General features: G+C 70.5%; 51 protein-coding genes and 7 pseudogenes (2 of these 58 running past the window's edge). 26 read left to right on the forward strand and 32 right to left on the reverse strand.

Translation table 11 applies throughout. From position 1 onward, the window contains the following. A protein-coding gene (locus ACZ56V_RS11890; RefSeq protein ID WP_398915390.1) for a TetR/AcrR family transcriptional regulator crosses the window boundary here: on the reverse strand, positions 1-520 show its 5' portion. The gene continues 77 nt to the left of window position 1, outside the view; the window shows 520 of its 597 coding nt (coding positions 1-520); its start codon is at positions 518-520; its stop codon lies off the left edge, out of view. Between the two features lie 173 nt (positions 521-693). On the opposite strand from ACZ56V_RS11890, the gene ACZ56V_RS11895 reads away from it, so the two are divergent. Then, positions 694-1,401, forward strand: coding sequence for a hypothetical protein (locus ACZ56V_RS11895; RefSeq protein WP_468941415.1), 708 nt, complete (start codon positions 694-696; stop codon positions 1,399-1,401). A gap of 253 nt (positions 1,402-1,654) precedes the next feature. Here the strand turns inward: ACZ56V_RS11895 and ACZ56V_RS11900 are convergent, their stop codons facing one another. Next, positions 1,655-2,419 carry an SDR family NAD(P)-dependent oxidoreductase gene (locus ACZ56V_RS11900; protein ID WP_468941418.1) on the reverse strand — a complete coding sequence of 255 codons (765 nt, stop codon included), beginning with the start codon at positions 2,417-2,419 and terminating at the stop codon, positions 1,655-1,657. 52 nt (positions 2,420-2,471) lie between these two features. Here ACZ56V_RS11900 and ACZ56V_RS11905 point away from each other — a divergent pair, with 52 nt between their 5' ends. Then, positions 2,472-3,104: a TetR/AcrR family transcriptional regulator gene (locus ACZ56V_RS11905; protein WP_468941421.1), complete on the forward strand. Its 633-nt coding sequence runs from the start codon at positions 2,472-2,474 to the stop codon at positions 3,102-3,104. A 305-nt stretch (positions 3,105-3,409) separates the two neighbouring features. Further along, positions 3,410-4,000: pseudogene (locus tag ACZ56V_RS11910) on the forward strand (ISL3 family transposase); the annotation flags it as partial. Positions 4,001-4,012: 12 nt separating this feature from the next. On the opposite strand, the pseudogene ACZ56V_RS11915 reads toward ACZ56V_RS11910, so the two are convergent. Beyond that, positions 4,013-4,666: pseudogene (locus ACZ56V_RS11915) on the reverse strand (IS5 family transposase); the annotation flags it as partial. 167 nt (positions 4,667-4,833) lie between these two features. Further along, positions 4,834-5,685, reverse strand: a complete 852-nt coding sequence (locus ACZ56V_RS11920) for an enoyl-CoA hydratase/isomerase family protein (protein WP_468941425.1) — start codon at positions 5,683-5,685, stop codon at positions 4,834-4,836. A gap of 42 nt (positions 5,686-5,727) precedes the next feature. Here ACZ56V_RS11920 and ACZ56V_RS11925 point away from each other — a divergent pair, with 42 nt between their 5' ends. The 4 genes and pseudogenes from ACZ56V_RS11925 to ACZ56V_RS11940 all read left to right on the forward strand — a co-directional run bounded on the left by ACZ56V_RS11925 (position 5,728) and on the right by ACZ56V_RS11940 (position 8,965). Further along, on the forward strand, positions 5,728-6,132 hold the full coding sequence (locus ACZ56V_RS11925; protein WP_398915401.1) for a winged helix-turn-helix transcriptional regulator: 405 nt from the start codon (positions 5,728-5,730) through the stop codon (positions 6,130-6,132). 59 nt (positions 6,133-6,191) lie between these two features. Continuing rightward, positions 6,192-7,004, forward strand: a pseudogene (locus ACZ56V_RS11930) (IS5 family transposase). Positions 7,005-7,148: 144 nt separating this feature from the next. Continuing rightward, on the forward strand, positions 7,149-8,591 hold the full coding sequence (locus ACZ56V_RS11935; protein WP_398915403.1) for a PP2C family protein-serine/threonine phosphatase: 1,443 nt from the start codon (positions 7,149-7,151) through the stop codon (positions 8,589-8,591). Positions 8,592-8,599: 8 nt separating this feature from the next. Further along, entirely contained in the window at positions 8,600-8,965 is a 366-nt protein-coding gene (locus tag ACZ56V_RS11940) for an STAS domain-containing protein (RefSeq protein WP_468941429.1), read from the forward strand. 276 nt (positions 8,966-9,241) lie between these two features. On the opposite strand, the gene ACZ56V_RS11945 is transcribed toward ACZ56V_RS11940, so the two are convergent. Continuing rightward, positions 9,242-9,541 (reverse strand): hypothetical protein, encoded by a 300-nt coding sequence (locus ACZ56V_RS11945; protein WP_468941432.1) that lies wholly within the window; start codon positions 9,539-9,541, stop codon positions 9,242-9,244. Positions 9,542-10,339: 798 nt separating this feature from the next. Next, positions 10,340-10,594: pseudogene (locus tag ACZ56V_RS11950) on the reverse strand (lamin tail domain-containing protein); the annotation flags it as partial. 164 nt (positions 10,595-10,758) lie between these two features. On the opposite strand from ACZ56V_RS11950, the gene ACZ56V_RS11955 reads away from it, so the two are divergent. Further along, positions 10,759-10,890 carry a hypothetical protein gene (locus tag ACZ56V_RS11955; protein ID WP_468941435.1) on the forward strand — a complete coding sequence of 44 codons (132 nt, stop codon included), beginning with the start codon at positions 10,759-10,761 and terminating at the stop codon, positions 10,888-10,890. Between the two features lie 235 nt (positions 10,891-11,125). Here the strand turns inward: ACZ56V_RS11955 and ACZ56V_RS11960 are convergent, their stop codons facing one another. After that, positions 11,126-11,602 carry a hypothetical protein gene (locus ACZ56V_RS11960; protein ID WP_398915410.1) on the reverse strand — a complete coding sequence of 159 codons (477 nt, stop codon included), beginning with the start codon at positions 11,600-11,602 and terminating at the stop codon, positions 11,126-11,128. Positions 11,603-11,990: 388 nt separating this feature from the next. Between ACZ56V_RS11960 and ACZ56V_RS11965 the strand changes: the two genes are divergently transcribed. Next, a complete protein-coding gene (locus tag ACZ56V_RS11965; protein WP_468941438.1) occupies positions 11,991-12,614 on the forward strand; it encodes a hypothetical protein in 624 nt (207 codons plus the stop codon). Between the two features lie 25 nt (positions 12,615-12,639). Then, positions 12,640-12,837, forward strand: coding sequence for a hypothetical protein (locus tag ACZ56V_RS11970; protein ID WP_398915414.1), 198 nt, complete (start codon positions 12,640-12,642; stop codon positions 12,835-12,837). A gap of 123 nt (positions 12,838-12,960) precedes the next feature. On the opposite strand, the gene ACZ56V_RS11975 is transcribed toward ACZ56V_RS11970, so the two are convergent. Next, complete coding sequence (locus ACZ56V_RS11975) at positions 12,961-13,797, reverse strand: helix-turn-helix domain-containing protein (RefSeq protein ID WP_468941442.1); 837 nt, start codon at positions 13,795-13,797, stop codon at positions 12,961-12,963. A 323-nt stretch (positions 13,798-14,120) separates the two neighbouring features. Here ACZ56V_RS11975 and ACZ56V_RS11980 point away from each other — a divergent pair, with 323 nt between their 5' ends. Further along, a complete protein-coding gene (locus tag ACZ56V_RS11980; protein WP_398915418.1) occupies positions 14,121-15,287 on the forward strand; it encodes an MFS transporter in 1,167 nt (388 codons plus the stop codon). A gap of 646 nt (positions 15,288-15,933) precedes the next feature. Here ACZ56V_RS11980 and ACZ56V_RS11985 read toward each other — a convergent pair. Next, positions 15,934-16,479, reverse strand: a complete 546-nt coding sequence (locus tag ACZ56V_RS11985; RefSeq protein ID WP_468941444.1) for a DUF1254 domain-containing protein — start codon at positions 16,477-16,479, stop codon at positions 15,934-15,936. A gap of 84 nt (positions 16,480-16,563) precedes the next feature. Between ACZ56V_RS11985 and ACZ56V_RS11990 the strand changes: the two genes are divergently transcribed. Further along, positions 16,564-17,049, forward strand: a complete 486-nt coding sequence (locus tag ACZ56V_RS11990; protein WP_468941447.1) for a potassium channel family protein — start codon at positions 16,564-16,566, stop codon at positions 17,047-17,049. A 106-nt stretch (positions 17,050-17,155) separates the two neighbouring features. Here ACZ56V_RS11990 and ACZ56V_RS11995 read toward each other — a convergent pair. Further along, a pseudogene (locus ACZ56V_RS11995) lies at positions 17,156-17,350 on the reverse strand (transcriptional regulator); the annotation flags it as partial. A gap of 165 nt (positions 17,351-17,515) precedes the next feature. On the opposite strand from ACZ56V_RS11995, the gene ACZ56V_RS12000 reads away from it, so the two are divergent. Next, positions 17,516-19,894: an Orn/Lys/Arg family decarboxylase gene (locus ACZ56V_RS12000; RefSeq protein WP_468941449.1), complete on the forward strand. Its 2,379-nt coding sequence runs from the start codon at positions 17,516-17,518 to the stop codon at positions 19,892-19,894. A gap of 136 nt (positions 19,895-20,030) precedes the next feature. Here ACZ56V_RS12000 and ACZ56V_RS12005 read toward each other — a convergent pair whose 3' ends face one another. After that, positions 20,031-20,849, reverse strand: a complete 819-nt coding sequence (locus tag ACZ56V_RS12005; RefSeq protein WP_468941452.1) for an IS5 family transposase — start codon at positions 20,847-20,849, stop codon at positions 20,031-20,033. 300 nt (positions 20,850-21,149) lie between these two features. After that, a complete protein-coding gene (locus ACZ56V_RS12010; RefSeq protein ID WP_468941455.1) occupies positions 21,150-21,362 on the reverse strand; it encodes a hypothetical protein in 213 nt (70 codons plus the stop codon). Between the two features lie 116 nt (positions 21,363-21,478). Here ACZ56V_RS12010 and ACZ56V_RS12015 point away from each other — a divergent pair, with 116 nt between their 5' ends. After that, positions 21,479-24,277: an AAA family ATPase gene (locus ACZ56V_RS12015; protein ID WP_468941458.1), complete on the forward strand. Its 2,799-nt coding sequence runs from the start codon at positions 21,479-21,481 to the stop codon at positions 24,275-24,277. 111 nt (positions 24,278-24,388) lie between these two features. On the opposite strand, the gene ACZ56V_RS12020 is transcribed toward ACZ56V_RS12015, so the two are convergent. Together ACZ56V_RS12020 and ACZ56V_RS12025 are read right to left on the reverse strand one after the other, a co-directional pair. Beyond that, positions 24,389-25,600, reverse strand: coding sequence for a globin domain-containing protein (locus ACZ56V_RS12020; protein ID WP_468941460.1), 1,212 nt, complete (start codon positions 25,598-25,600; stop codon positions 24,389-24,391). Between the two features lie 163 nt (positions 25,601-25,763). Next, positions 25,764-26,720 (reverse strand): alpha/beta fold hydrolase, encoded by a 957-nt coding sequence (locus ACZ56V_RS12025; protein WP_468941463.1) that lies wholly within the window; start codon positions 26,718-26,720, stop codon positions 25,764-25,766. A gap of 238 nt (positions 26,721-26,958) precedes the next feature. Here ACZ56V_RS12025 and ACZ56V_RS12030 point away from each other — a divergent pair, with 238 nt between their 5' ends. Beyond that, a complete protein-coding gene (locus ACZ56V_RS12030; protein ID WP_468941466.1) occupies positions 26,959-27,303 on the forward strand; it encodes a hypothetical protein in 345 nt (114 codons plus the stop codon). Positions 27,304-27,330: 27 nt separating this feature from the next. Here ACZ56V_RS12030 and ACZ56V_RS12035 read toward each other — a convergent pair whose 3' ends face one another. Together ACZ56V_RS12035 and ACZ56V_RS12040 are read right to left on the reverse strand one after the other, a co-directional pair. Then, complete coding sequence (locus ACZ56V_RS12035; protein WP_468941468.1) at positions 27,331-27,816, reverse strand: MarR family winged helix-turn-helix transcriptional regulator; 486 nt, start codon at positions 27,814-27,816, stop codon at positions 27,331-27,333. Positions 27,817-28,213: 397 nt separating this feature from the next. After that, the gene (locus ACZ56V_RS12040; protein ID WP_468941646.1) at positions 28,214-28,675 is read right to left on the reverse strand and encodes a hypothetical protein; all 462 of its coding nucleotides are present in this window, start codon (positions 28,673-28,675) and stop codon (positions 28,214-28,216) included. Between ACZ56V_RS12040 and ACZ56V_RS12045 the strand changes: the two genes are divergently transcribed. After that, complete coding sequence (locus ACZ56V_RS12045) at positions 28,580-28,777, forward strand: hypothetical protein (protein WP_468941652.1); 198 nt, start codon at positions 28,580-28,582, stop codon at positions 28,775-28,777. The two genes, ACZ56V_RS12040 and ACZ56V_RS12045, sit on opposite strands and share 96 nt — an antisense overlap. 114 nt (positions 28,778-28,891) lie before the next feature. Here ACZ56V_RS12045 and ACZ56V_RS12050 read toward each other — a convergent pair whose 3' ends face one another. Beyond that, positions 28,892-29,794: a sigma-70 family RNA polymerase sigma factor family protein gene (locus ACZ56V_RS12050; RefSeq protein ID WP_468941470.1), complete on the reverse strand. Its 903-nt coding sequence runs from the start codon at positions 29,792-29,794 to the stop codon at positions 28,892-28,894. A 214-nt stretch (positions 29,795-30,008) separates the two neighbouring features. Here ACZ56V_RS12050 and ACZ56V_RS12055 point away from each other — a divergent pair, with 214 nt between their 5' ends. Together ACZ56V_RS12055 and ACZ56V_RS12060 are read left to right on the forward strand one after the other, a co-directional pair. Further along, entirely contained in the window at positions 30,009-30,791 is a 783-nt protein-coding gene (locus ACZ56V_RS12055; protein WP_468941473.1) for an alpha/beta fold hydrolase, read from the forward strand. A gap of 96 nt (positions 30,792-30,887) precedes the next feature. Beyond that, positions 30,888-32,243 carry an NAD(P)/FAD-dependent oxidoreductase gene (locus tag ACZ56V_RS12060; RefSeq protein ID WP_468941476.1) on the forward strand — a complete coding sequence of 452 codons (1,356 nt, stop codon included), beginning with the start codon at positions 30,888-30,890 and terminating at the stop codon, positions 32,241-32,243. 34 nt (positions 32,244-32,277) lie between these two features. Here the strand turns inward: ACZ56V_RS12060 and ACZ56V_RS12065 are convergent, their stop codons facing one another. Continuing rightward, positions 32,278-32,814: a hypothetical protein gene (locus tag ACZ56V_RS12065; RefSeq protein ID WP_468941478.1), complete on the reverse strand. Its 537-nt coding sequence runs from the start codon at positions 32,812-32,814 to the stop codon at positions 32,278-32,280. A gap of 193 nt (positions 32,815-33,007) precedes the next feature. Further along, a complete protein-coding gene (locus ACZ56V_RS12070) occupies positions 33,008-33,259 on the reverse strand; it encodes a hypothetical protein (RefSeq protein WP_468941481.1) in 252 nt (83 codons plus the stop codon). 478 nt (positions 33,260-33,737) lie between these two features. Here ACZ56V_RS12070 and ACZ56V_RS12075 point away from each other — a divergent pair, with 478 nt between their 5' ends. Further along, complete coding sequence (locus ACZ56V_RS12075) at positions 33,738-34,592, forward strand: sigma-70 family RNA polymerase sigma factor family protein (protein ID WP_468941484.1); 855 nt, start codon at positions 33,738-33,740, stop codon at positions 34,590-34,592. A gap of 42 nt (positions 34,593-34,634) precedes the next feature. Here the strand turns inward: ACZ56V_RS12075 and ACZ56V_RS12080 are convergent, their stop codons facing one another. Next, a complete protein-coding gene (locus ACZ56V_RS12080; RefSeq protein ID WP_468941487.1) occupies positions 34,635-35,561 on the reverse strand; it encodes an RNA polymerase sigma-70 factor in 927 nt (308 codons plus the stop codon). A 377-nt stretch (positions 35,562-35,938) separates the two neighbouring features. Here ACZ56V_RS12080 and ACZ56V_RS12085 point away from each other — a divergent pair, with 377 nt between their 5' ends. Next, positions 35,939-36,205, forward strand: a complete 267-nt coding sequence (locus ACZ56V_RS12085) for a WhiB family transcriptional regulator (RefSeq protein ID WP_468941489.1) — start codon at positions 35,939-35,941, stop codon at positions 36,203-36,205. A gap of 98 nt (positions 36,206-36,303) precedes the next feature. On the opposite strand, the pseudogene ACZ56V_RS12090 reads toward ACZ56V_RS12085, so the two are convergent. From ACZ56V_RS12090 to ACZ56V_RS12100, 3 genes and pseudogenes are all read right to left on the reverse strand, one after another. Further along, positions 36,304-36,900: pseudogene (locus ACZ56V_RS12090) on the reverse strand (YceI family protein). 110 nt (positions 36,901-37,010) lie between these two features. Then, positions 37,011-37,757 carry an SDR family oxidoreductase gene (locus ACZ56V_RS12095; RefSeq protein ID WP_468941492.1) on the reverse strand — a complete coding sequence of 249 codons (747 nt, stop codon included), beginning with the start codon at positions 37,755-37,757 and terminating at the stop codon, positions 37,011-37,013. Positions 37,758-37,912: 155 nt separating this feature from the next. Next, positions 37,913-39,643: an L-aspartate oxidase gene (locus ACZ56V_RS12100; RefSeq protein WP_468941494.1), complete on the reverse strand. Its 1,731-nt coding sequence runs from the start codon at positions 39,641-39,643 to the stop codon at positions 37,913-37,915. Between the two features lie 174 nt (positions 39,644-39,817). Here ACZ56V_RS12100 and fdxA point away from each other — a divergent pair. Continuing rightward, positions 39,818-40,129: pseudogene (gene fdxA, locus ACZ56V_RS12105) on the forward strand (ferredoxin); the annotation flags it as partial. A gap of 104 nt (positions 40,130-40,233) precedes the next feature. Here the strand turns inward: fdxA and ACZ56V_RS12110 are convergent. After that, on the reverse strand, positions 40,234-40,731 hold the full coding sequence (locus tag ACZ56V_RS12110; RefSeq protein WP_468941497.1) for an Ohr family peroxiredoxin: 498 nt from the start codon (positions 40,729-40,731) through the stop codon (positions 40,234-40,236). 122 nt (positions 40,732-40,853) lie between these two features. Further along, a complete protein-coding gene (locus ACZ56V_RS12115; protein ID WP_468941500.1) occupies positions 40,854-41,750 on the reverse strand; it encodes an RNA polymerase sigma-70 factor in 897 nt (298 codons plus the stop codon). A gap of 250 nt (positions 41,751-42,000) precedes the next feature. Here ACZ56V_RS12115 and ACZ56V_RS12120 point away from each other — a divergent pair, with 250 nt between their 5' ends. Beyond that, the gene (locus ACZ56V_RS12120; RefSeq protein WP_468941503.1) at positions 42,001-42,621 is read left to right on the forward strand and encodes a DUF5134 domain-containing protein; all 621 of its coding nucleotides are present in this window, start codon (positions 42,001-42,003) and stop codon (positions 42,619-42,621) included. 6 nt (positions 42,622-42,627) lie between these two features. Here the strand turns inward: ACZ56V_RS12120 and ACZ56V_RS12125 are convergent, their stop codons facing one another. The 5 genes from ACZ56V_RS12125 to ACZ56V_RS12145 all read right to left on the reverse strand — a co-directional run bounded on the left by ACZ56V_RS12125 (position 42,628) and on the right by ACZ56V_RS12145 (position 48,092). Beyond that, positions 42,628-44,025, reverse strand: coding sequence for an aldehyde dehydrogenase family protein (locus ACZ56V_RS12125; RefSeq protein ID WP_468941506.1), 1,398 nt, complete (start codon positions 44,023-44,025; stop codon positions 42,628-42,630). Next, positions 44,025-45,125, reverse strand: a complete 1,101-nt coding sequence (locus tag ACZ56V_RS12130; protein WP_468941508.1) for a phenazine antibiotic biosynthesis protein — start codon at positions 45,123-45,125, stop codon at positions 44,025-44,027. The genes ACZ56V_RS12125 and ACZ56V_RS12130 overlap by 1 nt, the downstream gene beginning before the upstream one ends. A 79-nt stretch (positions 45,126-45,204) precedes the next feature. Next, a complete protein-coding gene (locus tag ACZ56V_RS12135) occupies positions 45,205-45,948 on the reverse strand; it encodes a PIG-L deacetylase family protein (protein WP_468941511.1) in 744 nt (247 codons plus the stop codon). Further along, the gene (locus tag ACZ56V_RS12140) at positions 45,945-47,207 is read right to left on the reverse strand and encodes an NAD(P)/FAD-dependent oxidoreductase (protein ID WP_468941514.1); all 1,263 of its coding nucleotides are present in this window, start codon (positions 47,205-47,207) and stop codon (positions 45,945-45,947) included. The genes ACZ56V_RS12135 and ACZ56V_RS12140 overlap by 4 nt, the downstream gene beginning before the upstream one ends. A 120-nt stretch (positions 47,208-47,327) precedes the next feature. After that, complete coding sequence (locus ACZ56V_RS12145) at positions 47,328-48,092, reverse strand: class I SAM-dependent methyltransferase (protein WP_468941516.1); 765 nt, start codon at positions 48,090-48,092, stop codon at positions 47,328-47,330. A gap of 181 nt (positions 48,093-48,273) precedes the next feature. On the opposite strand from ACZ56V_RS12145, the gene ACZ56V_RS12150 reads away from it, so the two are divergent. From ACZ56V_RS12150 to ACZ56V_RS12165, 4 genes are all read left to right on the forward strand, one after another. Continuing rightward, complete coding sequence (locus ACZ56V_RS12150) at positions 48,274-49,212, forward strand: 2-hydroxyacid dehydrogenase (protein WP_468941518.1); 939 nt, start codon at positions 48,274-48,276, stop codon at positions 49,210-49,212. A gap of 321 nt (positions 49,213-49,533) precedes the next feature. Further along, positions 49,534-51,153 (forward strand): cytochrome bc1 complex cytochrome b subunit, encoded by a 1,620-nt coding sequence (gene qcrB, locus ACZ56V_RS12155; protein ID WP_468941521.1) that lies wholly within the window; start codon positions 49,534-49,536, stop codon positions 51,151-51,153. Positions 51,154-51,290: 137 nt separating this feature from the next. After that, positions 51,291-52,139: an alpha/beta fold hydrolase gene (locus tag ACZ56V_RS12160; RefSeq protein ID WP_006131879.1), complete on the forward strand. Its 849-nt coding sequence runs from the start codon at positions 51,291-51,293 to the stop codon at positions 52,137-52,139. Between the two features lie 105 nt (positions 52,140-52,244). Continuing rightward, complete coding sequence (locus tag ACZ56V_RS12165) at positions 52,245-52,736, forward strand: GNAT family N-acetyltransferase (RefSeq protein WP_400776013.1); 492 nt, start codon at positions 52,245-52,247, stop codon at positions 52,734-52,736. 90 nt (positions 52,737-52,826) lie between these two features. On the opposite strand, the gene ACZ56V_RS12170 is transcribed toward ACZ56V_RS12165, so the two are convergent. Continuing rightward, on the reverse strand, positions 52,827-54,080 hold the full coding sequence (locus ACZ56V_RS12170; protein ID WP_468941525.1) for a 2-oxo acid dehydrogenase subunit E2: 1,254 nt from the start codon (positions 54,078-54,080) through the stop codon (positions 52,827-52,829). 109 nt (positions 54,081-54,189) lie between these two features. Then, a protein-coding gene (gene aceE / locus ACZ56V_RS12175) for a pyruvate dehydrogenase (acetyl-transferring), homodimeric type (RefSeq protein ID WP_468941527.1) crosses the window boundary here: on the reverse strand, positions 54,190-55,461 show its 3' end. 1,416 nt of this gene lie beyond the right edge of the window; 1,272 of the gene's 2,688 nt are visible here — the last part of the coding sequence; its start codon lies off the right edge, out of view — the gene reads right to left on this strand; the stop codon is at positions 54,190-54,192.

Genomic DNA, 55,461 nt, shown 5'->3' on the forward strand with positions numbered 1-55,461 from the left:
GTACCTGGTGTCGAAGCAGGTCGTAGGGGAGTCGGCTGATGCGAGGGGTGAGTTTCGTGCCGTCGATCTCTCCGCGTTCGGCGGCGCGCTGCGCGACGGATTCGAGCAGCGCCCACCTCTCGTCGATCAGGGACGCGCGCAGTTCGGCGGGTGTGGTTCCCGTTTCTTCGAAGTAAGCGGCCAGCTGTGCGGTCATGGCCACAGCGAACACGGTGAATGCCCCGTTGAGCTGTTCGAGCAGGCTGATGGTGTCCTCGCGCAATGACCCGGTGTCCGGATCGGTGAGCGAGAAGTCATCACTGACTCGGCCGATGGCATCGCGGACGAGGAGGTCCTTGGTCGCCCAATGGCGGTTGACTACCGGTCGGCTGGTACCAGCGCGGTCTGCGACCGCAGCGAAGGAGAGGCCCGCGTATCCGCGTTCCATGAGCTCTTTCCAGGCGGCGTCGAGGAGGGCGGTCCGCAGTTCTGCGCCGCGTCGACGGCGGCGGGGGTTGGACTCCGAGCTTGCAAGATGCATGCATGCATCTTATTGTCGGTGCGGGGTCGCGGCAAGCGGCACGGAACGTGCCTGCCCGCCGGGAAAGTGCCCATTCGCGCAACATGGCGCCGACGCGCCGATACGGCACCCGCGCACCCTTCACGAGAGCGCCGATACGACACCCGCGCACTTTTCACGAGAGGACGCTATACATGGACGCCCGCAATGACGTACAGCAGACCGACCCGGTGACGATCGACGTCCACACCATGGGCCGCACCGTCGACGAGAGCACGGTCGATCAGTGGGAGCTCAAGGCCGCCCGCCGGGCCCTGGCCAACCTCAAGAGCGTGGTCGACGGCCACGTGATGATGGATCTCCTCGCCGGGCAGATCGAGGCCGGCGACCGGTATTACAAGGAGCTCGTCGCGGCCTCGGGCGGCGCCTGCCGCGAGTCGCGTACCGAGTTCACCATCCGCGGCCTCAGTGGCACCGCCCTGGCCAACTGGTTCGCCGCGCAGGCCGGCACCGGGCGCTTCCAGGACAAGTCCCTGCTCGTCAACGCCCACCCCGAGCACTACGTCGAACCGCCCACCTACACGGGCGGCATGGTCGAGACGATCGACGGCCACCTGTGCCGGTTCCAGGTCTCGGTGGCACGCGCGCTGCCCGCCACCGTCGCCGCCTTCCTCGACGACTCGTACCCGGTGACGCTGATGAACGCTTTGCTCAGCCTGGACGACGGCACCCCCTTCGCCTACTGCCTGCACCAGGCACGCGACACCGCCGCCGGCGCGAACGTGGTGGTACGCGTGATCTACCCGTCGGCCGCCCCAGACTCCTTGATCGAGGGCCATTGCGAGCACCTGGCGATCGAATTCCGCAGCTGGATCCGCAACGCAGCCACCGCCAGCCACTGACCCGGCGAAGGTCCCCTTTTGGTGTCCACCGCCCTGGCTGGCTTTGCTCACGAGAACCCACAGCATTTGTTCAGGAGATCAGGCGGTACTCGAATCGCCGCAGAAATCGAACAGTGCACGGCTTCGGGCAGCGCAGGTTCCGACCGAGTCGGCCCGCCGAACGCGTTGCTGCGCGGGCTCCGTGGCCGGATGCCGGGAGCCAGAACGCTGTGTGGAGTTACGCGATGCGCTGCCCTCGCCAAGCCTTCGTTGGTCAGATGCGGGGACCGAGGAACAGGCCACCGCTCGCGTCGAGGATCTGCCCAGTGACCCAGCGGGCGGCATCGGAGGCGAGGAAGGCCACCACGTCGGCTACATCGTCGGGCGCGCCCAGCCTGCCGAGTGCCGTCATGCCGGAGATCTGTTCGGTGAGGCCCGGCACATCGAAAACAGCTCCGTTGCTCGCTGTCCTGGTGGCCCCAGGAGCGACTGCGTTCACAGTAATCCCCCGAGGACCGAGTTGGCTTGCGAGGGTCTTGGTCATCGTCTCGATCGCGCCCTTCGTCATGGCGAAGGATGTCTGGGAGGAGTTGGCCATCCGGGTTGCCGCCGAGGAGATCGAGATGATCCGGGCGCCCTCGCGCAACAGAGGCAGTGCACGCTCGATGATGAAGTACGGTGCCCGCACGTTCACCGCGAACAAGTGGTCGAACTCCGCCCGCGTCGTGACGCCGAGCGCGCCGGCTGGTGTGGCGGCCGCGTTGTTGACGACGATGTCGAGCGGCCGACCGTCCAAGCCGGCCTCTACGCCGGCGAAGAGTGTCTCGACGTCGCCGTCCACGCCCAGTTCGGTTCGGACGGCAAAGCCGGTCCCGCCGACGCGTTCCATCGCGCCGAGCGTGGCCGCGGCCCCGCCCTCGTCCGTGCCGAAGTGCACGATGACCGTGGCCCCTTCGGCCGCCAGCCGAGCCGCGATTGCCTGCCCGATGCCGCGCGACGCGCCCGTCACCAGAGCCGTTCTGCCCATCAGGTCACCCATGCCTTCATCCCATCTTATTGTTAGTTACTAACATGATGGTAGTGTCTAGCATATGAGTGAGCGGCAACCAACCCTGCGGGAACGACGGCGTTCCGAGACGCGGCGCCTGATCCAGGCGCACGCGGTGCGGCTGTTCACCGACCACGGCTACGACGCGGTAACGGTGGCCGATGTCGCCGAGGCCGCCGGTGTCTCCGCAATGACCGTGTATCGGCACTTCCCTACCAAGGAGGACCTCGTCCTCATCGACCAGCCCGCCCAGCTCATCGCCGAGCACATTGCAGCGTCGTCCGCAACACAGCCTCTGGTGCGCCGCGTCGGCAGCGCGCTCATCGAAGCGGCCACGATTTCGACCGGCGGCAACGGAGTCGAACGGGCATCGAACGAACGGTTCCTGCTGGACTGCCTCCGGCTCATGGTGTCGACGCCTGCGCTACGGGCCCGGCACCTGGACAGCCAGTACGCGCTGCAACAGGCCATCGTCGACGCCCTCGGGGATGACGCGACCGATCCCGACGCCGCGTTCCGCGCCCAGGCGGCGACCAGTGCCTGCATCGCCGCGATGCACACGGCGCTGACGCGCTGGGTCGAAGACGACGGACACACCAAACTGCCCGACCTGATCGCACGGGCACTCACCGCGTCCTTCGGCGATGACGCCGTCGCGACCCGCCGGAAGGACTGAAGCGCCACGGACCAGCGCTGTCATCTCTCTTGGCCATCGAACACAGCGCGGTGTCGGTGCCTCCCGAAGGGCTGAACAATCGCTGTCGACACTCGGGTTCTGGCACAGCTTCCGTGCAGCGGCCACTGTGAGTGACAGCTGGATGTTTCGGGACAGCTTCGGAAGTCGCCCGAAAATCAGCCGTCACCGCGGTGGTTGGGCTGAAAGTCCGGGGCGTGGAAGAGGTCACGCCCCGGCTGAAGGAGCTGCTGTTCCCGTCGATCACGGACATCGCAGTGCTGTCGGTTGACCTGAATATCGAGATAGTGCGTGTTGACGCGCAGTGCACGAAGGTCGGCGCCGCCTGTACGGAGTGCGGGGTCTGGTCGGCCCGGGTGCATAGCTCCTACCTGCGGTTTCCCGCTGACACATCGAGCGGGGGACGAAGAGTCGTGCTCCAGTTGCGAGTTCGTCGGCTCCGCTGCCGCAACACCATGTGCGCCCGACGGACCTTCGTCGAACAGATACCCGGTCTCACCCGCAAGTACGGCCAGCGCACCGAGCGGCTGCGCTCCACTCTGGCCGCAGTCGGTCTTGCCCTGGCCGGACGGGTCGGTGCCAGGCTGGCTGCCGTCCTCGGCGTGACTGTCAGCCGGAGTACGGTGTTGCGCCTGGTTCACACTCTTCCCGAGCCGAAGGTGCCGACACCGCGGGTGGTCGGCGTCGACGAGTACGCCACTCGCAAGGGCCGCCACTGCGGCACCGTCCTGGTCGACGTCGAAACCCGCCGCCCGATCGACCTGCTCCCGGACCGGGAGGCAGCGAGCCTGGCTGCCTGGCTCGGCAAGCGGCCCGGCGTCGAGTTCGTCTGCCGGGACCGCGCGCCGTTCTTCGCCGAGGGCGACGCGACCGGAGCGCCGCAGGCCGTCCAGGCCCGATCCGTGCGGGACGCCTGGGCGGGCGATCTTGGGTGTGATGTCGCGGGCTCGGAGGATGCGGCGGTACTTGTCGTAGTCGTAGCCGCGGTCGGCGAAGAGCCGACCTGGCCGGTGCCGTGGTCGTCCGCGAAGTCCTCGGATGCGGGGGGTCGCGTCCAGTAGGGGTGTCAATTGGGTGACGTCGTGCCTGTTTCCGCCGGTCAGGGTGACGGCGAGAGGGGTGCCGTGCCGGTCGACGATCAGGTGGCGTTCGCTGCCCGGCCGTGCGCGGTCGACCGGCGAAGGCCCGGTGTGAGCCCCCCTTTGAGGGCTCGAACGTGTGAGCCGTCGATCGCAGCGTCGTCCATGTCCAGCAGTCCCGCCTTGCGCAGCTCGGCCAGGAGCACCTTGTGCAGGCGGGACCACACCCCGGCCTCGGTCCAGTCCCGCAACCGCCGCCACGATGTCACGCCGCTGCACCCGGTCTGCTCGGCGGGTACATCTCTCCAGCTAACGTTCTTACGCAGTACCTAAAACGATGCCTCGCAGGGCCGCGCGGTCGTCCGCCGGCGGGCGTCCGGGATACCGATGACGGCGCGGCGGCCGGGGCGGCAGCGGCGGAGCGATACGTTCCCACAGATCATCAGGCACAAGATCATCGGGCACCTGGATCACTCTGCCGCCACCGGATCCGATCGCCAAGCCCTCACACCGAACTCGTCCCGAAACAATCAGCTTCACAGAGTTGGAGGCGGCCCGTACGGTCGTTCGACCTGAATTATCAAACGGACTGTACGGACACCTTCTGCACTCCACCCGCGCAGGGCGATTCGTTACGAATGTCGGACGAGGTTCGCGCGCAGCACCTTTTCGAGGTTCAGCTCCACCTCGCGCGTGTGAACCCCGGCCGCGAGCGCTGCCCGGGCAAGCTCTCCAGACGCGGGAGTGAACGTTTCACCGAGCAGGCGGTTTTCCGCGCGCAGTGCGTCCTCAAGCGTGCCGTCGGCCGAGTCGATTGCTTCGATAGCCGCGGCGCGGACACCGTCGGGCAGAGACGCGATGGCCAGTGCGACCCACTCAACATATTCATCCAGTTCTGCGGCGGGCAGAGCTCGGTTCACCCAACCCCACCGCTCGGCAGTCGCCGCGTCGACGAGCCCGCCTGTCAGCACGATCTCGAGAGCGCGAGCACGACCCACGAGGCGGGGCAGGTGGGCAGTTGCACCGGCTCCAGGGACGATGCCGATCAGTGCCTCGAACTGACCGAACGCCGCAGTCTCGAGGGCCGCGAATCGCAGATCCAGACTGGAGACCAGCTCGGCTCCACCGCCACGGGCGAGTCCCGCGACCTTGGCGATGGTGGTCTGAGGCAGACGCCGCCAGCGTTCATGAAGCCGCATCATCGGGCCCGTCCCGACAAGCGTCTCCTCCGCGACCGGGAGGGCGGCGTAGGTCGCGGGGTCCTCCACGAATGACAGGTCACCGTGCGCCAGGAAGAACTCCGGGTTGGCGCTCTGGACCACGATGACGTGCAGATCGGGATCATTCTCGGCCGATGCGGCGACGGCGTCCAGGTCGAGCATGAGCTGCGCCGTCATCAGGTTGACGGGCGGAACATCAACCGAGACCCATAGCACTCCGTCCTGGCGCTTGAGATTGAGGCTGGGCAGGGACTGTTCGGTCATGAGATTCCTTTGGGTTGCCGGTATCTCTGGTATACCTGGTACATGGAAGGTACTTCAAAGAAACCTGGTATCCGCGAAGATCGGGCCGGTCACGAGACCATCGTTGGCCCGCAGCGCGAGCTCCTGGATCAGCTGCTGGACAAGTGGGGTCATCTGCTGCTGGCCGCGTTGTGCCGGCAGCCGCGACGCTTCAACGAGCTCAAGAGAGAGCTCGATGGGGTCACTCAAAAATCGCTGACGCAGGCACTGCGACGGTTGGAACGCAACGGCCTCGTCGAGCGCCGGGTACTGATGCAACGCCCTGTTGCTGTGGAGTACCGGATCACACCGCTGGGCCGCACGCTTGAGGAGCCCTTCTCGATCCTGCGCTCCTGGACCGCCGACCACCTCCCCGAAGTCGAACGACACAGGGAGGCATTTGACAAAGGCGCGGACACGGTTCACTGATTGTTTCGGGATGAGTTCGGTGTGAGGGCTTGGCGATCGGATCCGGTGGCGGCAGAGTGATGCAGGTGCCGGATGATCTTGTGCCTGATGATCTGTGGGAACGTGTCGCGCTGCTGCTCCCTCCTCGTCCGCCGCGGCGTCGGCGGTATCCGGGCCGTCTGCCGGTGGATGACCGTGCGGCTCTGCGCGGGATCGTCTACGTCTTGCGCACGGGTGTGACCTGGGTGGATGTGCCGACCGAGACGATCGGCCGCAGCGGGGTGACGTGCTGGCGGCGCCCGCGGGACTGGACCGAGGCCGGCGTCTGGCCCCGCCTGCACGAAATCCTCCTCGCGGAACTCCGCAGAGCAAGCCTGCTGGACATGGAGGACGCCGCGGTCGACGCCTCGCACGTCCGTGCCCTCAAAGGGGGCTCACACCGGACCTTCGCCGGTCGACCGCGGCCGCCCCGGCGGCAAGCACCACCTGATCACCGACCGGCACGGAACGCCGCTTGTGGTGTCGCTGACCGGCGGAAACCGTCACGACGTCACCCAGCTCATACCTGCTGGACGCAATCCCCCGCATCCGCGGCCTGGTGGTCCGGCCCCGTCGCCGGCCGCGGCGGCTGTTCGCCAGCCGCGGCTACGACAACGACAGGCACCGACGACTCCTCCGCGCTCGCGGCATCACGCCGAAGATCGCCCGCAAGAGCACCGACCACGGATCCGGCCTGGGCAAGACCAGGTGGGTCGTCGAGCGCACCTTGGCCTGGCTCCACCAGTTCAAACGCCTGCGGACCCGCTACGAGACACGGTCCGACCTCCCCCCTCGGCCTTCTCCAACTCGCGTGCAGCATCATCTGCTTGCGACGGCTCCGAACCTCATTCTGAAATGATCAGTAAGTGACCGCGCCCCCGGTCGGCGCACTGTGGCGGGGAGCGGTTGGCGGCGGCATTGGCGTTCGGGCGTGTGGTCGATTTAGGCTGCGTCGGTTCGTGCCGCTCGCGGCGGCCCATCGACGGAGAGGAAAGCCGATGACGCAGCAGGCTTCGGCGGCCCACCCGGCGCCCGAGCGTCGCCCCGAGCTGGTCCCGGATCCGGATGTGGAGGCGGCCCGTATTGAAGCGGTCCGCCGCTACGACATCCTCGACACTCCGCCCGACGGCGCGTTCGACCGGGTGGCGGCGATGGCCGCCCGCCTCTTCGATGTCCCCGTGGCCACGGTCACGATCGTGGACACCGACCGCATCTGGTTCAAGGCCGCGACCGGCCTGGAGGGTGTCAAGGAGATCGGCCGCGATCCGGGCCTGTGCGGCTCGGCGATTTTGCGCGATGACGCGCTGGTCATTCCCGACACCCTTCGTGATCCCGTGGCGGCGGACAATCCGCTGGTCGCCGGGGAGATGGGCGTGCGCTTCTACGCCGCCGCACCGATCATCACCCCCGACGGCCACCGGCTGGGCACGGTCAACGTCCTGGACACCAAGCCGCGTTCCATCACCGAGGACGACACCGCCACCCTGGCCGATCTTGCCGCGATCGTGCTGGACGAGATGGAGCTGCGGCTGTCGGCGCTGCGCGCACTACGCAACGAGCAGGAGCGGCGGGAGGCGGAACGGGCGGCGCGGGAACGGGCGGAGAAGGACAAGGGCGCCATCGCCGCGTTCGCTTCCACTCTCCAGCGCACCCTGCTGCCCCCGGCGCTTCCCGTGGTGCCCGGCCTTGAGCTGGCCTGCCACTACCGCACCGCCTCCGTCCATGATGTGGGCGGCGACTTCTACGACGTCTTCCCCGTCGACGGCAGCCGGTGGGCGTTCTTCCTCGGTGACGTGTGCGGCAAGGGCCCCGAGGCGGCTACTGTCACCGCCCTCGCTCGCCACACCCTGCGCGTCGCGGCCCAGATCGACCCGGACCCGGTCACCGTCCTGAGCACGCTCAACACCGCTCTGCTCACCGACGTCACCGCCGGAAGCCGATTTTGCACCGCCCTCTTCGGCCTCCTGACACCACGGGAGGACGGTGGTTTCACCGTCACCGTGGCCACCGGCGGCCACCCACCGGCCTACCACCTGCGCCCCGACGACAGCGGCGCGGTATGGGTCAAGGCGGTCCGGCCCAAGGGCGGCATGCTCATCGGAGCCTTCCCCCAGGCATCCTTCGCCCAGACCACCTTCCTGTTGGCCCCCGGGGAGGGCCTGTTCCTCTACACCGACGGGCTGATCGAAGCCAGCACCACCCAGGACGCCATGCTCGGCGAGGACGGCCTGACGGGCTTCCTCCATCAGCGCACCGGCCCCCTCACCGCCACCGCCCTGATGGAAGACGCCGTCACGTTGCTGGCCTCACTGCCCGACGGAGCCAGCGACGACGTGGCCCTGCTGGCCCTGTCCGTGTCCGACCCCGAAACCGCACCCGACACAGGCGTTGCCGCCACCGCCCACACCACCGCGGCACCCGAACACTTCGGCCAGGAGTGATGACCGACGTGACCCGCGCACTTCACCTGACCGTCCAGCACCCCCACCCCGGCCTCGCGATCGCCACGATCGTCGGGGACGTAGACATGCAGACCGCGCCCGCCCTGCGCTCCGGGGCCCTGGAGATCATCCAGCAAGGACACCCGCGCCTGGTCCTGGACCTGGCACAGGTCGGCTTCTGCGACTCCGCCGGTCTCAGCGCGATCATCGGCATCTGGCACGCGGCCCAGGAAGCGGGCGGCTCGCTCAGCCTCGCCACCGTCCCCGACCGCCTGATGCGCATGCTCAGGATGACCGGCGTCGACTCGCTCCTGCCTGTCCATGCCACAGCCACCGACGTGACCGACAGCCCGCGCGCCTCCGCAGAGAGGTAAGCAACTGACGGGCGGTCGCTGGTGGTCCTACTACGACCGGGTGTGGGTGACTTCGGCGTCCGGCCTGGACATCGGCCACATGGTATCCGTGCCTGCGACAGCCTGAAACGGTATTTCCGCAGTTCAATGTGTGTCTAGCGGCGTAGTGTCGGCACCTGGAGGCACGGCAGGGGGGCGGGGTGATCAGCGCAGGAGCTTCCGCGCGTGCGCCAGACACGTCCGTGACCGTGGTTCTCCTGCCGTCAGGTGCCACAACAGGGAATACCAGGGCCGGCGTCAGGGCGCGGGGCTCTCAGCGCGGGGCGCCGATCTCTGCTGAGCATCTGCTGCAGCAGCCAGCAGAGCGGCGAGCACGACGGGCGCTGCCGTCTGGTACCCGACCCACACCTCGCCCCCAGCGCTGCTGCCCCGCCATGCCATCAGGAGACCGGCAAGCGTCGCCAGCACCCAGCCGCTGTCGTAGGCGACCATCAGCCGCATATAGGTGCGCGCCATGCGACGGCGCACATACATGATCTCGGCTCCGCCGCCGACCAGCAGGGCCGCACCGGAAACGATCATCAGCCAGGCAGGCACAACCAGTCGAAGGTTGACCAGGACCCTGCCCAGTGGCTGCCGCCGGCGGCCGAGGTGCACTGCCGGTACGTCGCCGAGTGGATGGGCACGAAGCTGCGCTGGAGCCCGTCGGCGGACGAGACGGAAGTGGCGGCCCTGGCCGAGGTGGCGGCCGGGTGTCCGGAGCGGACCGTGACCGTACGAGCCGGTCCGGTAATCGGCGGGACGAGGCAGTGCACACGAACAAGGAGACGATCATGGCCACGGCACGAAGGACACGACTGCGGATCTCCACGGTCACGGCCGCACTCACGGCTGCCGTCGGGCTGCTGGTGGCGACCGCGGTGCCTGCGAGCGCCGAAGTGAAGTCCACCCCGCAGCACCTACATCTGCGTCGCCACCGCTTACCAGGGCCGCGACTACGTCCAGGACATCACCGTCATCACGGGGGACGGCCTGCCGGGGACGCTGCGGGCGTTCGGCGACTACCGGGGCAGCAAGGCGAACGCCTCGCGGTGGCGGTCTGTCGTCAACCGAGAGATCAGGGCTTATCCGAGGCTGGCTGTCTGCGGTGGCCTCGACCGCGGTGGCCGGGTCATCGAGAACCACTGCGTGATGATCCCCTGAAGCCCGCACGGGCCCCTCGTTGTCCCTTCCCCCCGGGGCCCCGGGGATCTGCCATGACGTCCCCAGAGCCCGCTTTATGGAGCGGTGCGGAAGAACGCCGCTTCGCAGCCGTGCGGCACGCCGTCCTTGCAGTAGGGGGGAGGGTGTGCCGCACGGTGCGGTGCCGGTGGGGTTCACCGGCACCGCCAGGGAGTGACTGTGGCGGCCGCCGTGGCGGTTGCGGCCCCAGGACTCGTCGTCGATGAAGCGGTCGTTGTCGTTGCGGAGGGTGGCGGTGTCGGAGCGGTTGTCCCAGACGTAGTTGCGGCGGTCCTGGTAGACGTCGGTGTCGGTGTCGGTGTCGCGGCCCTGCCCGGTGTGGACGCGGACGGTGGACCGTCCGGCGAGGCGGTAGTCGTGGAAGGTGTAGCGGTGGCCGTCCTCGCCGTGCAGCGTCCAGCCGACGAGAAGCAGGAGACAACCTCCGGTGAGGGCGCTTTCACCGCCGGAGGGCTGCTCGGCGGCACGTTCAGGCATGGCTCAACGATCGCCCGGAATTCAATCTTCCGACCGGCTCGTTGCCGACACGCAACTCAGACCTCCGCCCTCTATGAGCCGATTCGGCCTCGGCGATGTCTCTCAGCATTCAACTCGAACAGGCCAAAAGCTCGGTCCTGCGCGCGGCAGCCGACGCCGCTCTTGACGGCAACACACCCGAAGCACTTCGCCGCTTCCCGGGAGGCGGCAGGTACCAGGTCGCCTGACCGGCACAGCGCCGCACCACAGCGTGTCGCCCGGGTGGCACCCCCTGCCGCAGGCCCGGTCGCCGGAACACCGAGAATCCGCGCTGGACCGCCGGCACCTTTGTGTGCCGGCGGACCCGCCCGGCAAGCCCATTGCCAGCTTGGCGCCCTCCGCAGAGCTCTGTGGTCTCGCCGCCCGGTGCGGCACCCTCCGATCCGCCCCTGAGTCACCGGCACTTGCATCCGGCCGGAGGAATCACGGACCGACGTCCTCCAGCGCGGCCGCCTGTCGGACGCGTGCCGTCTGGAGCCTGGCGAGATCGGCGTAGGGCGCGGTCGGCGGAAGATCCTCGCTCGTGACCCGCACCAGCGTGCCGCCGAGGCGGGTGACGATCATTGTTTCCGGGCCGGTGAACGCATCGGTCTCATCCGTGTCCAGCCGCACGTCCAAGGGACGGGCGCGGCTGCCGGCCTTGCCGCGCTCCCCGGCTGCCATTCCCTTCATCGCCGCTTCGGCGTCACCCGGCGTGCCGAAGGCATAGATGCGGAAGACGACCTGGCCGCCGGAAATCGATTGCCGGATGAAGGACGATCCCAGTGCGACGAGTCCGTCGCACTGGGTGCCCGTGTCCTCCCGGCACGTCCTGAGGGACTCCTCCGGTACGTCGATCTCGGCGCCGAATCCTTCCCACCCGTCCGGAGCGCTCTCTGTGTCGACCAGCGCTCTGCGCACCTGGTCCTGGGTAAGTACGACCGGTGTCTTCGCTCCCCGGTCTCCGCCGGTGGCTCGCTCGTCCGCCCGGCCCGCGTCAGCGGACGCCGTGCCGTCACCGGGGGCCGTGGATTCCCCATTCCCGCCACCACCGCAAGCGGTGAGCCCCATCAGCATCACCGCACCGACCGCGTATCCCCGAGCCGTTCGAAACACCTGCAATTCCCCCTGTCGAGTCAATCCGCGTCCACCGGCCGTCCCGCGCCCCTGCGTACCGAGTGCGGCTGCGCAAACCCTACTGAAGGGACGGCTGGTCGGCCGACCGGCCCCAGTCCCGCCGGACGGCCGCTCCACAGAGAAGGGTTGCTGCTCGGGTGACTGAGTGTGCTGGGAACTGTCGTCACAGACGATGCGCCAGCCCGGGACAAGGGATCTCCCCGAGAAGTGCATCTTTGCTGGAGCACGTCACCTGGACCTGGTGATCCGGGCGACAGAGGGGCGTAGCGAGTGGTTCTGCGCGGAGCGCACGGCGCAGGAACTTCGCCGGGCGGGTGAGTTCGTAAGGGCGCTGAAGGTGAGGGAGCCGTCCGTCGCGACCGGATGGCGGACAGCCCTGTGGGCGAAGGCCGACATCCAGCTGCGAGCGGGCCGGACGGATGAGGCCCTGGATCTGGTCCGCCCGGACAATGACGGCCGCATCTCACAGACCGTGTGCCGTCACTTCGTCGAGCTGCTCACCAAGGCAGGGCGCGTCGACGAGGCCGTCGGCCTGCTCGTGCCGCACATCGGTGAGCCGTGGATCCGGACAGCCCTGGTGGAGATCACCGAGGGTGAGGAACGTAACGAGCGGGTGCTGGAACTGATCGCCCCGCACGCCGAAGCCGCGCGGCGAGCCCGCGACGAGGGCCCGGTGGGACGGCGTCGGCCCCCGTCATCGAGTGTGCCAGGGTCCCCGACGCCGGCGCGTCGAAGCGTCACTCTGGCCGGCAGGGGCGGCTCCTACCGTCATCGGCCAGTACACCGACGCCGGTGACACCGAGCTCAATCCGCACCAGATCGTGTACCGGCAGCTCGACGTGATCGGGTCCTGGGCCTTCATCGGCGCTCACCTGGCCGCGTACGTGCGGGTACCGCCCGCCTTCGCCGCCCGCTTCGACCTGGAGAGCATGGCGAGGGCCAACCCGCTCGGCAGCCATGCCGACGTCCTGGCCGACGTCGCAGCGGGCGCCGTCCGGAAGGCTGTACTGACAGGCTGACCGGCCATGGGGTGAGGGCCTCACTCACCGGACGTTGACGAGCCAACGAACTTGCCGCACGCGCCGCCGGTACGCCGAGGTGAGCCCCGCAGGTCCGTGTTCCACAACGACCGGGCCCGGGGCTCACCCGCTTGCCTGCAGGCGGCGCAGGGCCCCTTCGGATTCCTGGTCGTCGGGCAGGTAGGCCAGGAAGTGGTGACCGGGCTCGTCCACAGCGGCCAGCTTCACGTACCGAAGGCGCAGTTCCCCCACGGCAGGGTGCCGGAAACGACGGACCGAAGGATGGAACCCGGCGGTTTCCCGGCGCTCGTACCAGCAGGCCGCGTCACGGTCCGCCAGCAGCTCGCCGATGAGCTCGGCGAACCGCGGATCGTTGGGCCGGTGAGCGGCCCGTGCCCGGAACTGGCCGAGCAGGGCGCGGGCTTCGCGTTCCCAGTCGGCGAGCAGGGTGCGCGCCGGCGGCCAGCGGAACACCAGCCAGAGGAGGTTGCGCTGTTTGGGGCGCAGTCGGGCCGGATCGGTCAGCAACGCGGCGTACCCGGCGTTCCAGGCCAGCAGGTCCCAGTGCGGATCGAGCACCACGGCCGGGTGCGGTGTCATGGACTGGACCAGGGTGAGCAGGTTGCGCGACACCCAGGTGGGGGCGTCGGCCGGCGGCCTGCTCTCCTCCACGAACGACAGGACGTGCGCGGTTTCCGCGGTATCCAGCCGAAGCGCCCGCGACACCGCTCGCAGCACCTGCTCCGAGGTGCGCACCCGGCCCTGCTCCAGCCACGTGTACCAGGAGACGCTGATGCCCGAGAGGTCCGCGACCTCGGCTCGCCGCAGCCCCGGCGTCCGGCGGCCCGGGGCGTCCGGCAGGCCCACGTCCTTCGGCGTCAGCCGTTCACGGCGGGACCGCAGGAAGGACCCCAGTTCGCGGCGGGAGGACTCGCCCGGCGGCAGGGGCACGGTGCTCACCGGCCGTCCCTCCGGCGGCCTGCCCCGGCCGGTGAGGAACCACGGTCCGCGGGGGCCGATGCGCAGGTGCCCAGGAGCGGCGACCCGTCGCGCGTCATCGTGCTCTCCTCGGGCAGCGGGCATCCGCCCGAACGCGGGCGCCCTCCAGCGATGCTGCCGTCACCAGGTGCGATGTCGAACCGGCAGGCTGTCAGTAATGGTAATAGCCAGCGGAGTCTGCGCCGCGGGGCCCGCTGCTGAACTGGTGGCAGACCGAGTCCTTCCGAAGTCCGGTCCTTTGATGACCAGTTCTCGCCGAACCCTCTTGGAAAGGCGGCCACGCTGTGACCACCACGTCGGCACCCGCGGCGACCTTGCCCGCGTCCTCCTTGCGGCTGCTGCGCACCGCCGGCTTCGTCAGCAACTTCGACCGCTTCTGCATCGCACCCATGCTGGTACTCGTCGGCCCCGGGCTCGGGGTCCCGCTTCCCACCGTGGCGCTGGCCGCGAGCGTCTATTACCTCTCGTACGGGCTGATGCAGCCGGTGTGGGGGGTGGCCAGCGACCGTTGGGGGCGCGTGTGGGTGATGCGGGTGTCGCTGACCGGCGCGGCCCTGGCCGCGCTGGCCTCGGCCCTCGCCCCCGACGCTCCCGTACTGATCGGGGCCCGCGCCCTGGCCGGCGCGTTCTTCGCCGCCTCCATCGCCGCCTCGTTGACGTACGTGGGTGACACGGTGCCCGCCGCGACACGGCAGCGCCCCCTCAGTGAGCTGATGACCGCGTTCGCGCTGGGCACTGCCGTGGCCACGGTCGTCGCCGGGGTGCTGGCGCACTACCTCACATGGCGACTGGTGTTCGCCCTGCCCGGTGTCCTCGCCGCGTATCTGGCGGTGGCCCTGCGCCGTCTGCCCGAGCCCGAGCGGGCCCGCTCCGGATCACTGCTGGCGCCCTTTCGCGTGGTCCTGTCCTCGCCGTGGCAGTGGTACGTCATGGCGGTGGCGATGCTGGAGGGGGCGGTGCTGCTCGGCTTCCTGACCTACCTCGCCCCGGCCCTGGAGGGACACGGAGTTCCCACCACTATGGCCGGCGCGGTCGCGGCCCTGTACGGGGTCGGTTCCATGGCCGCGGCGCGGGTGGTCAAACGGCTCGTCGGGCAGTGGTCCCCGGTGGGCCTGATCGTGGCCGGCGGGGTGCAGATGGCTGTGGCGTACCTGCTCGCCGGCTACAGCCAGTCCACCGGGGCTCTCGTCGTGGTCGCCCTGCTCCTCGGGGGCGGCTGGTCCTTCATGCACTCCACGATCCAGTCGTGGGCGACGGCCCTGTCCCCGGCGGCCCGCGCAACGGGCGTGGCCATGTTCGGTGTCGCCCTGTACGTGGGCAGCGCGGTGGCCAGCGGGCTGGCGGCCTCCACCGCTCAGGCGCACGACTACCGCCCCCTGTTCTGGCTGGCGGCACTCCTGACCGTCCCCCTGACGGTGGCCGCGGCGGTGGGCCGGGCACGCTGTCGCTGAGGCCGGCCGGAGCCGTCCCAGGTCCGGGCGGGCCGCCTGTTTCGCTGGTGTCGGCGAAGAGCCGTCCGTCCCCCGGGGCACGGCGGGGGTCCGTGCCCTGGGCGGAGCAGACGCGATCGCCTCGTACGAGGCCCGTACCTGACCGGCTCCCGGCCGCCGTCCGTTGGGCGTTCCGGGCAGTAACCGCCGGTAGGTCCAGGTCGTCGGCCTCAGTGTCGCCGCCGTCGATCCGAGCATCTGTCGCAGGTGGATGGCGGTGGAAGGCATCCGCCATGACCTGGACGCTGCCGGATCCGATGCTCACCACACCCGTCGTGGGCCCGGCCCTGCCGCCCGCTGCGCGGCGGAGCCGAAGTCATGGGCAGGGTCAGGGCTTGTCCGTTGTTGAGCGGAAACAGCGGTCGAAACGAAGTCTTGAGCGAGACCGGACAGGGCCGCCATGGCCGCCGCACGGCGAAAGACCAGGTCAGGTATTAAAGAGCAGAGGGGACTACGCGGCGGTGCGCTGGCGTTCGGCGTAAACCGTACGCCGCAGAGCCAGCCACCGGTGTGGCGATGGGCATCATCGGCCTCGCCCCGGTCATCGGGCCGCATCTGGCCGGTCTGCTGTCCCCGTTCCCCGTGTTCGGTGTCGTGATGGCCGTCTTCACCCACCGCGTCCACGTCTCCGATGTCGTCCGGGCCGTGCTCGACGGCCTGGAGAGGTGTACTCCTCCGGATCTCCGGTCCACCGCGACAAGGGAGTCAGTCGGGTGCCGTCCTGGAGCGCGTGGACGGCCGCGCAGTCCGAGGGCCCGGCGGTGGACCCGTCCCGTCGGCAGCCGGGTGCGCCGACGACATCGGACCACGCGTTGAGGATCGGCACCATCCAGTAGCGGTCCCCGAAGTCCGGCAGGCTCAGGACCAGCGGTTCCGTCGAGAGGTCCAGCCAGGCACTGGAGTACAGGGTGTCGGCGTTCGGGGAGACCACCTCGGCGAAGGTGGGGTCGGGCGTGTGGCGCATGTAGCAGAACTGGTTGACCGGGGTCTTGCGACGCTCGTCGTCCCGTGCGGCGACCGCCGTCATGACGTCCTTGGTCACCGCCGCGGTCACCAGCGGATAGCCATACAGCCACGCCTGCGTCGCCAACCGCTCCAACTGCTCGTCCGCCATCGACCTCTCCCAGCGCGCGTCCCACCACGGCACCGCCACCTGACACCCGCTGTTCGGGTGGGTTCGACGCACACCGGCGCGTTGCCGCACCGTCGATCCGGCCGGTGGCGGAGCATGCTGCGCATGCTGTCCGGACTCCTGGCCAGACTGGTCAAACTGCTGCTCGGGCGCCACGGCAGTTCGCTGCACCTGAAGGCTTCGTGTGCCGCGACGGTCCTCCTGGTGATCGTGATCCTTGCGGGTTCGTACGTCGCCGTTCTCGCCGAGCGCGGTGCGCCGGGGGCTCAGCTGACCACCTATCCGCGGGCCTTGTGGTGGTCCGTGGAAACCGCGACGACCGTCGGTTACGGCGACCTGTATCCCGTGACCTTGTGGGGACGGCTCGTGGCCGTGGTGGTGATGGTCGCCGGAATCACCTCCTTCGGTCTGGTCACCGCCGCGCTGGCCACCTGGTTCGTCGGCAGGGAACAAGAACGCCAGGGTCACTTCGTGCGCCGCACCGAGGAGGCCGCTGAGGAGGCGTACGCGCAGGCGACCCGCGCGCTGCACGAGCGCTTCGACCGGTTGGAGCGGATGCTCGGCGACAAACGTGGCGGTCCGTCTGCGTGACGGCGTCCGCGCTGCCTCGAAGGGGCTGTCCGGCGGACAGTCCTGCCGGCCTATGTCGTGCCGTGGACGTCGGCGGCCAGGGCGGCCAGGTAACGGTTCAGGAGCTCCACCTGCCGCTCCGGTGCACGAGCCCGGCGGCCTCGAGCACGGCGGCCTCGAGCACGGCGGGCTGCTGAGAGACCCCCTGGCGGGAGATGGCCAGCCGGTGCTTCATGCTCAGCCGTGAGCAGATCTCGAGCAGGGTCTGTCCGGACTTCTGCACGAGCTCGTCGAGGATGATGCGGCGCGTGCGGTCGGCCATGCCGGGCCGGTAGCGCCGACGATACGGATCCGCCCCGCCCGTCAAGTGGTAGTCCGTGCTGTGCCCTGATGGGGTGGTTTGGGCCGGCCGTCGGTGATTCGCGTGAGCAGGTGCGCGGACACTGGTTCCGGGGTGGCGCGGGCCACCGGGGGAGGGGAGGGCGGCATGACCGACGGCATGGTCCTGATGGCGGTGGCGGAGGGCCCGGACGAAGGGGGCGCAGGCGCTGGGCAGTTGGCGCGCATCGCCGAGGGGATCCGGGACGGCGGCTTGCAGGTCCGCCGGGCCGTGAGCGCACTCGAGGCCGAGGCGGTGCTCAGGACGGAGGCCGGCGTGGCCGCAGCGATGGTCGCCTGGGACCTCCCGCCCGGGGCCGAGGACGGGCCGGGCGGAGCCGTGGTGCTGCGCCGTATCGCGCGGCGATTCCAGAACCTGCCGGTGTTTCTGGTCATGGCGGGCGAGGGACTGCGTGAGCTGCCGCTGTGGGTGTCCCAAGCCGTGGTGGGCTACGTGTGGCCGCTGGAGGACACGCCGGCGTTCATCGCGGGCCGTGTTTCCACAGCCGCGCGTGCCTACCAGGACGGCCTGCTTCCGCCGTTCTTCAAGGCACTGCGGCGCTTCGACGATGCGCACGAGTATTCCTGGCACACTCCGGCGCACTCTGGCGGCGTCGCCTTCCTCAAGTCGCCCGTGGGCCGGGCCTTCCACGACTACTTCGGGGAGCGGTTGCTGCGAAGTGACCTGTCGATCTCGGTGGAGGAGCTCGGCTCGCTGTTCGAGCACACCGGCCCGATCGGCGAGGCGGAGCGCAATGCCGCGCGGGTCTTCGGCTCCGACCACACGTACTTCGTCCTGCACGGGGACTCCACGTGTAACCGTCTGGTCGGCCACTTCAGCGTGACCGGCGACGAGATCGCCCTGGTGGACCGCAACTGCCACAAGTCGGTCCTGCACGGCCTCGTCGTCTCCGGCGCCCGCCCGGTGTACCTCGTTCCCACCCGCAACGGCTACGGGCTGGCCGGGCCGCTGCCACCGGCCGAGATCGCGGCGGACTCGGTGGCGGCGCGGAGCGCCGAGAGCCTCCTCGCAAGGGATGCGGTCTCGTCCCGCGCCCAGTACGCGGTCTTCACCAACTCCACCTACGACGGGCTGTGTTACGACGCGATCACGGCAGCCCGGGCCTTCGCGGCCAGCACACCCCGGCTGCACTTCGACGAAGCATGGTTCGCGTACGCCCGCTTCCATCCGCTGTACGCGGGCCGGTACGGCATGTCGGTGAACGAGGAGTCCTTCCCGGGCCCCGACCGGCCGACGGTGTTCGCGACCCAGTCCACCCACAAGCTGTTGGCGGCCTTGTCGCAGGGAGCCATGGTGCACGTCCGGGCCGCGCCGCGGGCACCGGTGGAGCACCACCGGTTCAACGAGGCGCTGATGATGCACGGTACGACGTCACCGCTGTATCCGATGATCGCCTCACTGGACGTGGCCACGGCGATGATGGACGGTCCTCAAGGACAGTGGCTGGTCGACGAGGCGGTGTCGGAGGCGGTCCGGTTCCGCCAGGAGATGGTGCGGATCGGGCGTCGGATCGAGGCCGCCGGAGACCGGCCGCCGTGGTTCTTCGGTGTGTGGCAGCCGAACGAGGTGACTGATCCCGGGAGTGGGTCGCGGCTGCCCTTCGACGAGGCTCCGGCGGACCTGCTGCGGACCGAGCCGTCCTGCTGGCACCTCGCACCCGACGCGGACTGGCACGGCTTCCCGGGGCTGACCGACGGCTACTGCATGCTCGACCCGATCAAGGTCACCCTCACGTGCCCGGGGCTCGACGCGACCGGGGCGATGGCCGATTGGGGCATCCCGGCGCGGGTGCTGACCGCCTACCTGACCACCCGCGGCATCGTCGTGGAGAAGACCGACAGCTACACGGCGCTGGTGCTGTTCTCCATGGGCATCACCAAGGGCAAGTGGGGCACGCTGCTGGACGCCCTCATGGACTTCAAGGATCTCTACGACGGTGGTGCCCCGCTGGACCGCGTGCTGCCCGCGGCGGTGGCCACCTACCCGGGGCGCTACTCCGGGCGGAGTCTGCGCGACCTCTGCCAGGAGATGCACGACCACCTGCGCGAGGCCCGCCTGGTCGAGCTGCTTGACACCGCCTTTCGGCAACTCCCGGAGCCGGTAGCTCCGCCCCAGCTCTGTTACCAGCGGCTGATCCGTGGCGGCACGGAACGCATCCGCCTGGCGGACGCGCCGGGCCGGGTCGCCGCGGCGATGGTCACGGTGACGCCGCCCGGCATCCCGGTCCTCATGCCGGGCGAGAGCGTGGGAGAGGAGAGCGGGCCCCTCCTGCGCTATCTCGGCGCCCTGGAAGCCTTCGACCGCCGCTTCCCCGGCTTCGGCAGCGAGACCCACGGAGTGACCCGCGCCCCGGACACGGGCGACTACCTGATCGAGTGCCTGTCTCCGGACGAGCAGGAAGGGCTCGTCCGCTCCAGGACACCGGCGCAGCGGCGAGCGGAGGAGAGCGCGAAGCCGGTGGGCTGAGCCCCCGGCCGGCCCGGCGGCCGAGGCGTCCGGTTCCTGGCCGCGGGCAGTTCCCGGTCGATCACTGTACAGATCACCGTCCCGGGGGTCCCGGCTCACCTGCCCCAGGAGTACCCCCTGGACGGTCTAAGGAGTCCTAACAAAGGCGTTGGACGTGTCGGTGGGTGATCAGGCAGGTGGCGAGGCCGAGGAACGCTTCATGGATGTCGTCGCGTCGTTCCCAGCGGATCCGGAGGCGGCGGTAGCCGTGCGGCCAGGCGATCGTGTGCTCGACGACGTAGCGGAAGGTGCCCAGCCCGGTGCCGTGCGGCTCGCCTCTCTTCGCGATCACGGGGCGGATGCCGCGCTGCCGGAGCAGACGGCGGTAGATGTCGTGGTCGTAGCCGCGGTCGGCCAGCAGAGCGTCCGGCCGCCGACGGGGCCTGCCGGTCCGGCCCGCGACGGGTGGGATCTTGTCGAGCAGGGGCAGCAGCTGGGTGACGTCGTTGCGGTTGCCGCCGGTCAGCGACTCCGCGAGCGGGATGTCCTGGCCGTCGACGATGAGGTGGTGCCTGCTGCCCGGCCGTGCGCGGTCGACCGGGCTGGGCCCGCTTTTGGGGCCCCGTCGGGCGGCCCGCACGTGCGAGGAGTCGATCACCGCCCGTTCCCAGTCCAGCTGGTTCTTCGACCGCAGGTTGTTCAGCAGCAGCTGGTGGAGCTGGTCCCAGACGCCGGCCTCGTTCCAGGCCGCGAGGCGCCGCCAGCAGGTCATGCCCGAGCCGAAGCCGAGTTCCTGGGGCAGGTACTCCCACTGGATGCCGGTGTGCAGGACGCACAGGATTCCGCACAGAGCCTGCCGGTCAGGCACTCGAGGTCTGCCCTCGGCCTTCTTCGGACCCGGCTTCGGCAGCAACGGCTCGACCAGCGACCACAGTTCATCCGACACGATCCACGGCCGCGACTGACGGTTTCCCATAACCAGGCTTACGAGACAGCAGACCGAGAGTCTCATGATCAGCAGCTGCTGTCAGAGCCAGTTAGCCGATGGTTCGGGTGGAGCGAGGGCAGGAGGTGCGAGACGTTGCCCATGTCGCTGCGGGGTGAGTTCCAGCTCGGCGTCGGTGGCGAGGGCCGCAGCCTTCAGGCATGCCCGTACCCGTCTGCTGGCGTGGGCGGAGGGGCTGGTGGAGTGGTTGCGGGCGACGACATCGGCACCTTTTGCTGGGGCTCGGTGGAAACAGCGAGGCGGACTGAGCAGCGCACGTCATCACCCTCTTCACCCCTCCCGTGCTGACTTGCGCGTTTCGGGGCCCGTCGGTGAGAGGACGGTGCAGGCGGGAACGGCCGAAGCTGTTTGCGCCGACGCGATCCGGGCGTTCTCCTGGTACACCTCGGTGAAGCAGTGGGTTTCGTCTGTCTGCACGGTGTAGCCGTGTATCACGGTGACCGAGCCGTCGACGCCAGTCTTCGATTCCAGGAATTGAGTCATGCCCTCTCTCCAGTGACACCCCGCCGCTGAGACGGGCGGTCGATGCTCACCGCGCTCGGCACCGCGACGCCCGGCGGACCAGGTCGACGCTCCGATAGAATGCGCGGACGAAGGACATGGCGGAGCGGTACTTCCCGGTGAAGGCGGACATGGTGGCTGGCATCGCGCCGTTGCGGGGGCGACGCCGCGAGTTGGCGGAACTGGAAGCGCTGGTGAGCCGCGCCCGCGGAGGCCGCAGTGGGGCGCTGGTCGTCTCGGGGGAGGCCGGTGTCGGCAAGACGGCGCTCCTGGACCACATCACGGCACGGGCCGCGGCGCACGTCCGCACCGAGTGCATCGTCGCCTCCCAGTCCGAGATGGAGCTCGCCTACGCCGGTCTCCAGCAGCTCTGCGGGCACATGATGGGTTCCGCCGCCCGGCTGCCGGCCCCGCAGCAGGAGGCGATCGAGGTGGCGTTCGGGCTGCGCAGCGCCGCCGCGCCGAGCCCGTTCCTCGTGGGGCTGGCCCTGCTGGGGCTGCTGACCGAGGCCGCCGAGGAGCAGGCACTGCTGTGCGTCGTCGACGACGCACAGTGGCTCGACCAGGCGTCCGCGCGTGCCCTCGCCTTCGCGGCCCGGCGGTTGGACGCGGAGGGCATCGCCCTGGTGATCGCCATGCGGCAGGCCGACCCGGTATTCGCGGGCCTGCCCCACATGATCGTCGAAGGGCTCGGTCACGAGGACGCGTGTGAACTGCTGCGCCTGGCCGTACCCGGTGGTCTCGACCTGCGGGTACGCGACCAGTTGATCGCGGAGGCCCGCGGCAATCCCCTCGCCCTGCGCGAACTGCCCCGGGCCCTGAGCCCGGCCCAGATCGCCGGCGGTTTCACCCTGACGGGTTCCCTGCCGCTGGAAAGCCGCATCGAGCAGAGCCTGGTCGTCCAGCTCGCCCCGCTGCCCGCACCGGCGCGCCTCCTGCTCCTGCTGGCGGCCGCCGAACCCACCGGCGACCCGGGGCTGCTGTGGCGTGCCAGCGCGGTGCTGGGACTGGGGCCGGAGGCCTTCGACGCGGCCAAGGACGCCGAGGCGTTCGTCGTCGGCACTCGTGTCGGCTTCCGCCATCCGCTGGTGCGGTCGGCCGTGTACCGGGCGGCGTCACCGGGGGACCGGCGTCGCGTCCACGCCGCTCTCGCGGACGTCACCAGCGCCGAGCACGACCCGGACCGCCGGGCCTGGCACCGGGCCAGCGCGACCCTGCAACCGGACGAGGAGGTCGCCGCCGATCTGGAGAAGTCCGCCGTGCGTGCGCGAACCCGCGGCGGAGCGGCGGCCGCCGGCGCGTTCTTGGAGCGGGCGGCCGAGCTCACGCCCTCGCCGTTCCGCCGCGGGCAGCGGCTCATCGCGGCCGCCGAGGCCAAGCACGACGCGGGCGCGTCGGACGCGGCCCTGCGCCTGCTCGGGTCCGCCCGCGTCCTTCCCCTCACCGCGTTGCAGGAGGCGCTCGTGGTGCGGCTGCGCGCGCGGGCCGGATACGCGTTGCGGCGCGACCGCGACGGGGCGCGGCACCTGCTCGACGCGGCACGGGGACTCGAAGGGCTCGACCCGGTCCTCGCCCGCGACACCTACATCGAAGCGCTCGCGGCGGCGACCTACGGCGGCAGGCTCGGTGACGCCGAGCAGGTGACCGCCGTCGCGCACGCGATCCTCGGCGCCACGTCCGCCGCCGACGAGACCGACCGGGCACGGGACCTGATCCTGCGCGGACAGGCGCTGCTCGCCACCGAAGGACAGACGGCGGCGCTCCCCACCCTGCGACGGGCGCAGCGTGCCTTCCTGGAGCAGGCGCCGGACTCCCTCGAACTGCACTGGATGTGGTTCGCCTCCCGCGCCGCCCAGGACCTGTGGGACCCCGCCGGGCTGCGTGCGCTCGCCGACCGGCAGGTCGAACTCGCCCGTGCCGAAGGCGTCGTCACCGTACTGCCGATCGCCCTGAGCCTGTTGGTGCTCGTGCAGATGATCGACGGCGACCTGGACGGGGCGGAAGCCTCCTGCGACGAGATCGACGCCATCAAGGAGGTCACCGGCAATCCGCTGCCGCCGTACGGACGGCTCCTCCTCGCCGCGTACCGGGGGCAGGCCGACGAGGCGGAGCGCCTGGCCGAGCGGGTCCGGGCCGACGGGCTCGCCCGCGGCGAGGGACACGCGGTAAGCGCCGCCAACTTCTCCGAGGCGGTCCTCTACAACGGCCTGGGCCGCTTCGCCGAGGCGGTGGCCAGCGGCCGGCGCGAGCTGCCGTACACCCGCGAACTGAACCTCGCGATGCGCACACTGCTCGAGCTGGTGGAAGCGGCCGCGCACACCGGTGAGCGCGCGCTTGCCGAGCAGGCACTGGAGCAGTTGGCCGACGTCACACGGCCGGTGGGCACCAGCTACGCGCTGGCCGTTCTGGCGATGGCTGAAGCGCAGCTGCGTGCGGGGGACGACGCGGAGCGGCTCTTCCTGGACGCGATCAAGCGCTTCGAGCACGAGCGGATCTCGATCTGGGTGGGGCGTTGCCGCCTGTTGTACGGCGAGGCACTCAACCGCCAGGGGCGGTCCGCCGAAGCGCGTGAACAGCTCCGCGCCGCGCACCGAGAGCTGTCGGCCCGCGGATTGACCGGTTTCGCCCAGCGCGCCGCGGACGAACTGCGCGCGAGCGGCGAGACCCTGCGGGTCCGCACACGAGGATCGGCGGCGCGGCTCACCGAACAGGAACTGAATGTGGCGCGCCTGGCCCGCGAGGGGCTGACGAACCGGGAGATCGGCGCCCGTCTGTTCATCAGCGCGCACACCGTCGAGTACCACCTGCGCAAGGTCTTCGTGAAGCTCGGCATCAAGCGGCGCACCGAGCTGAAGCCCGCCCTCGCCGGACTCACCGCGATCGCGTCGAGCGCATGAACTCCCGGAGGCGGGCGCCGGACTCCTCTCCCGGTTCCGTGTGCGGGCGACGGCCGGCGCCCCGCGCAGCCGACCGACGCCCGCCCGCTCACTGCCCGGCGGCCGGCGCTGCTACTTGCTGAGCCACAGGTCGGGACCGAACACCTCGTAGTGGATGGCCCTGGGGCTCAGCCCATGGGCGAGCAGGTCGGTGCGGACGGCCTTCATGAAGGACAGCGGCCCGCACAGGAACGCGGTGGTGCCGGGGACCGGAGACAGGCTCGTGAGGTCGGCCCAGCCCTCGTTGACGTGGCCCGCCGAGGCGTCCGGATGGTTCGCGGTGTCCTCGTACCACAGGTGCAGCGAGGCGTGCGGCAGCCGCTCGACGAGCGCGGTGAGTTCCAGCCGGTGCGCGTGCTGAGCGGGGGAGCGGTCGGCGTGAACGACGGTCACCGGACGGTCGGGCGCCGCGGTGGCCAGATGCTCCAGCATGGCGAGCATGGGGGTGACACCGATGCCCGCGGAGGCCAGCAGGAGCGGACCGTCGCCCTCGGGCAGCAGGAGGTCACCGAAGGGCAGGGACACGCGCAGGACGTCACCGGGGCGGGCGTGGGTGTGCAGCCACGTGGAGACCTCCCCGTCGGGCACCTGCCCGTCCAGGGAGCGCTCGCGCTTCACGGTGAAGCGCCACGTCCCGCCGCCGGGGGCGCTGGAGAGGCTGTACTGCCGTATCTGGTGTGCTCCGTCCGGCAGTTCGGCCCGCACGCTGACGTACTGGCCGGGGACGAAGGGGCGGGTGGGTGAGCCGTCGGCGGGACGCAGGACGAAGGAGGCCGTGTCCGGGGTCTCCTCGTGGCGTTCGACGATCTCCATGCTCTGCCAGACGGAGCCGTCCTCGACGTCGACCCGGGCGTACAGACGTGCCTCCATGGCGATGAGGGCGTTCGCCATGAGCCAGTACACCTCGTCCCAGGCGGCCGCCACCGCCGTGGTCACTGCGTCGCCGAGGACCTCCGCGACGGCCGCGAGGAGGTGGCGGCCGACGAGGGTGTACTGGTCGGACGTGATGCCCAGTGACGCGTGCTTGTTCGCGATGCGACCGAGTACGGCGTCGGGGCGCTCGTCCGGGTGTTTCACGAGTGCGGTCGCGAAGGCGGCGACGGCCCCGGCCAGCGCCTCGCGCTGGACGCCGCTGGCCTGGTTCGCGCGGTTGAACAGGTCGCGCAGGAGCTCGGGACGCTCCTCGAACATGCGGCGGTAGAACAGGTCGGTGATCGTGCCGAGGGAGGCTCCGACGGCGGGGAGCGTGTCGCGGACGATCAGGGCCGACTGACTGGAGAGCATGCCTACTCCAAACTGGGATCTCAGATGCTTGTTATCCGACGTGCCACGGACCACCTGTGCGGCTCGTCTTGTCAGTGAGACCGGACAGCGGCCGGACTTGTGACGCCATGTCAGGAACCAGCCGCCGACGGACGACGGGCAAGCAGGAGACCGGGCGCCGGAGCTATGGGTTCCGGGGTCCGCGGACGACTCCCTGGGCACGGAGGAACGCGAGGACGGAGGCGTCGAACCGCGCGGGCTGTTCGAGGTGAACCAGGTGCCCGGCCTCTTCCAGGACCGCCAACTCGGCGTTGTCCAGGCCCTCGTGCAGCACGGCGGCCCAGCGTGGCCCGCAGATGAAGTCGTGACGGCCCGCCAGGACCAGGGCCGGTGGGGTGAGGAGGGACAGTTCGTCCCGGACGTCGAAGGGAGATTCCTCCCCGAGGGAGGGGGCCGCGTACATGCGCAGCGTCCGACGGGCGGGCGCGAACTCGGCTTCTCTGCCCCAGTAGTCGTAGAGATAGGCCGGCATCAGTGTGCGCAGGACAGCGGTGGCGCCGTCGTCGTCCAGCAGGCCGAGACGCGTGGTGAGGGTGGCGGCGTAGTCCGCGACCTCCGGATGGTCCTCGACGTGGTCCTTCACGAACCGTTCCATGGCGGCGACTGCCGCCGACCAGAACCCCTCGTCCGCGACCGGTGAGGTGTCGTAGAGGACGAGGGCAGTGACCTGTGCGGGATGGTCGAGGGCGTACCGCTGGGCCACGAAACCACCGTGGGAGTGACCGAGCAGGGCGAACCGCGGCACGTTCAGGTGTTGGACCAGGGCGTGCAGGAAGTGCGCGTACGTGGCCACGGTGTAGTCGCGCGGATCCGGGAGCCGACCGGAGTCGCCCGTGCCGACCGGTTCGACGTAGACCATGGTCAAGGAGTCCTCGAGACCGGGCATGCGCAGGTACTCCCAGCCGATGCCCGGACCGCCCGAATGAGCGAGACCTACGGGGCCCGAGCCGGCGACGTGGTAGCGCAGTTCGACGCGGGCAGGACCGTGTGGAACGGTGATCGTGTGTGTGCCGGGAGACAGGGGGGCGGAGGGATCTTGAGGTGTGCGCGGGAGAATCCCCGACCGATGCGTGTGCTTCACGTCGTCCCATGATCCGTGAGGGACGACGACCTCGCAAGGAACAACACAACGAGTGATCACACTGTTATGCACTGCGTCATGGCCGAGTGGCGCCTCGCCGTCCCTTCTCTCGCGAGCGAGAGATACGATGGTGTGACACGAACTGCCGCACGCCCGGGCGCCGCCACGGTGGCCTCCCGCGAGGCGGTGGCCGCGGCGTCGTGGGCATGAGGCGGCACACCTACGGCTGGAGCACACCATGGATGCGAAGGATGAGGCCGAGCGCGGTCTGACGGTCATTCAGGACTACCTGTACTGGGACTCCCACCGCCGGGCCGCTCACCGCCGCGCGGCGGAGTTCGCCGCACACGTGCCCGGACTCAGCGAAGAACAGAAGACCGACCTGGAGTGGTGGTACGTCGAGGAGCAGATCAGGGTCTCCCGCGCCATCGCCCATCACCTCACCGAGCAGATCACGATGGTGGAGGCGCGGCACACCAGACGCTATGCCCGACTGCGCCGGATGTCCCGCGCGGCGCTGGCCGTACTCGCGACGACCGTGATCGCCCTGCTCGTCTCCCTCGTCCTGGTGGCGGAGGGCTGAGCGGCTCGGCCCCGCCGCACCGGCGGCTCACTCCGACGCCTCGAGGATGAGCAGCAGTTTGCGCAACGCTCCGACGACGACGAGCCGCTCCCGCGCATCGAGCACGGACAGCAGCTCCCGCTCCACAGCCAGGTGACCCTCCAGCCGGCGGTCGAACTCCTCCCGCCCCTGCACCGTCAGGCTGACCAGCGAGCGCCGCCGATCGTCGGGTGAGGCGGTCCGGACGATCCAGCCGTCCCGCTCCAGCCGGTTGAGACGGCCGCTCAGACCGGCGGAGGAGACCACGAGGTGTCGCATCAGTTGCCCCGGCGTCAGCGCGTGCCCGGGAGCTGCCCGGCGCAGGGTCTGCAGCAGGTCGAAGTCGCCGACATTGGTGATGGTCCTGCCGGGCTGACGGCGCAGCCGCTCCTCGAACAGTTCCTCGGCCAGGCGGGCCGCACGCAGCAGTCGCGCGAGTACCTCGCTGGAGGAGACGTCCACGCCCGGTCGGCGTTCCTCCCACTGACGCAGCATGGCATCCACACTGTCCCCACGCTCCGGGCACCGTTGGACCGCGGGCCGCGGCGTGGACTCATCCGCTGAGGGCGAGAGGTTCGGAGACACGCACGGGTCGTTCACGACTACCAGTATGGAGCGCCGGAAGCGGCTTTTCGTCCAGCCGGTGCGTCATTCGCACTCACACCGTTATGGAGAACGACGGAGACGGTTTCGACGGTGTCTTCGAAGCGTGTGAAAGTGAGGTAGACTATTCACAGTGTTCACGGCGTTGGGTTTGGACACCTCACACACGGCGCCGGGAACGCTCCCCTGCCACTTAGAGCCTGGCGGGGGTACTGTGCCCCGGGCGCCCACCGATCCCCCGCGAGTCGGCGTCCGGGGCCAGTCTCGCAGGCCGGAGGGGCAGCCGGGATCATCCGGCGCGGTAGAGGCCCCGACCGCTGCGCCGGACCCGCGAGGTGCCGACGAGCCGGTCGAGCGTGCTGCGGACGGCGTTGATGCTGCCGCTGTCGGTGGCCCGCCCCAAGGCCACCGCCACGTCCCGGGCACGCACGTCGGCGTCGCCGACCTGCGCGAAGTACTCCATGATCTGTTCGGTCAGTTTGCCGTACGTACGCTCCGTGCCGGCTCTCGGTCGGGTCGCGGCCTGGGCCGGACCTGTGACACGGCGCCGGGCAGCGCCGCCGGCGGCCTCGGGTGCGGCCTCGGAGGCGGGTGCCGCCGCGGGGGACGTCATGACGACTTCCAGAGCCCCCAGTGCCCGTTGCACCGTGTCGAGATGAGCGACGACGGCAGCCAGCTCCCTCTCCAGCGCCCGCCTCTGCAACTCCAGGCGGCTGAGATCGGCCTGGAGGCTCTCAGCCGTGACTTCGATGTCGCGTGTCGAGCGGGATGCCGGAACCATGTTTTCCTTCAAGGGGTGCTGGAACGTCGTCGTCGGATGGATGCCATTGTCACCGGGATGAAGATGTGGTGACGATTCGGTGGAAGCCCACCCAGCAATTGTTGCCACTGACACGTGGAAAGCGCAACGGGTGAGCGCACCTTGGGCCCCGAGTCCCCCGGCCGGTGGCACCTTCCGGCCGCCTCCTCAGGCGTGCCGGACCGCTCCGTGTCCGTCGGCGGGCGGCTGGGGGCGGTTCCACCCGCGCAGCTTGTCGGGGTTCAGGACGGCCCAGACGTGCGTGACGCGCTGGTCGGCGATGTCGAAGCTGATGACGGCGGCGACCTGGTCGTGATGGCGCACGACGATCGCGGTGCGACCGTTGGCCGCCTGGAGGTGGAGGACGGTGCGGGGGCGGGGGGCGAGGAGCGTGAGGAGGGACTGGGCGACGTGCTGATGGCCGTGCACCGGCCTGGTCAGAGCACGGATTTTGCCTCCGCCGTCGAAGAACGCGATGGCGTGCCGGGACAGCAGGGACACCAGATGCCGCGCGTCGTTGAGTACGCAGGCCTGCCGGACGGCGCCAACGATCCTGTCGTGCTGATCCGCCGGAGTGGGATGCGAGCGGTCGGCACGCAGGCTGCGGCGGGCGCTCTCAGCCAGTTCGGCGCACTCGTACGGGGACCGCCCGACGATGTCGGCGACCGTCCGAGGGGGCATGGCGAAGACGTCGTTGAGCACGAAGACCGCCCGTTCGGACGGGGAGAGGGCGTCCAGGGCGTTGAACAGAACATCGCTGACCTCCTCCGACAGAGCCCGGTCGGGCTCGATGCCGATGCCGCCGCCCGCCTCGCCCGGGCCCGGCAGCCGGCCTGTGGACGCGGACAGGCGCGCCAGACAGATGGTGCCCGTGCTCTTGGTCAGCCAGGCACGCGGATCGTTGATGCCCGACCGCTCGTCGTCGCTCAGGCCGTACCACCGCCGGTACGCCTCGGTGACGGCTTCTTCGGCCGTCGGCCCGGCGCCCAGCATCCAGCGAGCGACGTCGATCAGATGCTGTCGCTCGTCCAGCAGCTCCGCGAGCGGTGTCGTGTCACCGGTCCCACCCATGAGGTGTCCTTCCTCTACCGGCACCACAACGCCACCACCGCGGTCGGCTGGCCGTGCCCTCGGCAGAGCAGACCGCGCAAGCGCGGATCATGTGACAACAGGAGACCGCGACAGAGGCGGAAAGGAGCCGGAAACGGAGGCAGAGGCGTGACGGAGGCGGAGGTGGAGAGGGCGGCGGAGACGAAAGGACAATACAACCGTGTGACACCATGAGATGTCACCGACCGTACGCGACCTCGTCCCACCGACGAAAGGGTTCACCATGCCCGCGATCCTGATCCACGGCGTTCCCGACACCCACCATGTGTGGGACGGTGTGCGCCGTCATCTGACCAGATCCGACGTGGAGGCCTGGGACCTGCCCGGCTTCGGCGCCGAGCGCCCCACCGGCTTTGGTTCCACCAAGGAGGAGTACGTCGACTGGCTCGTGCGGCGACTGGAGCGGGTCGGTGAGCCGGTGGACCTGGTCGGGCACGACTGGGGTTGCATCCTCACCCTCCGCGTCGCCTCCCTGCGCCCCGACCTCGTCCGGACCTGGGCCGGAGGCAACGGTCCGGTCAACGCCGGGTACGTCTGGCATCCGCTGGCCAAGATCTGGCAGGACCGGGTCCAGGGCGACCGGTACATGGCCGAACTGCGTGCCGAGCCCTTCGCGGAGGAGGTGGCGGCCGGCTTCGACGTACCCCTTCCCCTGGCCAGGGAGATGGCGAGCCGCGTGGACGAGCCGATGAAGGACGCGGTGCTCAGGCTGTACAGGTCGGCGCTCACCATGGGAGCGGAGTGGGAGCCGGAGCTGTCCGCGGTGACCGCACCGTGCGTCGTCTTCTGGGGAGCCCGGGATCCCGCCTGTCAGATCGAGTTCGGGCGCAGGCTGGGCGACTCCCTGCACTCCAGTGAGGTGGTCGAGATGGACTGCAACCACTGGCCTGTGCTCCAGCTCCCGGCGGAGGTCGCGGAGATCCTGGAGAAGCACTGGAGCGCGCACGCCGCCGACTGAGGAGCGGGCGGGCCCGCCATGACCGGTCCCGGTGCTGTCACACGGGGCGGTGCCGACCGGTCTTGAAGGGTGAAACCAAGAGAAACAGAGGACACCGTGCGTGAGATCCTGATCGTGGGCGGCGGTTACGCGGGCTTCTACACCGCGTGGGGCTTGGAGAAGAAGTTGCGGCGGGACGAGGCCCGGGTCACCGTCGTCGACCCGCGCCCCTACATGACGTACCAGCCGTTCCTGCCCGAGGTGGTCGCCGGGTCGGTGGAGGCCCGTCATGCCGCGGTCTCGCTCCGGCGGCACCTGCACCGCACCCGCCTGATCGCGGGTTCGGTCACCGAGATTCGCGACAGCGCGCACACGGTGACGGTCCGGCCGCAGTCCGGGCCGGAGTTCGACCTGCACTACGACATCCTGGTGATGACCGCGGGAGCCGTCACACGCACCTTCCCGATCCCGGGACTGAGTGACCAGGCGTACGGGCTCAAGCACGTCGAGGAGGCCGTGGCGATCCGCGACCGGTTGCTCACCTCCTTCGACCGCGCGGCGACCCTGCCCCACGGGCCCGAACGCCGTCGGCTGCTCACCGCCACCGTCGTCGGTGGTGGCTTCTCAGGGGTCGAGGGTTTCGGCGAACTGCTGAGCCTGGCCTCCGCGTTGCTCAAGCACTATCCCGAGATCGGGGCGGAGGAACTCGCCTTCCACCTGGTCGAGGCACGGGGGCGCATCCTGCCCGAGGTCACCGACGGGCCGGGGGAGTGGGTGATGCGCTCGCTGGAGAAGCGGGGTGCGCGGGTGCATCTGAACACCCAGCTCGTCTCCGCGAAGGACGGCCGCGTCGTGCTGTCGGACGGAACGGAGTACGACTCGGAGCTGCTCGTGTGGACCGCGGGCAACGCCGCCAACCCCATCGTGCACAACCACACCGACCTCCCCGTCGACGCACGAGGTCTGCTGATGGTGCGCGCGGATCTCCGCGTAGGGACGGAGAGCGAGGTCGTGGCGGACGTGTGGGCGGCCGGTGACGACGCCTCCGTGCCCGATCTCGCCGCCGGCCGGCCGGACGCCCGCACGGTGCCCAACGCCCAGCACGCCGTCCGTCAGGGCAAGCTGCTGGCGAAGAACATCCTGGCGTCACTGCGAGGCCGGCCCACCAAGAACTACGTGCACCACAGTCTCGGCGTGGTGGCCACCCTCGGGCTGGGCCGTGGCATCTTCCAGTACCGGCGTCTGGTCATCAAGGGATTCCCGGCGTGGCTGATGCACCGTGGCTACCACGTGCTGGCCATACCGAGCTGGGAGCGCAAGGCACGGGTGTTCGCCGTCTGGGTGACCGCCGCCTTCTTCGGCCGGGACGTCATCTCCCTCGCCTCGGTCCAGCACCCGCGGGAGGCCTTCGTCTCCAGCGGTGACCCACGGCGTAGCGAGAAGTCAGCCGACGCGGACGCCGTCGCCGGATGAGTTCCCGCAGACCCCTGCGGCACGGCAGGGCGGCTCAGTGCTTGGCGGCGCGGTACAGACCGCGGCCCACCCGGCGGACACGGGACTGGCCGACCAGACGGTCGAGCGTGCTCCGGACCGCGTTGATGCTGCCGCTGTCGGTGTCGCGGCCCAGCGCGGACGCCACGTCCCTGGCACGGACGTCGGTGTTTCCGGCGTCCGCGAAGTAGGCCAGGATCTGTTCGGTCAGCTTGCCGTACGCCTTCGAGCCGTCGGCGTCACCGGGGCCGGAGCCGTCCTCCGCACGGTCCCCGTCACCGGCACCCTCCTCCACCTCGTCCGTGGACGGCGCGGGTGCGGGTGCCACCGTCGCCGGCACCTCCGCGACCACGTCCGCCCGGGCCGGGGGAACGGACTCCGGCATGAGGGCCTGCAGGGCGCTGAGGGCCCGTTGCACGGAGCCGAGGTGAGCGGTGACCGCGGCCAGTTCCCGCTCCAGTGCCTGCTTCTGGATCTCCAGCCGCGCCAGGTCCTCCTGGAGGCCCTCGGCGGTGATCTCGATGTTGCGAGCCTTGGGGGTCACGGAGACCACGCGTTCCTCTCGTTCTCACCCCTTGTTCCGGCGGGGCCGCCCGATGCGGGCTCCGTCACTCGGCCCGGCACCGGGGGCAGGATACCCGTACTGCCGGGATACGGCCCACGTCGGGCGTCGAGCGCGGCGGACCGGCGGCGCGACGACCACGATGTCCGTCGCGACGCGCCACCGGGCCCGCCCGTCCGCTGTGTCAGGCACGGCCCCGCTTCGAGCGGTCGGGCCCGGTGCCGCTCTTCTGCTCCTCGGGCGTCTCGCCGTCGGTGGGGCCGGCCGCCGGGCGCTGCAGTCGCCGCAGGGTCTCGGAGACCGCGTCGATGCGTGCGTCCACCGAGTCGATCGCCTCTCGTAGCAGGCTCAACCGCCCTTCGAGCAGGGCGGCCTCCGCCGCCAGCGACGCGGTGGCGGCGGCCGTATCGGTCTGCCGGTCAGTGCTTCGGGACATCCCTCGTCCTTCCTCAGCTCGTGCCGGCGGGTCGTGAACCGTCGACATCGCATTGACCGGACAGTGACGAGCGCTGTGACAGCCCTGTGTGTGGCGCCCGCGCATCACCGGGGTGTGCAGCCGGACTCGGGGCGGTCGGCGGGTCCGCCGACGCAGACTCCCGCGGCTGCGGCACGCGCCGTGGGGGGCATGCTGATTCGTTCTCGGAAGCGGGTGTGTGACAGGCCCCCACGGGTAGGAGGGCTGGAGGGCTTGCCCGTACGTCACAACACGCTGTACTGCCTCGGACGCAACGTCGGACAGAGTGTGACCGTGGGAAGGTGTTCGGTGTTGTGTGGGTGGGGGGTTTCCGCGCAGCCCCGGGGACGTGGATGCGGCCGTTGCGGTGCCGCGGGTAACGTGGCGATGCGCGCGATGCGGGAACCGCATGCAGAAGCGAGTCGTCACAAGGACGGGTCCTTCAGAAGGAGGAGACGGTATGGAGCCAATGGTTGACACCATGCCGATCGGGGAGCTGCTCGACGAGCGGCGGCACCTGCTGGACGTCGCGCACTGGATGCTGGGCAGCGGCATCGTCGCCGAGCAGGTCACAGACGAGGCGTACCGGGAGTGGTACGCGCTCTCCGAGCACCAGCGGAACCGCATAGGCGCCCCGCGGGCCTGGCTGACCCGTGCCGTGGGCAGCATCTCCCTGGCACGGCTGGCCCCGTCCGATCGTGACCGGGGCCCCCAGGGTCCCGTGGGGAGCCGTGGAGCGTCCGGTCCGGCTCTGGAGGACGATCTCGACGCGCTGTGGGCCGGGGCGTTGGACGCGCTCACACCCGCCGAGCGAGCGGCCCTCGTACTCAACGAAGCCCTCGGCGGCGCGGTCGCAGAACCCGTAACCACCGCGGGACCGGCGGGCATCGAACCGTTGGACAGAGCCCGGCACAGCCTCCGCGTCAGGGCCGCACGCCCCGCGCCACCGCGCGTCGAGGACGCACTGGTCGACGCCGTACGGCAGGCGTGCGCCGACGAGGACGTGGACCGTCTGGCCGGCCTGCTGGAACCCGACGCCGTCGCGTTCTACGACGGCGGAGGCAAGGTCCGCACACTGACACAGCCCGTCGTCGGCGGCCCTCGGGTCGCCCGGAGTCTCCTGACCCTGCTGGCCCGGCAGCCGCGCACCACTGTGCACACCCGTCCCGTCAACGGGCGCGCGGGTCTCGTCGCACGATACAACGGCCAGGTCGCTGCCGTGGTCTCCCTGGACCTGTCCGACACACACGTTGTACAGGTATGGGTCGTCCTCAATCCCGACAAGTTGCGCTCCTGGAACCGCCCCCGCGCCTGACCCGCCCCGTCCCGCGTCTGACACACCGCGTCCGTGGCCCGCTCAGACGCAGAGGGCGGGCGCGGAGCGGTGACGGGTGCGGGAGTCCAGGAAAGCGGCGATCTTGGCCGGGTTGAAGACCCACATCACCTGGTGAATGCCACGGGACGTGGCCGCGACCGTCATGAAGGTGGCGGGCCGGCCGTCCCGGTGGATCAGGATGCCGCCGCGTCCGTTGGCCTCGACCGGTTCCGCCTCGACCGTGGGCCAGAACCGTGGATGCGCGGTGGACAGGTTCGCCACGCGGGCCCGGCCCAGCACGGGCACCCGAGCCGCTCCCCGGATTCCGTTGCCGTCGGACAGACTGACCGCGTTCGGGGTGAGCAGTGCCTCCAGACCGGCGACGTCACCCTGCCGGGCGGCGGCGACGAACGTCTGGAGCAGCGTCCGGTGCTCGGCGGCGTCTACGCTGTCCCGCTGGTCCTCGGTGAGGTGTTTGCGGGCACGGCTCACGATTTTGCGGACGTTGACGGGGCTGAGGTTCAGGATACGCGCGATGTCGGGGTAGGCGTAGTCGAAGGCCTCCCGCAGGACGTAGGCGGCGCGCTCGGTCGGGGAGAGCCTCTGCAGCACCAGGAGCAGGGCGAGTTCCAGTGCCTCCGCCCGCTCGGCACCGACCTCCGGGTCGTTGCTGGTGTCGACGGGCTCCGGCAGCCACGGACCGATGTAGGTCTCGCGTCGGACGCGGGCGGACTGGGCCACGTTGATGGCCAGCCGGGTGGTGGTGCTCGACAGGAACGCCACGGGACTGATCACGAGGGTGCGGTCGGTGCGCTGCCAGCGCAGCCACACCTCCTGGACGACGTCCTCGGCCTCCACCGCACTGCCCAGCACGCGGTAGGCGATGCCGAAGAGGCGGGGCCGGAGTTCGACGAAGACGGAAACGGCCTCGCTCAGGTCGCCTGCCACGGGGGTCGCCTCTGGATGCATGATCCGGGTCTCCGTTTCTCTGTTGCCGGTGTGTGCGGGGGCGGTCGGACGACTCTTCGTCATGACCGCCGGAGCGCTGGCCCGGCGTACTGAGGGATCGGCAGGGCGCGGTGCTCACCTTCGCTCCGGACGACCGGCGGCGCCGACGTTCCGTTACACCTTTGCGTGGACTTTTTTACGGATCTTGCGGACCGGCGCACGGCCGTGCCGGAGGCGCTCTGGCCGCGCGGACACGCGGCACGGCGGGTGTCACATTCGCACCGACCGCCCGGTCTTCCAGTGAAAGCGGCGCTGCGCAACCCGAATTATTTCCGCAATACCTTGTTCGACGAGCCACCCCCCGAACCGGTATCCGCTTCTCATACAGGAGACAATTCATGGATTGGCGTGTTAAGGGCCTCTGCCTGACCGAGGACCCCGATCTCTTTTTCCCGATCGGCGGTCTCAACAGTGGGCCGGCTGCGATACAGACGGACGAGGCGAAGGCAGTCTGCCGCCATTGCCCCGTCTCCCGGCAGTGCCTGGCCTGGGCCGTCGATGTCGGGCCGGTCGAGGGGATCTGGGGAGGCACCACGGAAGGGGAGCGCCGCGCCCTGCGACGGCGCGCGGTGCGCGCGTCGCGCGCGACGGAGAGCGCCGCCTGAGGGGGAGGACGACTCCGGGCGGCGGCCGGACACCGATGCGGGTGGGCGGGGATGGTCCACAGCCGGGACCACCCCCGCCCACCCGCATCGGTGTCCCGTCAGGCCGCCGCCTCCTGCTCTGTCCGTATGGCCGAGATGTCCAGGGTCAGCGTCACCTTGTCGCTGATGAGCACACCCCCCGTGTCGAGCGGTGTGTTCTAGGCCAGGCCCCAGTCCGAACGCCGCAGGGTGGTGGAGCCCGCGAAGCCGACTCGGTGGTTGCCGAAGGCGTCGTCACCGGCCCCGCCGAAGACGATGTCGATGTCCAGGGGCAGTTCGATGTCCTTGATGCGCAGGCTGCCGGTCAGGCGGAACTCGTTGTCGCCGAGCGGGACGATGCCGGTGGAGTGGAAGGTCATCAGGGGAAACGTCGCGGAGTCGAAGAAGTCGGGCCCCGCGAGGTGGGCGTCGCGGTCCGCCGCGCCCGTGTCCATGCTGTCGGTCTGGACGCTCACGTACGCCTTGGAACGGGACGGGGCGGAGCCGTCGAGCACGAGAAGACCCTCGAAGCGGTCGAACCGTCCGCGCACATTGGTGATCATGGCGTGCCGGACGGAGAAGCCGATCGTGCTGTGGACCGGGTCGATGGTGTAGGCACCGGTCACGGCCGGGTGCGCACCGAGGGCCGGGGAGGTGGCGTTGTCGCGTTGAATCATGATGGTGGGTCGGCTTTCTGTGTCGAAAGGGGCCTGCCGCGCCGCGGTGCGGACGACAGGCCCCCTGTGGTGGGTGCGGACCCCTCGCGCGGGGCCCGCCACCCGACGACTCAGCGCTGCTGCGCGAGCCAGTCGGCGAACCGGGTCTCGGCGATGTGCGCGTCCGGACCGGGGAGCAGCGTGGTCTCCTGCAGCTCCGCGCCGAAGTACGGGGCGTGCACGTCGGCCACGACCTGGCGCGGGTCCTTCTTGGCGGCCAGTCCCTTGCGGATCAGCTCGTCGAGCTGGAACTCCTCGGGGCCGGCGACCTCCACCACCCCGCCCACGGGCGTGCCGACCGCGGTACGGCCGACGGCGGCGGCCACGTCGTCGGAGAAGATGGGCCGGATCTTGACCGGGGCCAGCCGGACGGTGTCCCCGTCGGTCGCCGCCTCGGCGATGCCCTTCATGAACTCGAAGAACTGCGTGGCGTGGACGATCGAGTACGGGATGCCCGAGTCCTTGATCAGGCCCTCCTGCGCCTGCTTGGCGCGGAAGTAGCCGCTCTCCTGGAGCCGCTCCGTGCCGACCACGGAGAGCGCCACGTGGTGGGTCACCCCGGCGTTCGCCTCCGCCTTGAGGAGGTTGGAGGTGGAGGTGCGGAAGAACTCCATGACGGCGCCGTCCTCGAAGGAGGGCGAGTTGGAGACGTCGATCACGACGGAGGCGCCGGTCAGGACCTCGGCCAGGCCCTCGCCCGTGAGCGTGTTGACCCCGGTGTTGGGAGCGGCCGGCACCGCCTCGTGACCGTGCTCGTTGAGCTTGGCGACCAGCTTTGAACCGATCAGTCCGGTACCACCGATGACTACGACCTTCATGTGGATATCCTTTCGGAATGTGCGTTGTCGCCTGCACCAGACAAGACCGAATGCTCACTCGCTCTGTGACAAGGCGAACTGCGTTTTCGGTGTTCTGGCGCTTCTGGCGCTAATGGAGTTCAGATGTTCTGGCTTTTCCGGTGATCGGAAGCCTGTTACTCGACGAGCTTTCCGTCGGTGGACACGTCCGCCATGAGCGCAGCGACCTCGTCCGGGACGTCGGGAATGTGCTCGTGGGTGATTCCGGTCGTCGGAGACCAGACCAGGTTCACGCGGAAGGCGGGGTCCATGTCGGGGAAGTCGCTGCGGTTGTGACAACCGCGGGTCTCCCGGCGTTCCAGTGCCGCTTCGAGGGTGGCGCGGGCCGCCAGGGCGGCCGACTTGAGGTCGAAGGCGTGGGCCAGGTCCTGGAAACCGGCGATGTCGGGATGGACGCCGACGTTCTGCATGCGCTTCTCGACGGCGTCCAGCTCCTCGAGGCCGGTGCGCAGACCCTGTTCGTCCCGGACGACACCGGCGTGCTCGGTCATGGTGTTGCGGATCGCGCGCTGCAATGCCCGGACGTTCTCGGGGCCGTCAGCGGCCAGCATCTCGTCGACCTCGGCTCGCGCCTCGGCCACCGCGGTCGCGGACCGGGGCTGTGCGGCGAGGGACTCCGAGTAGGCCGCCGCGGCCTGGCCGGTGATACGGCCGTAGACGAGGAGTTCGATCAGGCTGTTGCCGCCGAGGCGGTTGGCGCCGTGCAGACCGCTGGCGGCCTCGCCGATGGCGTACAGACCGCGGACGTCGGTGCTGTGGTCCTCGGGACGGACCCAGACGCCGCCCATCGAGTAGTGGGCCGTCGGGGCCACCTCGATGGGTTCACGGGTGATGTCGAGCATCTGCAAGTCGAGGAGCGTCTGGTAGACCCGGGGCAGCCGGTTCATGATCGTCTGGCGGGGCAGGTGCGAGACGTCGAGCCAGACCCCGCCGTTCGCGGTGCCCCGGCCCTCCTTGATCTCGGTGTACGAGGCGAGGGCCACGCGGTCGCGCGTGGACAGTTCCATGCGCTCGGGGTCGTAGCGGCTCATGTACCGCTCGCCGAGGGCATTGCGCAGGATGCCGCCCTCACCGCGGGCGGCCTCGCTGACCAGGGTGCCCGCGGCGTTCTCCGGTTCGATGATGCCGGACGGGTGGAACTGCACCAGCTCGGGGTCGCGCAGGCGGGCCCCGGCCTCGACGGCCAGGCGGAAGGAGTCGCCGGTGTTCTCGTCCCGGCGCGACGAGGTGCGACGCCAGATGCGCGTGTGCCCGCCGGCCGCGAGGATCACGGCGTCCGCGTGAATGAGATGACGGGTGCCGTTGGTCAGGTCGAAGCCGTAGGCCCCGAAGACGGCACCGTCGTGGACCAGCAGACGCGTGATGTAGACGCTGTCGAGTACCGGTATGTCCAGCTGGACCGCACGCCGGATCAGGGTGCGCTGGATCTCCAGGCCGGTGTAGTCGCCGGCGAAGGCCGTACGACGGAACTTGTGGGCGCCGAAGAAGCGCTGCGAGATGCGGCCGTCCCCTTCGCGGGCGAAGGCCATGCCGTACCGCTCCAGGTCGTCGATACCCAGGGCCGCGCCCTGGGTGACGATCTCCGCCGTACGGGGGTCGCCCAGCAGGTAGCTCTCCTTGAGGGTGTCCGCGGCATGCTGCTGCCAGGAGTCCTCGGGGTCCATCGTGGCCAGGGCCGCGTTGATGCCGCCGGCCGCCAGGGAGGTGTGGGTGTCCTCCTTGGGACGCTTGCCGACGGCGATGACGTCGACGCCGGCCTCGGCCAGCTCGATCGCCGCCCGCAGGCCGGAACCGCCGGTACCGATCACCAGCACAGTGGTGGAAAGACGTTGTTCGGTGAGAGGCACGTTTGCTCCCGTCGCTCTGGGTGGTCACTGACTAGGACCACGTCGGGCGGCGGTTTGTGACATCGGCGGCGCGCGCGTGTCACAACGTGCCGGGGTCCCCGGTCATCTGGACGAACCTGACGACCGTGCGACAAGCCGCCGGGGGATGTCCGACGGCCGAAGAGGAGAAGACGGATGACGTACGTCATCGCACAGCCCTGCGTGGACATCAAGGACCGGGCGTGTGTCACCGAATGCCCCGTGGACTGCATCTACGAGGGTGCGCGCACGCTCTACATCAACCCGGCGGAGTGCGTCGACTGCCATGCGTGCGAACCCGTCTGCCCCGTGGAGGCGATCTTCCACGAGGACGATCTGCCGCGGCATTGGGCGCACTACCTCGCCGTGAACGCGGAGTACTTCGACGAGGCGGCCTCCCCGCCGCGCGCAGGGCGTGACACGGTCGGCGATCACCCGGTGGTCGAGGCACTGCCCCCGCAGAGCGGGCCGCACAAGAAGGAGATCTCCTTCTTCACCGTCCGCAAGGAGGAAGCGGCCGACGCGGATCTGTGGTTCCCCTCCTGACCGGCCGCTCCACCGAGCGTGCCCGGTCAGGAGGCGAGTGTGATGGTGGTGGGCGTTCCTCTCCACGCCATGCGCGCATAGGGGCACAACGCGTCGGCCTTCCCGATCAGCTCGTCGGCCGTGGCGGGATCGACACCGGGCCACCGCACCACCAGATCGGCGCGCAGCAGATAGCCGCCGTCCTCCGGGTCCCGGCCGAAGGCGACGGTCGCCACGACGGAGATCGCGGCGGGGTCCAGCACCTCCTGCCGGGCCAGCAGGCTGAGCGCGCCGTGGAAGCAGGCGGCGAAACCGGCCGCGAAGAGCTGCTCGGGGTTGGTCCCCCGACCGTCACCGCCCAGCTCGGCCGGCATCCGCAGGTCGAGGTCCAAGGCCCCGTCGGCCGAGCGTGCGTGGCCGGAGGCCCGCCCGTGCGAGGCCGGACCACCGTGGACGGTCACCGTGGTGGTGTAGATGGGCGAGAACTCCTTCCCGTCGAAATCCTTCTCGGTCGACAGGGTGGGCAACTTGATCCGCTCGGTCACGGCATGGCTCCGGTGTCGTCGTGGTGCGCGGTCCCGGCAGACGTCCGGGACGACTGGATGACCGACGAGCGACCGTTGTTGTGACGCCCGCCCGTTGGCGGCCGAGGACCCCCGACCGCAGGTCAGTCCCGCAGGGAGGCCACGTAGGGCGCCAGTTTGTCCGGGTTCATCACCCACATGAGCCGGTCGATGCCGTCCACCGAGATGTCGGCGGTCAGCAGGGCGACGGCCTTCTCGCCGGAGAGGACCAGGACGGCAGGCCGTCCGTTGGCCTCGACCCACCGGACCTGCGACTGCGGCCAGAAGCGCGGAGCGAAGGCCACGAGGTAGCGCGAGACGTGGGGCAGTCCGACGACCGGGATCCTCGACGCGCCGCGGATTCCGTTGCCGTCCGTGTAGCTGACGACGTCGGCGGTGAGCACGTCCTCCAGGCCCGACAGGTCACCCGTCCGCGCCGCGGAGAGGAAGACCTCCAGCAGCCGTCGATGGGCTGTCGGGGTAACGGCCTCCTTGCGTTCGGCGGCCAGGTGCTTGCGGCCACGGCTCACCAGTTGGCGGGTGTTGGCTTCGCTGGTCTCCAGGATCTCGGCGATCCGGCCGTACGGGTAGTCGAACGCCTCCCGGAGCACGTAGGCGGTGCGCTCCACGGGGTTCAGCTTCTCCAGGAGCAGCAGGACCGCCATCTCCACGGCCTCGGCACGCTCCGCGCCCAGGTGCGGATCCTGCGTGGTGTCGACGGGCTCGGGAAGCCAGGGCCCGACATAGGACTCCCGACGCACTCGCGCGGACTGGGCCACGTTGATCGCCAGTCTCGTGGCGACCGTGGTCAGGAAAGCGGTCGGTTCGTGCACCTTCGAACGGTCGGTGCTCTGCCACCGCAGCCAGGTCTCCTGCACGATGTCCTCGGCCTCCGCCGCACTGCCCAGGACCCGGTACGCGATACCGAAGAGCTGCGGGCGCGCCGAGAGGAAGTCCTTCGTCGCCTGGTCAAGGGTGCCGGGTGAGGCGCCAGCGTGCATGGAACATCCCTTCTGGCTTCGTGCATCCCATGCTACAAGCGGGCGCGGGCGGGCGCGTCGGCGGAGGGGCGCACGCGTGCGCTCGGATCCCACAGGTGGCACACCGTGGCAAAGGGTCACCATTGCACACGCACCGTCGTCGGGGGACCCTGTGTCCGGCGTCCCGCCCGGCCCGCGGACGTGCCCTGTCACGGATCGATCGCGCACCCGGTCAGGACAGCGAACCGCCAGGGACCAGAAGGGGCACACCGTGTCGGACAGGACGCCGGCTCTCGACGCCGTGCACGGCATGCTGACGCTGTTGTTCGCCGTAGTGACCCTGCACGTGCTGTGGCACGCTGTCCGGTCACCGGGTGCGGGCGGTCGTGACCGCGTGGACCTCGTCCTGCACTGCGCCATGGCCGCCGCCATGGCGGCGATGCCCTGGAGTTGCGGCCCGCCCCTGTCCGGCCGGGCCGCGACGGCGTTCTTCACCGCCGCCGCGCTGTGGTTCCTGCTGACCGCCCATAAGGCGGCGGTGTTCGCCGACCGGCTGACGTCCGCCGTCGGCATGGCGGCGATGGCCTGGATGGCGCGGATCCCGCCCGGCGCCGGCGCCTCCGAAACCGTGGCCGCCGCGGGCGTACCGGCCGCGCATCACACCGGCGCCCACGGCCATGCCACCGACGCCTCGACGACGGCGACCCTGGTCACCGTCGTACTGACGGTGTATCTCCTCGGCTGTGCCCTGCGGTCGTTGACGCGCCCCATGCCCGCGCTGCGGACCGCCACGGACCCCACGCACCGCGCCGCCGCGACGGACCCGTACGGGTACGTGCGCGACGGCGCGATGTCGCTGGGCACGGCCGTGATGATGCTGCTGCCCCACTGACCGTGGTCACCCGCCCCCGAAACCGACCACCGCCTTGCCGCGCATCAGGAAGTCCGACAGGTAGCCGTCGTGGGGCACTCCCGGAGCCATCCAGTACGACGGGTGGTCACCTGCGTACACGTTGGCGATGGAGGGTTCCGCCACCAGCACGTCGAGCAGTGCGCGATCGCGGGAGAGGACCGAGAGCACGAGTGTCCCGCGCAGCGGGGCGATGCCGTCCGAGCGGCTCCAGGGCGCCACCCACACGCAGGGGAAAGGGAGTTCGGTTCCCACCTGCGGGGCGCCGGCGTCGGCGACCTGATGGACGGCGGGCCGCAGGACGGCACTTCCGTCCCCGAGGTCGTCGACGATGCCGTCGCCGCCGAGCCAGGCGCGGGTCCCCGCCGCCACCGACCTCAGGTAGGAGTCGAGGGCCAGGGCCCGGTCCAGCGGGCACACCGGGAGAACCGCCCGGGTGTCCTGGGGCGGCAGACCGGGCAGCTGGGACAGGCGCGCCGCGAGGGCCTCCGCGAGCGGCGCCGGGTCGCCCTCGACGAGGACGGCGGTGGCGTTGACGCACGCGGTGCCGGCCTCGTCGGCGACGGAAGCGACGATCGTGTCCAGGTGCTCCCGCCAGTCCGTGTCCGCCGTGACGAGGATCTTCGTCCGGCCGGGCCCCTGGGGCAGCACGCGGGCGTCGTGGGCGTAGCGGGCGACGACCTCGTCACCGCCGTACACCACCGCACGGTCGGCGCCGCGGATCAGCGTCTGCGCGGTCCGGTGGTCCGTGGGCAGCAGCGCCAGCCTGTCCTGGCCGACGCCCGCCCGGTGCAGCGCGCCGACCAGGCGGTGCGGGGTGAACGGCTCGCGCCGCGACGGCCGTACGGCCACGCGGTAGCCGAGAGCCAGCGCCTCCAGCCACAGCCGGTGGACCCCCGGATGATTGCCGGACGCGTTGACGGCGAACACCTCGCCCCGGCGGGCCCACACGGCGTGCCCGGCCCCGAGGGAGGGGTCCAGGCGCTCCCGGACCGTTCCGCGCGGCCTGCCCTGCTCGGCCGAGGCACGGGCGCGGCCGACGAACCTCGCCGTGCCGCGGGTCGCGTCGCGCACCACGGCCAGCGGGGTACCGGAGGTCCGGCTCACCAGGTACTCGTACTCGCGCACGTCCAGCCCGCCGACGGTGCCGGTGGCGAACTCCTCGGCGGCCGTCGCCAGCAGCGAGTCCAGGTCGGCCGCCGGGACCGGCCCGGCCTTGCGCAGCGCGGCCAGCGCCCGGTCGACGTACACCGGCGGCACCAGACTCAGCCGCGCCACCTCGGTACCGGAGACGTCCGTCACGGGCTCCGGCACACGGGTCCGGTAGGGGCCGCGGGGTCCCAGGGCGTCCAGGTACACCGGCTCGGCGACATCGGCGGGGGCCATCAGTACACGCCCTCGATCACGGTCTCGCCCTTCACCGTGGGCACCGGCGCCACGTCCGCCACGGCGTCGCCCGCGTGACCGCCCGCGGGCCTGACGCGCACGGCCGTGTCGCGCTCGGCGTTGTGGGGGATGAGCATCGACTTGCTGACGTGGCTGACGATCACCTGGCCGCGCTCGCCGACCGCGACGGGTTCCCCGGTGACGGGGTCGATGACCGACAGGAACACGTACGGCGACACCGGGTCGAAGACGCAGGGCTGCGAGGCGTCGAGACCGGCGCGTTCGAGCAGTGCGGTGAGCATCATGGTGTTGCCGTACATGCCGATCAGCGGCACGTCGGGGAAGACGTCCGTGGCCAGCAGGTGGCGGGTGTCGGGGTCCATGTGGGTGCCGCCCCAGACGATCGCCCGGACCGAGCCGTTGATCCGTTCCAGGAGGTCGTCCTCGCGGGCGAAACGCTCCAGCAGGGGTGTGGTGGCCGCCAGGACGCCGATGTCCTGGGTCACCATGATCCGCCGGCACTGTTCGACGAGGTGGTCGGTGTACGACTCGACCTCGTCGGCGCGGCCCGTGGCGATCAGTTTCCGCACCCACCGGGGGTCCATGTCGATGCTCAGTCCCGGGCCGCCGAGCGAGGCCGCCGCCCGTTGCAGCACGTCCCCCACCAGATGCGGACCGGTCGGCGCCACGGTCAGCCACTGGGCGCCGACGGGCAGCCCGTGCTCCCGCAGCCGCATGTCGACCTGTGCGGTGCTGTGCCGCATCCAGTCGTCGAGCTGGACGACCCGCTTGGGCGCCCCGGTCGTCCCGCCGCTGTCGAAGACGTTGAGCAGGCGGGCGTCGCCGCCGTAACCCCGGGGGATCAGGTCCGCCACCGGGACGTGGCGCAGTTCGTCGCTCAGGTCCGGGAAGAGCGCCAGGTCGTCAACGCCCTTGACGTCCCGCCGCGGATCGAAGGCGAGCCGTTCGGCACGGTCCAGCCAGTAGCGGGAGCCGGTTTCCGGGTCGAAGTGCCAGCGCACGGCGGCGCGCACGAACTCGTCCGGATCGACGCCGTCGGACGGTCCGGCGTCCAGGACGGCGGGGGAGTCGTACGTCATGATCGGTCCTTCCTCGGCACGGGCTGGTGCGGCGCGTGCGGCTGGCGGGAATGGCGATGAGGGGCGCGCGTGGCTCCGGTCATCGGCTGAACAGTTCGAAGGCGACGGCGGGAGTCCCGGCGAACCGTGCCCGGTGGACGCCGGTGCTCTCGCCCAGGAAGCGGCGCGCGTACGTCTCGGGGTCCTCCTCGGTCAGGGCCTTGAGGTAGGTCCGGTGCCGCAGCAGGGACTGGACGCCCTGTTCGAAGCCTGGCTCGGCGGACACGGCGTGGGTTGGCGTCGGTGAGTTGGCGACGGCCACCCAGCGGACGCCGTTCCAGGGCGACAGCCCCTGTTCGGCCAGTTCCGGGAAGATCCAGCGGTTGCCCGCGTCCGCCGCCGCGTCCAGCACCGCGCGCCCCACCGCCACGTGGTCCGGGGTATTCCAGGCCCCGGCGGCCCACGTGTCCCGGTGGTTCAGGGTGATCACCAGTTCCGGCCGGTGGCGCCGTACGGCGGCGGCGATGTCGCGGCGCAGGGTGACGCCGTATTCGATCACACCGTCCCGGTGGTCGAGGAAGTCCACCGCGCGGACACCGACCGCCGCGGCGGCGGCCCGCTGTTCCGCCTCACGCAGAGGGCCGGCCCGTCCGGGATCCAGGGTGTCGATGCCGGCCTCACCGCGGGTGGCGAGCACGTAGGTGACCTGTCTGCCGTCGGCCACCCAGGAGGCCACGGCCGCCGAGCACCCGTACTCGAGGTCGTCGGGGTGGGCCACCACGGCCAGGGCCCGCCGCCAGTCGTCCGGCATCGGGCGCAGCGGCGCGGGAGCGCTGTCGGTCACGCCTGGTCTCCCGTCGGCTGCGCGTGCGGAGGAAGCAGGCTCTGCAGCGGGACCGAGGGGTCGGCGAGGGCGGCGTCGTCCGGCTCCGCGCCCGACTCGATCAGGGCGCGGATCGTCCCGATGACGTCCCACAGGTTGACGCTCATCCCCGCCAGCACCCGGTCGCCGGACATCCAGAACGCCAGGAACCGCCGCTCCTCGCGCGACCCGCGGAAGACGACGCGGTCGTAGCCGCCCGGTTCGGCGTACCCGGTGTACTCCATGCCGAGGTCGTACTGGTCGGTGTAGAAGTACGGCAGCCGGTCGTACACCGCGTCGTGCCCGAGCATGCTCAGCGCGGCGGTACGGGGCTGGTGCAGTGCGTTGGCCCAGTGCTCCACGCGCAGGTGCCGGCCGAGCCGGGGGTGGTAGGCGTTGGCGACGTCACCGGCGGCGTGGACACCGTCGGCGGAGGTCCGCAGGTGGGCGTCGGTCACGATGCCGTTGCGCACGTCGAGGCCCGCCTCCTCGGCCAGGCGGACGTTGGGCGTGATGCCGACCCCCACGACCACGGCGTCCGCGGGCAGGTGGGTTCCGTCGGCGAGCCGGACCCCGTCGACGCGGCCCCCGGTGCCGGTGACGGCCTCGATCTGGGCGTGGGGACGCAGGTCCACACCGTGGTCCCGGTGCAGACCGGCGAAGACCTCGGCCGCCTCCCGGCCCAGGACCTTCAGCAGGGGCAGCTCACCGCGCTCCAGCACGGTCACCTCCGCACCGGCCGCCCGGGCCGCCGCCGCGGTTTCCAGCCCGATCCATCCGCCGCCGACCACGACGATCCGGGCGCCCTCGGTGAACGCCTCCTTGAGGCGCTCGCTGTCGCCCACGCGCCGCAGGTACAGCACGCCCTCCAGGTCCGCGCCCGGCACCGACAGTTGGCGCGGCGAGGAACCGGTGGCCAGCAGCAGACCGGCGTAGGGCACGCGACGGCCGTCGTCCAGCGTCACCGCCCGGCCATGCGCGTCGACGGACGTCACGCTCGTGCCCAGGAGCAGATCGACGTCGTGGTCCCGGTACCAGCTCTCGGGGTGCACGTGGATGGACTCGCGGTCCTCCTTGCCCAGCAGGTAGCCCTTGGACAGCGGCGGCCGGATGTACGGTCGTTCCCGCTCGTCCCCGATCACGAGAAGCGGCCCGTCGTGGCCGTGCTCGCGCAGTTCCTCCGCGGCCTTGCCGGCGGCCAGGCCGCCTCCGACGATCACGAACGTCTTCGCACGCGGCATGAGATCCCCGTCCAATTCTGTGAGGCGCACACGGACCGAGTGGCCCGGTCACCCTTCAGACCGGGCGACTACACGCGTTGTGACACCGTGGCACGGGCCCACTCGGCCCCGTGCCCCGGTTCACGGGTGGGCCGGCCGCGTCACGGCCAGAACGCGCGGATCGTCGTGCCCCGGCAGTGGGACGAAGCCGTGCCGTGCCAGGTCGTCAATGATCCGCGTGCGCGAGGCGGGCCACATCCAGAACGTCTCCGTGTGCTCCCGCAGCACATGCCGTCCGCTGCGCACCCAGTAGTCGACACGGGTGCGGATGCGGTATCCCGCCGCGAACATCGTCATGCGTCCGCCGTACACGTGCGCGCCCACCCGCTGCTCCGGCAGGCGGCGCACGACGTCGCGAGGGGGCAGCAGGGCGGGCGGCGGTTCCAGGAGGAGCGTGCCCCCGGGAGCCAGGGCCGCGTGGATCGCGGGCCACAGCGCGTCCCGCGCGGCCGGGGGGAGACAGGCGACCGTGTTGTGGCACACGGCGACGTCCGCCGCCGCGTACAGCGCCGCCTCGTCCAGGACGTACGGGTGTACGGTCACGCGCTCGCGCTGACGCGCGGGCAGGGTGGCGAGGCGGGTGAGCAAGGACGTGCGCATGGCTCGCGCGGGCTCCACCGCGTGCACGTCGACTGCGGACTCGGCCAGACTCATCAGCGTGACCCGGCCGGTCCCGGCACCGATGTCCAGCACACCGAGACGGGCCCGCGCGACATGCCGACCGTAGAGGTCGCGGACGCGTGCCGCGTCCCGGTCGGCCTGAAGGATGTCGTAGAACTCGGCGGTCACGGCGTAGGAGTCCGGGTCCGGCCGGGACACCGGTGCTCCGGTGATGACGGGGTGCATGTCCAGCTAGACCACGCGTGAGCGGGGCCTGTGACAGCGGGTGCCCCGCGAGGAGCCCGGCCCGGGAGGGGTCGAGGTGATGGCCGTCACGGGGGGTCGACTGTCACAAGTGCGTGGCACACGCAGTCAGTTCTGTGGTTCCGACCTCGCGGAACCTGGAGGGAAAGCAGAACACGCCGTCATGACCGTGAGAACCCCGCAGGTATGGCTGCCCGCCCAGTTCGCCGATCTCACCGACCTGCCACCAGGCCTGGAGTACGCCCGCTGGGACGGCCGTTCGGCCTTCCCTTCGGACCCGGCGGAGGTGGAGTTCTACGCCCCGCCGCTGACCAAGGACATCGATGTCATCGGTATGCCCCTGCCCCGCATGACACGTCTGCGGGCGGTGCAGGCCCTGAGTTCCGGCACGGACGAACTGCGCGCGGAGCTGGACCGGCTCCCTCGGCCGGTGACCCTGTGCAACGCGGGCGCGGCCCCCGCTCCGAGCACGGCCGAACTGGCCCTGGCCCTGATCCTCGCCTCGCTGCGCGGCATACCGGAGTCGGTCCGCGCCCAGGACGGCGGGGCGTGGCGACCGGAGGTCTTCCCGTCCCTGTACGGGCGGTTCGTGCTCATCGTCGGCTACGGCGCCGTCGGCTCCGCGCTGGAGGACCTCCTGGTGCCCTTCGGATGTGCGGTGACCCGTGTCGCCGGCACGGACCGGGACGCGCCCCGGGGGCCCGTCCGCTCCGCCGCACACCTGCCCCGGCTCGTGGCCGACGCCGATGTCGTCGTGCTGTCCGTGCCGCTCACCCCGCAGACCCGTCAGCTCTTCGACGCGGGCATGCTGGCCGGCATGAAGGACGGCGCCCTGCTCGTCAACGTGGCACGCGGGGCCGTGGTCGACACCGACGCCCTGCTCAAGGAGACCCACGAGGGCCGGCTGCGGGCCGCGCTCGACGTGACCGACCCCGAGCCGCTCCCGCCGGGGCATCCGCTGCGGGAGACACCCGGCGTGCTGATCACGCCGCACGTCGGCGCGTTCACGTCTTCCCTGTGGCCCCGCCTCGAACAGCTCATCCGACGCCAGTTGCGCCGTTTCGCCGCGGGTGAGGAGCTGGAGAACGTCGTGCCCCGCTGACACCCGACCCCCGGGACGGGAGCCGGGCCGGGCCGCCCCGCCCGGAGCGCCGCAGAATGTCACACCCGCACCGTCTCGCCGGTCATGCTGACGACAGCAGTACGCGAATCATGTCGAACAGCACAGTGTCGGACGAGTCGGATTCGTCACGCCATACATGTGTCGACGGACTTCCCGGCCGGGCGATCCGCGGGGCGTCCCCCACCCCCCTGCCACGGCGGCCGGAAGCCCTCGCGCCGCGCCGGTGCCGCGGATCCAGGGCCGAGCCCGCCACCGCGGCGCCGGTGAGCTGCGGGTGACGCAGAAACGAAGGGTAAAGAGATGGGCCACGACACCCGGCCGCTGGAGCCGGAGCAGAAGCGCACGGGGGAGAGGCTCGCCCGATGGGCGGACAGCCGACTGGGCCGCCGCCCTGTCGCGCGCTCCGTCCGGCGCATGGTCTTCCCCGACCACTGGTCGTTCATGCTCGGCGAGATCGCGCTCTACAGTTTCGTGATCCTGCTGATCACCGGTGTCTATCTGAGCTTCTACTTCCACCCCTCCTCCGACCTCGTGGTCTACCAGGGCGACTACGCCCCCTTGCGCGGGCAGTTGGTGTCGGAGGCCTTCGACTCGACCCTGCACATCTCCTTCGACGTCCGCGGCGGCCTGCTCGTCCGCCAGGCCCACCACTGGGCGGCCCTGGTCTTCGTCGCCGCCGTCCTCGCCCACATGCTGCGGGTCTTCTTCACCGGCGCTTTCCGCAAGCCGCGGGAGCTGAACTGGGTGCTGGGGTTCGGAGTGCTCGTCCTGGCGATGTTCGCGGGGCTGACCGGCTACGACCTGCCAGGCGACCTGCTGTCCGGCACCGGCCTCCAGGTCGTGAACGGCACGATCCTGTCGATCCCCGGCGTCGGGACCTACCTGTCGTTCTTCCTCTTCGGCGGCGAGTTCCCCGGCGACGACCTGATCGCCCGCTTCAACACCCTGCACGTCCTGGTCATCCCCGCACTCATCGTCGTCCTCGTCGTCGGCTACGTGGTCCTGGCCCTGCGCCACCGGCCCGCGCAGTACCCCGGACCCGGTCGTACCCGCGACAACGTCGTCGGTCTTCCGGCCAAGGTGTACGCCGTGAAGGCCGCCGGCTACTTCTTCCTCGTGACCGGCGTGCTCTTCTTCATGGCCGCCGTCGCCGAGATCAACCCCGTCTGGGACTACGGCCCCTTCCGCCCCGACCAGGTCTCCGCCGGATCCCAGCCCGACTGGTACATGGGCGTCGCCGACGGACTGCTGCGCGTCATGCCCGGCTGGGAGATCGACTTCTGGGGCCACACCCTGGCCCTGGACAACTTGCTGCCGCTGCTGGCCGGAGTGCTGCTCTTCCTGGCCATGGGGGCCTATCCGTTCCTGGAGGCCTGGGTGACGGACGACGACAGCGAACATCACCTGCTGGACCGTCCCCGCAACCGCCCGGTACGCACCGCCCTCGGCGTGGCCTGGCTCAGTGTCTACTCGGTGGCCCTGATCGGTGCCGCCAACGACATCATCGCCACCCGCCTGCACGTGTCCGTCAACGACGTGACCTGGGCCGTACGCGTCGGTCTCTTCGTCGTCCCGGTCCTGGCCTTCCTCGTCACCAAGCGTGTGGCACTGGGACTGCAGCGCAGGGACCGCGACCTGGTGCTGCACGGCCGCGAGACCGGCGTCATCAAGCGCCTGCCGCACGGCGAGTACGTCGAGGTGCACGTGCCACTCGACCCGGCGCGACTGCACACGCTGACCTCGCACGAGCAGTACCGGCCCCTGGCCGCCCTACCCGCGAGCGACGGTGACGGTCCCGTGGCCCGCCGCACACAGCGCCTGCGCACCGGGCTCAGCGGCTTCCTCTACGGCCCCGGCACGCAGATTCCCAAGCCCACGGCGACCGAGCACGAAGAGATCACCGGTCGGCACGGGTCCTGAACCGCGAGGCGACGCACACGGCCGGAGACCATTTTCACACCATGTCACGCATGTGGTGGGTCTCCGGTCTCAAAGGTGAAAAGGCGACACAACGTGCCGCACACACCGATCACGATCCCGCCCGAAAGGCATGTGACATGAACCGCACCTCCCGCGCGAGCCGGACCCACACGGCGATGACCGTCCTGGCCGGCGCCGGCGTCGCCGCCGGCCTGCTCGCCACCACGATCGCCCCGGCCTCCGCCGACAAGGGCAGCAGCCCCGCCGACCGGGGCGACAAACCCACCGTCGTCCTGGTGCACGGTGCGTTCGCCGACTCCACGAGCTGGAACGGCGTCATCGACAGGCTCAGGCACGACGGTTACCCGGTCGTCGCCGTCGCCAACCCGCTGCGCTCCCTGAGCGGCGACTCCGCCTACCTCAAGGACGTCCTGGCCGGAATCGACGGCCCCGTCGTGCTCGCCGGTCACTCGTACGGCGGTTCGGTCATCAGCAACGCCGCCACCGGCAACAAGAACGTCAAGGCGCTGGTGTACCTCGCCGCCTTCCTCCCGGAGAAGGGGGAGAGCGCGGTCGACCTGTCCGGGCGGTTCCCCGGCAGCACCCTCGGCGAAGCGCTGCGCCCCGTGCCGGTGAAGAACGCCGACGGTTCCTCCAGCACCGACCTCTACATCCAGAACGACAAATTCCGCCACCAGTTCGCGGCGGACGTGCCCCGCAACAAGACCGACCTGATGAGCGTCACCCAGCGACCGGTCACCCAGGAGGCCCTGGGCGAGGGCGCGGCCGAGCCGGCCTGGAAGACCATCCCCTCCTGGGTTCTGGTCGCCACCCAGGACCTCAACATCCCGCCGGCCGCCCAGGAGTTCATGGCTCGCCGGGCCGGGTCCCACACCGAGGAGGTGCGGTCGTCGCACGCGGTGAGCGTCTCACACCCGGGAAAGGTCACCGGCGTCATCGAGGACGCCGCCCGCTCGGTGCGCTGAGAGCGCACCCGTGATCGAAGGGCCGGCGGTTCGCCGCCGGCCCTTTCCCGACCCCGCACCGTGTGCGTCTCGCGTACCGGTTCCCGGCCGCTCAAGGACGGACTCATGCGCCGCGATCCGCGGATCATCCCGATAGGCCCCGGTCAACTCGCCCGCACCGTGGCGATGCACCGCCGATGCTCCCCGCAGACCCTGTGGAGCCGCTACCACCGGGCGATGGCCGACCCCCGCACGTATGTGCCGACGCTGCTGTCCCGCCCAGGATCGGTACACCTGGCGGCCGTGGGAGCCACCGGACGCATCGTCGCCGTGGGTCACCTGATGCCGGATCACACTGCCGTCGAGGTGGCGCTGCTGGTCGAGGACTCCTGGCAGGGCCGGGGGCTCGGGACCCGCCTGCTCCAGCATCTGGGCGAGCACGCGCGGACCGGCGGCTGGACGACGCTCTACGGTCTCTTCCTGGCCGGCGACGAGCGGATCGACGCCATGCTGCGCCGCGCGCCCGTTCCCGTACAGCGCACGGAGGAGGGCGGCGCCGTCACCGCACGGGTCCAGGTCCACGACCTGGCGGCCCACCCGTCCGTCTCCTGTCCGTGACGCGCGCAGGCACCCTCACACACCGCGTCCGGGGCGTCCGCCGCCGACGGAAAAGCCGGTGCGGGCATCGCCCGCACCGGCTTTCCTCGTTCACGCGGCGGTGTCGGGGTACAGGTCGTCCTCGAACGCCGCCGCCTCCAGGAGTGCCTTGACCGCCGTCAGGTAGCGGGCCGCGTCCGCCCCGTCCACCAGCCGGTGGTCGTACGACAGCGACAGGTGCACCAGGTCCCGGACGCCGATGACCTCCTCGTCACCGACGCGCACGACCCCCGGCCTCCTGACCGTGGCGCCCACACCGAGGATCGCGGCCTGGTTCGGCGGCACGATGACGGTGTCGAACAGCGCGCCGCGCGAACCGGTGTTGGAGATCGTGAAGGTCGCGCCCGAAACGTCGTCGGGGGTCAGGTGACCACCGCGGGCCCGGTCGGCGAGGTCGTGGACGGCCCGGGCGAGCCCGGCGACGGTGAGGTCACCGGCCGCCTTGACGACCGGGGTCATCAGACCGGCCTCCGTGTCGACCGCGATCCCGATGTTCTCGGTGTCGAAGTAGGTGATGGTGCCCTCGTCCTCGTTGATCCGGGCGTTGACCACCGGATGCGCCTTCAGCGCCTGGGCGGCTGCCTTGACGAAGAAGGGCATGGGGGAGAGCTTGAGGCCCTCGCGGGCCAGGAAGCCGTCCTTCGCCCGGCTCCGCAGGCGCATCAGCCGGGTGACGTCGGCCTCGACCGTCGAGGTGAGCTGCGCCTGCTCGAGCAGCGCCCTCTTGAGGTTGTTGCCGATGGCCCGGCGGATACGGGTCATCGCGACCGTGCGGCCGCGGAGCGAGGACGCCTCGTCCGCCGGGGCGGCGGGCGCCGTGGGCGCGGGTTGCACCGGCACCGGCACCGGCGCGGGCGCGGGCGCCTGCGGGGCCGCGGGCGCGGGCGCCGGCGCGGGGGACGCCGGAGGGGCGGACGCGGCAGGCGGGACGAAGGGCTCAGCCGGAGCCGGGGCGGGTGCTGGAGCCGGTGTCGGCACCGGAGCGGGAGCGGGTGCCGGAGCCGGAGCGGGTGCCGGCGCCGGAGCCGGTGGCGTGGGCGCGGACTCGGCCGCCGGCGCAGGCACCGGCGCCGCGCCTATGACGCCGAGCCCGGCACCGACCTCGACGGTCTCGTCCTCGGCGACGAGGATCTCCAGCAGGACGCCGGCGGCGGGGGAGGGGATCTCGGTGTCCACCTTGTCGGTCGACACCTCCAGCAAGGGCTCGTCGGCCTCGACGCGGTCACCGACCTGCTTCAGCCAGCGGGTCACGGTGCCCTCGGTGACGGATTCGCCGAGAGCCGGCAGGGTCACGGAAACGGTCATGATGACGTTCAACTCCTCACGGTCCGGCGGGGCGCGTCGCCCCGCCGGACCCGTCGTGCAGGGCCCGCGTCGGGCGACGCGGGCGGTAGGGGACGCTCGGCGGGGCGGTTCACCGGTCGAGGCCGTAGCGCGCGCGGGCCTGCGCGACGGTCTCCGGCGGCACCTGCCCCGCCCGGGCCAGACGGTCCAGCGCGGTCACCACGATCGACTCGGCGTCCACCCGGAAGTAGCGGCGCACGTCCTCACGGGTGTCGGACAGCCCGAAACCGTCGGTGCCCAGGGAGTAGTAGTCCTGTTCGACCCACTGGCTGATCTGGTCGGGCACCTGCCGCATCCAGTCGCTGACGGCCAGCACCGGCCCCGGCGCCCCGGACAGGGCCCGAGTGACGAAGGGGGTGCGCTCCTCGCCCCGCGTCCGGGCGTCGTCGGCGCGCATCGCGTCCCGGCGCAGCTCCGTCCAGGACGTCACCGACCACACGTCGGCGTGCACGCCCCAGTCGGAGGTGAGCAGTTCCTGTGCGCGCAGGACCCAGTGGATCGCCGTACCGGAGGCGAGCAGTTGGAGCCGGGGCCCGGCCGCCGGTGCCTCGGCGGCCCGGAACCGGTAGATGCCCCGGACGATGCCCTCCTCGATGCCGGGGACCGGCGGCATGGCGGGCTGGTGCTTGGGCTCGTTGTACACGGTCAGGTAGTAGAAGACGTCCTCGGGCCGCTCGCCGTACATGCGGCGCAGACCGTCCCGGACGATGACCGCGATCTCGTAGGCGAACGCGGGGTCGTAGCTGACGGCCGCCGGATTGGTCGCGGCGAGCAGGTGCGAGTGGCCGTCCCCGTGCTGCAGGCCCTCGCCGGTCATCGTGGTGCGCCCGGCGGTGCCGCCGACCACGAAACCGCGGCCCATCTGGTCGCCCAGTGCCCAGAACTGGTCGCCGGTGCGCTGGAAACCGAACATGGCGTAGAAGATGTAGAAGGGGATCATGGGTTCGCCGTGCGTGGCGTACGACGTCGCGGCGGCGGCGAACTCGGCGACGGAACCGGCCTCGGTGATGCCCTCGATGAGCAGCTGCCCGCTCGCGCTCTCCTTGTAGTGGAGCAGTTGGTCCGCGTCGACCGGGTCGTAGGTCTGGCCCTGCGGCGAGTAGATGCCGGCGGTGGGGAACATCGACTCCATGCCGAAGGTACGGGCCTCGTCGGGGACGATCGGCACCCAGCGCGCCCCGCTCCCCGGGTCGCGCATCAGGTCCTTGACCAGCCGGACCAGTGCCATCGTGGTGGCCATCTCCTGGTGGCCGGACCCCTTCTCCAGGTCCTCGAAGGGCCTGGCGGGCGGTTCCGGCAGCGGCTTGGCGACCACCCGACGTACGGGCGCGGGCCCGCCCAG

The sequence above is a fragment of the Streptomyces sp. NPDC034099 genome, from assembly GCF_055575415.1.

Bases quoted from the DNA above. Each gene is read 5' to 3' on its own strand.
- ACZ56V_RS11895 (WP_468941415.1), top strand. From the start codon at position 694: ATGGACGCCCGCAATGACGTACAGCAGACCGACCCGGTGACGATCGAC.
- ACZ56V_RS11900 (WP_468941418.1), bottom strand. From the start codon at position 2,419: ATGGGTGACCTGATGGGCAGAACGGCTCTGGTGACGGGCGCGTCGCGC.
- ACZ56V_RS11905 (WP_468941421.1), top strand. From the start codon at position 2,472: ATGAGTGAGCGGCAACCAACCCTGCGGGAACGACGGCGTTCCGAGACG.
- ACZ56V_RS11920 (WP_468941425.1), bottom strand. From the start codon at position 5,685: ATGACCGAACAGTCCCTGCCCAGCCTCAATCTCAAGCGCCAGGACGGA.
- ACZ56V_RS11925 (WP_398915401.1), top strand. From the start codon at position 5,728: ATGGAAGGTACTTCAAAGAAACCTGGTATCCGCGAAGATCGGGCCGGT.
- ACZ56V_RS11935 (WP_398915403.1), top strand. From the start codon at position 7,149: ATGACGCAGCAGGCTTCGGCGGCCCACCCGGCGCCCGAGCGTCGCCCC.
- ACZ56V_RS11955 (WP_468941435.1), top strand. From the start codon at position 10,759: ATGTCTCTCAGCATTCAACTCGAACAGGCCAAAAGCTCGGTCCTGCGC.
- ACZ56V_RS11965 (WP_468941438.1), top strand. From the start codon at position 11,991: ATGCGCCAGCCCGGGACAAGGGATCTCCCCGAGAAGTGCATCTTTGCT.
- ACZ56V_RS11990 (WP_468941447.1), top strand. From the start codon at position 16,564: ATGCTGTCCGGACTCCTGGCCAGACTGGTCAAACTGCTGCTCGGGCGC.
- ACZ56V_RS12000 (WP_468941449.1), top strand. From the start codon at position 17,516: ATGACCGACGGCATGGTCCTGATGGCGGTGGCGGAGGGCCCGGACGAA.
- ACZ56V_RS12005 (WP_468941452.1), bottom strand. From the start codon at position 20,849: ATGGGAAACCGTCAGTCGCGGCCGTGGATCGTGTCGGATGAACTGTGG.
- ACZ56V_RS12010 (WP_468941455.1), bottom strand. From the start codon at position 21,362: ATGACTCAATTCCTGGAATCGAAGACTGGCGTCGACGGCTCGGTCACC.
- ACZ56V_RS12015 (WP_468941458.1), top strand. From the start codon at position 21,479: ATGGCGGAGCGGTACTTCCCGGTGAAGGCGGACATGGTGGCTGGCATC.
- ACZ56V_RS12020 (WP_468941460.1), bottom strand. From the start codon at position 25,600: ATGCTCTCCAGTCAGTCGGCCCTGATCGTCCGCGACACGCTCCCCGCC.
- ACZ56V_RS12030 (WP_468941466.1), top strand. From the start codon at position 26,959: ATGGATGCGAAGGATGAGGCCGAGCGCGGTCTGACGGTCATTCAGGAC.
- ACZ56V_RS12035 (WP_468941468.1), bottom strand. From the start codon at position 27,816: ATGCTGCGTCAGTGGGAGGAACGCCGACCGGGCGTGGACGTCTCCTCC.
- ACZ56V_RS12045 (WP_468941652.1), top strand. From the start codon at position 28,580: ATGAGCGACGACGGCAGCCAGCTCCCTCTCCAGCGCCCGCCTCTGCAA.
- ACZ56V_RS12050 (WP_468941470.1), bottom strand. From the start codon at position 29,794: ATGGGTGGGACCGGTGACACGACACCGCTCGCGGAGCTGCTGGACGAG.
- ACZ56V_RS12055 (WP_468941473.1), top strand. From the start codon at position 30,009: ATGTCACCGACCGTACGCGACCTCGTCCCACCGACGAAAGGGTTCACC.
- ACZ56V_RS12070 (WP_468941481.1), bottom strand. From the start codon at position 33,259: ATGTCCCGAAGCACTGACCGGCAGACCGATACGGCCGCCGCCACCGCG.
- ACZ56V_RS12075 (WP_468941484.1), top strand. From the start codon at position 33,738: ATGGAGCCAATGGTTGACACCATGCCGATCGGGGAGCTGCTCGACGAG.
- ACZ56V_RS12080 (WP_468941487.1), bottom strand. From the start codon at position 35,561: ATGCATCCAGAGGCGACCCCCGTGGCAGGCGACCTGAGCGAGGCCGTT.
- ACZ56V_RS12085 (WP_468941489.1), top strand. From the start codon at position 35,939: ATGGATTGGCGTGTTAAGGGCCTCTGCCTGACCGAGGACCCCGATCTC.
- ACZ56V_RS12095 (WP_468941492.1), bottom strand. From the start codon at position 37,757: ATGAAGGTCGTAGTCATCGGTGGTACCGGACTGATCGGTTCAAAGCTG.
- ACZ56V_RS12115 (WP_468941500.1), bottom strand. From the start codon at position 41,750: ATGCACGCTGGCGCCTCACCCGGCACCCTTGACCAGGCGACGAAGGAC.
- ACZ56V_RS12125 (WP_468941506.1), bottom strand. From the start codon at position 44,025: ATGGCCCCCGCCGATGTCGCCGAGCCGGTGTACCTGGACGCCCTGGGA.
- ACZ56V_RS12130 (WP_468941508.1), bottom strand. From the start codon at position 45,125: ATGACGTACGACTCCCCCGCCGTCCTGGACGCCGGACCGTCCGACGGC.
- ACZ56V_RS12140 (WP_468941514.1), bottom strand. From the start codon at position 47,207: ATGCCGCGTGCGAAGACGTTCGTGATCGTCGGAGGCGGCCTGGCCGCC.
- ACZ56V_RS12145 (WP_468941516.1), bottom strand. From the start codon at position 48,092: ATGCACCCCGTCATCACCGGAGCACCGGTGTCCCGGCCGGACCCGGAC.
- ACZ56V_RS12150 (WP_468941518.1), top strand. From the start codon at position 48,274: ATGACCGTGAGAACCCCGCAGGTATGGCTGCCCGCCCAGTTCGCCGAT.
- qcrB (WP_468941521.1), top strand. From the start codon at position 49,534: ATGGGCCACGACACCCGGCCGCTGGAGCCGGAGCAGAAGCGCACGGGG.
- ACZ56V_RS12160 (WP_006131879.1), top strand. From the start codon at position 51,291: ATGAACCGCACCTCCCGCGCGAGCCGGACCCACACGGCGATGACCGTC.
- ACZ56V_RS12165 (WP_400776013.1), top strand. From the start codon at position 52,245: ATGCGCCGCGATCCGCGGATCATCCCGATAGGCCCCGGTCAACTCGCC.
- ACZ56V_RS12170 (WP_468941525.1), bottom strand. From the start codon at position 54,080: ATGACCGTTTCCGTGACCCTGCCGGCTCTCGGCGAATCCGTCACCGAG.